Here is a 57,671-nt window from a genome sequence, read left to right on the forward strand (position 1 = left end):
CGCTTCCAGGAAAAATTTAACGGCCTTTCCCCGATTGAATATCGAGAAAAGGCCGCAGCTTGAAATACTCTTTTTTTATTGTCTACTTGACAGGGTTATGTGCAGGGACCTTCATGGCATTGGCTCTTTTTAAGGAATCTTTTGCAAAATTTATTCAGCCTTTTGCATATGTTTTTTTTCCAGACGTTCCTCAAGTCTTTCCATTTGTTTAACGTCCATCAATAATTCCTTTTTGTTTTCTTTAATTAATTCTTCAAATGTCCTTTTTCTTTTTTTCATGCTTTCACCTACTTATTTTTAATATACTATTCAGCATTGCCTAATTAACGTAAAATTATGACTATATGGCCTTCACTCCATTAATTGTCATAATTATCAGATTTTTAATCTGATAAAAATCCAATTTCTCCACTCTCTATACTTTAACCCTTTTTTCATAAACATTAACTATATTTTTTTAATTTTTTTGATTTTTCCATTAATTTTTGACAACTTTGTTAACAAACAATAAAAACGGAGCCTCATAAGGTTCCGTCAGATTTTGTAATGTGTCGTAAATCACTTTAAACTTTATAAGATTGCCCTACTGCATACTATTTATATTTCGTTCCATATCTTTTAATGTCATGGCTGAAATTACCTTATTCCTGATAATGCCTTCTTTGTCGATGAAGTAAGTCGTCGGAATGCTCGAAATCTTATAGCGATCATTCACTGCCTCTTTTGCACTTTGACTGTCAAGCGGTATGGTAAAAGAAATTCCATTATCCTCCACAAATCCTTGTACATCATTTTCAGGGTCAATATTGACTGCTAGTATGACAACATCATCACCCGCTTGTTGTGTGTATTTCTCCATATCCGGCATTTCCTTTTTACAAGGCGGACACCACGTTGCCCAAAAATTCAGCATTACCTTTTTCCCCTTATAATCCGATAATTCAACCTGTTTCCCATCCAAAGTTTTCAGGGTGAAATCCGGTGCTTTAGCTCCAATTTTCACTCCTCTCGGTTCATTATCCATCGCCTGTACGATCGCTATCGTAATAAGTGACAGTAAGACCACCGAAGCAATAATCTTTTTAATCATACTCGTCCCCCTAGTCCCATTACAATAAAAATATTAGTCCATTTCCAGAAATAGAACAACTTCCCTATTCCATCTTAACAATAAAAGGGTATGCGGAAAAGTGCAATTCCATTAAATCATATCATGATCTCTCAATGTTTCATAAACTTGACACAAAAAAAAGCGGCAAACCTACACATGTAGGTTTGCCGCTCTCAAAAGCTTAAATTAGCCTTTTAATTTATTACGTAATACCATTTGAAGGATACCACCGTGACGGTAGTAGTCGATTTCGATTTCAGAGTCGAAACGAACAAGTACATCAAATTCTTTTACGTTTCCAGCTTCATCAGTAGCTGTAACTGTTACGATATCACGTGGTTTAACTGTTTCGTCGATTTTAACAGCAATCGCTTCTTTACCAGTTAATCCTAGTGTTTCAGCGTTTTCGCCTTCTTTGAATTGAAGAGGAAGAACACCCATTAACGCAAGGTTAGAACGGTGAATACGCTCGAAGCTTTCAGCGATAACTGTTTTAATGCCAAGAAGGTTAGTACCTTTTGCAGCCCAGTCACGAGAGCTTCCCATACCGTAGTCTTTACCAGCAATGACAGCAAGACCTGTTCCATCAGCTTTGTATTTCATACAAGCATCATAGATAGCCATTACATCGCCTGTTGGCCAGTAAGTAGTGTAACCACCTTCTGTACCTGGAGCAACTTGGTTACGGATACGAATGTTTGCGAATGTTCCACGCATCATTGCTTCATGGTTACCACGACGAGAACCGTAAGAGTTAAAGTCACGTGGTTTCACACCATTTTCACGAAGGTAGATACCAGCTGGTGTATCTTTACCGATTGCACCTGCAGGAGAAATGTGGTCAGTTGTTACTGAGTCACCGAATTTACCAACTACGCGCAAGCCAGAAAGTGGGTTAACTGAACCTGGTTCTGGTGATAATCCTTCAAAGAATGGAGGATTTTGAATGTATGTTGATTTAGAATCGAAAGCGTAAATTGCTTCGTTGCTTGTTTGGATTTCATTCCAACGTTTGTTATCGTTGAATACTGTTTCGTATTCTTTACGGAATAATTCCGGTGTAACTGTTGCTTTAACAGCAGCGTTAACTTCTTCTTGTGATGGCCAGATATCAGCAAGATATACATCGTTGCCATCTTTATCTTTACCAAGTGAATCATTGTTTAGATCAAAGTCCACAGTTCCAGCAAGAGCATATGCCACAACCAAAGTAGGTGAAGCAAGGTAGTTTGCTTTCACTAGTGGATGAATACGACCTTCAAAGTTACGGTTACCAGAAAGTACTGAAGTTACTAGAAGATCTGCTTCAGAAACCGCTGCTTCGATTTCGTCCGCTAATGGACCTGAGTTACCGATACATGTTGTACAGCCATAACCAACTACGTTGAACCCTAATTGATCAAGGTATGGTTGAAGACCTGCATCACGAAGGTAACCAGTAACAACTTTAGAACCTGGTGCCAATGATGTTTTTACATAATCCGGAACAGTCAATCCTTTTTCAACTGCTTTTTTAGCAATAAGACCTGCTCCAAGCATTACGTATGGGTTAGAAGTGTTCGTACAGCTTGTGATTGCAGCAATTGCAATCGCACCTGTTTTCATTACCGTTTCTTTACCATCGGCAAATTTAACAGTTACTTCTTTATCCAATTCAGAATTGTCCATGCCGAAACCTTGGTTACCCATAGGTGCATTGATAGCATCATGGAAAGATTGTTTCATTTGAGAAAGTGGAATCAAATCTTGCGGGCGTTTAGGGCCTGAAAGGTTTGGTTCAATTGCTGAAAGGTCGATTTCCACAACATCATTGTAAGCTGGATCTTCGTTTTCAGGAGAGTAGAACAATCCATTTTCTTTGCAGTAAGATTCAACAACTTTAATTTGTTTTTCATCACGGCCTGTTAAGCGCATGTAATCGATAGCTTCTGCATCAACTGGGAAGAAACCGACTGTAGCACCGTATTCAGGAGCCATGTTAGCAATTGTTGCACGGTCAGCAAGTGGAAGATATCCTACTCCAGGGCCGTAGAACTCAACAAATTTACCAACTACGCCGTGTGCACGAAGAACTTGGGTTACTTTCAATGCAAGGTCAGTAGCTGTTGTTCCTTTAGGAAGTTGACCAGTTAGTTTCACACCAACCACTTTTGGTACTGGGAAGTATGAAGGCTGTCCAAGCATACCTGCTTCTGCTTCAATACCGCCGACACCCCAACCAAGAACACCAATACCGTTGATCATAGTAGTATGTGAATCTGTACCGAATACAGAGTCAGGGAATACTTCAAAGTCGCCGTTTGGAGATTCAACCGCATGTACTACGTTCGCAAGGTACTCAAGGTTAACTTGGTGAACGATACCAGTTGCTGGTGGAACCGCACGGTAGTTATTGAATGATTTTTGAGCCCAGCTTAGGAACTGGTAACGTTCTGCATTACGTTCGAATTCAAGATCCATATTGGCATCAAGAGAATCAATTGTACCTGCTTTATCAACTTGTACAGAGTGGTCGATTACAAGGTCAACTGGAATTTCCGGGTTGATTTTATCAGGATCTCCACCAAGTGCAGCGAATGCATTACGTAGAGAAGCTAAATCTACAACAACTGGAACACCAGTGAAATCTTGTAGGATAACACGTGAAGGCTTGAACGGAACATCTATATCTTGCTGCTCACTTGTTCCCCACTTAGCAAGGTTCGCAACGTGTTCTTTTGTGATTACTCTTCCGTCTACTTGGCGAAGTACTGCTTCAAGTAGGACTTTAATGGAATATGGAAGGCGTGATACTTGGCCGTCCCCTGCTTTTTCAATAGCGTCTAGGCTGTAGTAGTTGTAGCGTTCCCCTTCAATTTCAAAGGATTTACGCGCTTGGTATACGTCATTTTTCGTCATGAATATTACCCCCAATTAAACTGTCAGAACTTATTCTGCACATAAAAGTAAAACCTGGTTCTCTGAAACCATGTCTACTATAAATATAAGTAAAAAAAGTTAGTTTGTCGAATTTCTTCTCTCTTCTCCCACCCTAACTCTTCCTTCAACTTAATACTAATATAGAAATGAGTATAAGTAAATAACAAGAAAGTTATTGTTTTTGATAAGTTTCTCTTATAGAAAAAAATTCCCCACATATTAAAGTGCATTTAGGAAGCCTTACTGATATGCAATTTATCGAAAATACCCTATTTTTGGCCTGATAAATTATTCCAGTAAAACATATTGGTCATTCATACATAATCATTCAACATTATCGCATTCTATGGGTGGAGGTGTCGAAATGACAAAACAAAAGGCAAATCATGTTATACCAGGTATGAATGCTGCAAAAGCGCAAGGTAATGGAGCTGGGTATAATGATGAACTGGGAAATGAACCGCCATTATCGGAAATGCAAAGGCAAAATAATAAAAAAAGAAAGAAAAACCAATGATTTCCCTCATTTCTAGGCTTTAAATAAGATAGGCTTTTTGAAATGGCAGATTTACTGCATTTTTCAAGAAGCCTATTCCATTCTAAAAACAGGAAACGCCGGATAGAACCAGTCACTCAATAGTCCTCTGAATTGACCTCATTGACGATTGCCTGAATATCCTGCTCGAATTGTTTCAATTGTTCTCTCTGATGCTCGGAAGCGGTGACTAAAGCAGATTGAATTTGCTGATAGGCCTCGTTCACCTCCTGCTTCACATGTTTCAATTCCGTTCCGTAATTCGGTGCGTTCTTCTCGATGGATGAATATACATCAAATACTTGTTGATAGCTTTGCTGGGCTTCCTGGAATGTCCTTCGCTTATCTTGTTTATCCTGCATTTGGTTCAGCTCCTTAATTAGTGTCCATCCATAGCATGTACGAGGTTTGCAAATATATGTATGTGAATAAAATTTCACGGACTGATTATCTTAAGAAGTAGGAGGGATCGGACATGAACAAAAATGATGGTAAAAACAACGCACCTAAAGGGAATAACACAGGTCAACCTGCACCGTTAAGCGGTTCTCATAAGGTAAAAAATAGACAGCACTCCCGTCAGAAGCATAATAGCAGTCATGATATGTAGGCAGCTTTTATAAACGTTCCATAACGAAGCGGTGCCGCCCTTAAGGCAGACACCGCTTTCGTTTGATGTTTACTCAGCAATCAAGTCGCAAGAAGAATGATCGATAACTTCCTATTATAATGCAGAAATTATCGGTACCTCTTTAAAACACTTTACCTTGGATTTCAGATCCGTTCATTACAGTTATTCAGCCAAAATAACGATGATATAAAGTTTTGGCTTCTGAGATTTCTTTTGTTCCATGGATCAAAGCACGTCCATCTTTAAAAACAACCATTCGATGGGTTCCGATTGAAAATGAAAGTAAATAGGGATTTCTAACGATTTTGCCACCTTGTGCAAACAGATTTTTTTCAAGTTCCGCTAAGTCTCTTTCAAGTTTGATCGCCGGCCGAATCTGGACAGAATCCCTCCCGCATAATACGGCAGTCTTTATACGATTTGAATAGGATAGATGCGGATAAGTACGATTTGTCCCACAAGACAAACAACTGTCTTTTTTTAATTTCGCTACATCTATGGACGAATGCTCATTTTTCCAAAGATCGAACGAAACGATCTTGTTTCTAAGTGATGCATAATCTTCTACAAGGATTTTTAAGGCTTCCGTCATTTGATGGGCAACGACCGTTTGAACAGCAGGACTAATGATTCCCGCCGTATCACAGGTCAGTCCTCCAATCGGAACCGTTTCCAGCAAACAATTCAAGCATGGGGTCACCTCTGGGATCACCGTGTAACTTATCCCATAACTCCCTACACAGGCCCCGTAAATCCAGGGTATTTTATATTTTTGTGCGCTATCATTAATTAGCATCCTGGTATCGAAATTATCCGTGGCGTCCAATATTAAATCCACGCCTTCAACGAGCTTTGCCAGTTCATCCACCGAAACATCCGCAACATGCGATTTTACGATAACATCTGAATTTAACGCATTCAAACGATTCTTCGCTGCCACAGCTTTCGGTATTCTTTTTTCAGCATCTTCTTCACAATAAAGCTGTTGTCTTTGCAGGTTACTCCACTCCACATAATCTCTGTCAACAATGGTCAGTTTCCCAATTCCTGCTCGTACAAGGCCTTCTGCACTTCCCGTACCGAGAGCACCCGCTCCAATCACCAAAACGTGTTTATTGCGAATTTTCAATTGTCCTTCATTCCCTATAGGGCCAAAAATTTCTTGTCGTGAATAACGTTCAGTCATCCAATGCTCATTCCTTCAACTGGACTGCTTGCAATGGCGTATTCATTTTTTTCTATTCTGCCCGCTTCATAACCCATGCGACCTGCCTCAATGGCAAGTTTCATTGCTTTCGCCATTTTGATTGGGTTTTTTGCTCCGGAAACTGCAGTGTTAAGCAACACGCCATCCGCACCTAATTCCATGGCAATTGCCGCATCGGAGGGTGTTCCAATCCCTGCATCAACAATTACAGGAACCTCTGATTGTTCCATGATGAATCGCAAGTTCAGTGGGTTTATAATTCCTTGACCTGAGCCAATCGGTGAAGCACCAGGCATTATTGCATGACAGCCCACTTCTTCCAAGCGTTTTGCAAGCAAAACATCATCCGAAGTATAGGGTAATACAGTGAATCCCAGTTTCACTAATTCTTCAGCAGCTTTTAAGGTTTCAATCGGATCAGGCAGAAGTGTTTTTTGACAGCCGATGACTTCCACCTTAATCATGTCACATAAACCAGAAGCCTTAGCAAGTTGGGCTATGCGCACTGCTTCTTTTGCCGTCTTGGCTCCTGCTGTATTGGGAAGGAGTGTATATTTTTTCAAATCAAGCTTTTCTAAAAAATTTGGTTGACTGGCTTCGAAAATGTTCATTCTCCGAACTGCAAATGTTAATATTTCCGTCTCCGAAACCTCCACTGATTGCTTTTGAACATCGAAGTTTGGATATTTCCCAGTACCTAATAATAACCTAGAAGAAAATTCATAAGAACCAATCTTTAACATATCATCCGCCTCCTACAAAATGTACAATCTCGACCTTGTCCCCATTTGACAAAAGTGTTTCACTTTGATTTTCTTTTGCTAATATTTCATCATTCAATTCAACTATCACTACTTTTTGATGTAAATTAAAGTGTTGCAAAAGTCCTGTAACTGTTGACTCATCAGCAGGAATCCGTATTTTTTCCCCGTTAATAATCAATTCCAATTCATTCACCTCCATTATGAAAATTGGGTCTGTATCGAACGCTCCAATCGAAAAGCGGACCATTCAGGGTTTGTCTTCCCTTCCACAATATCCGCAATAAGTACACCTGTAATTGGAGAAAGCAGGATACCATTCCTGAAGTGACCCGTTGCAATGAAAAGTCCTTTGTATGCTGGATGTTCACCAAAGTACGGAAGGCCGTCCCCTGTTTGGGGGCGTATACCTGCCCATGTCTTTTCCCACTCGGTTTCTTTAATTGCCGGAAGCAATTGCGTTGCCTTTTCTATTAACGTTGAGATCCCTTCCATACTTACCTTTTGATCGAAAGTGTTCGCTTTTACCGTTGCCCCGACAATGATTCTCCCGCCAACTTTGGGTACAAGATAGCAGCCATGTGAAAAGATCGTTTTTTCAAGCAATGGACGATCAGTCAGGACGGAGAAGCACTCCCCCTTTATCGGATAGGTATCGAGGTTTATTCCTGACTTTTCAAGGAGGAAAGCACTCCAAGCCCCACTTGCCACAATTACATTTTCACTTGAAAATTCGCCTATATTAGTGGACACTCCTTTTACATATCCATTTTCCGTACGTAAATCAAAAACATGGACAAATTCCTTTATATCCACACCAAGGGCAGCTGCAGATTTAGTAAAAGCGAGCGACAGACTTGTTGCTGAAACTTGTCCATCCCCCGGAATGAACATGCCTCCCTTAATCTCATCCGAAAGAAGCGGTTCCGTTTTCCTTATTTCGGCAGTAGATAACCATTCCGCCTCAAGTCCCGCATCTTGCTGGACTTTGATCATTTTCTTCAACTCTGCAACCTGGTCATCCGTAAGCGCCACCTTAAACATACCCTTATTCACTAATTCGATGTCTATTCCACTTATGTCTTTCAATTCTTTCGACAGTGCAGGAAACATCCCCCTGCTTCGGCTTGCCAATGTAAAGAGCGGGTTATCTGCATCCAGCTCAGCCTGTGCTCCTAACATCCCGGCTGCAGCACCGGAAGCTTTACTGGCAAGTCTATCTTTTTCCAATAAAAGGACCTTTTTACCTCGTTTGGCTAATTGAAAAGCAATGGATCCACCAATTACTCCTCCCCCAACAATGATTGCATCATATATGGAATTCATCTTATGTCTCCTTTCCTAAAGACTTCGAATATTCTTTAACGGCTCTAACCGGATTTTCCGCTTCAAGCACACCTGACATGACTGCAATTCCTTGTGCCCCAGCATCGCGCACGATTTGACAATTGGAGGGTGTTATTCCGCCTATTGCAATAATCGGAAGATTGACATTTTTTGTGATTGCATGTAGCTCCTCAACTCCCTTAGGAGGAAGACCGCGTTTTGAATCCGTTTCAAAAACATGACCATATATCGCGTAATTGGCACCGTAGCAAAAAGCGGCTTTTGCTTCATCCATGGAATGGATCGAACAGCCAACACTCATCCCTGGAAATGCTCTTTTTACGACTCCTGCATCTAAACTATGAAAAGCCAATTGCACACCAAATACTTTGTGCGCCCAGGCTACATCCACCCTGTCATTAATGATGATCTTAGAAAGCGGAATCTTATTATTATGTAACAGGGTCACTGCTCGATAGAGTTCTGATGCATTCATATTTTTTTCCCTTAGATAGAAGAAATCAACATGTTCCTGAATGTTTGAAGCGATTTCTACGAACTTTTCAATTGGCTGTTTTCCAGTAGAAATAATATGCAATTCTTGTGCATTCATACTTAGAACCCCTAACTAGTAAACTTGCAATCTCATAAAATCAAATAGGTAGTAGCGGGAAATGAACCGATAGATAAAACGCTGCCAACAGCAGGATGATAAAATACAGAATGAATCCATGGTCTTTTATTGAAAACCCAAATTCATAATAGTATGTTCGATCCCGAGTGTCTGTAAATCGCTTCGCCTCCATCGCAACCGCGATTCTGTGAGCACGTCTGATGCTTCCGGATAACAATGGGATGGAATAGGCTTTCATTTTATAATATACCGATCTGATCCCTTTTCCCCTTTCGAAACCGCGTACCTTCATCGCGTTTCGTATCGTTTGTAACTCTTCCATCATGATGGGGATGAGCCTTAAAGCTGCCATGAAACTATAAGCATATTTCGGTTTAAGCTTAACTTGCTGCATTAAGGAATAAAACAAGTTCACAGGTCTCGTCGTCAAGGAAAAAGTTAAACCAAGTGCCGCAAAAAGCAAAGCTCGAAAGCCTACCAGTAATCCCCTCATGAAACTTTCTTCCGTAATCGATATAAGACCCCACTTAAACCAAAGTGTCTCACCTTTACCGAATAAAATCATTGCTAGAGAAGTGGATATAAAAATGAAACAAAAAGGGATTGACAAAAGTAAGATGCGTTTCATCGAATGCCCCGTAAAACACAAAAATAAGAATAAAACACCAATGGTCACATTCATCATATAATTCAGATCATGAATGAATAATGCCACAATGCATAAAACAAGCAATGCGCATAGTTTAAGGCTTGGATTAACCTTATGGAGCCATGTTTCTGCACTTGAAACATTCATCTACATGACACTCCTTTTAAAATGATAAAACTTTGGTCTCCATAAATCCGGATTGCGTGTTGACCTTTTCATCACTTATTACATTTCCGTCTTTAACCGTCCAGATCCTGGTTGCAAAGTTTCTCGAAATATGATCGTCATGAGTTACCATGATCACTGTTGTTCCGCGCCTTCGATATTCCTCAAACCATTCCAGTAATGCAAAGGTATTTTTCGAATCTTGGCCAAAGGTAGGCTCATCCAAGAGAATGATTTTTTTGTCTATGACGATAGAGGCAGCTACGCTTAAGCGACGCTTTTGACCCATTGATAATTGAAATGGATGTTTATCCCGATGGGCCTCTAGGCGGAACACTTCAAGCAATGATTGAACTCTCTCCATTATTTCTTGTTGTGGCCTTTTTCCAATTCGCAATGAATAAGCAATCTCTTCATATACAGAATTTGCAATGAACTGAAACTCAGGATTTTGAAAGACAAACGTCATATGATCGGTTAGATTTTTCATCCTTTTAATAGGGGCTCCCATTAATTCATACGTACCATTCGTTTTTATGAACTGCATCAGTGCATGCAAAAGAGTACTCTTTCCCGCGCCATTTTCTCCCCTGATTACAATCCATTCCCCTGAATGGACCATCAATTCTTCAACCTTGATTTTTTCCTCTTTATTCCGAAAACCGCTAAAGCCTTGCACATGCACTAAGGGTGAACCGTCTGCAAATTGTTGTTCCCGAATGGGGGCATTCTCTTGTATATATTCATCCCAAACACCAGGGAACCAAATTCCATGTTCTTTCATTTCCTTTTTATATAGTGAAAGGATGGTATCTCTTGGACCATCAGCCATGATTTCACCTTCACCGTTAAAAAGCACGATTCGTTCGATGAATTCTAAAACATGGTCGATTTTATGCTCGACGATAATTACCGTTTTGTCTCGACCGACTTCCTTCAACAAATCCCAGATTTCTTTAGTTCCTTCCGGATCAAGCATGGCGGTTGGTTCATCTAAAAATATCACTTCCGGTTCAAGGGCCAATACTGAAGCGATTGCCAGACGCTGTTTCATCCCGCCTGATAATGTTTCTATACTTGTATGGCCTAGGTTCAATCCTACTTTACGAATATGATTTTGGATTTTCTCATTCATTTCTTCTTTAGGGACGGAAAGGTTCTCAAGGACGAAGGCAATTTCCTCATCGGCAAATGGCATGCAAAACTGACTATCAGGGTCTTGAAAAACATATCCCCATGAAGAAGCGCATTTCAATTTCTCCGCTTTCATCGGGACTTCGATGGAATTCGGAATCAATCCGCTTAACACTTGCAAAAGAGTCGACTTACCACATCCTGATGGTCCCAACAATAGAACTTTTTCACCTTTATCAATCGAGACGGATAGGTCCTTGAAAATCAAAGACCCATCACCTGGAAATTTCATTCTTAACTTCTCAACAGAAACGATTGGTTTCATGGCCATCAACCTCTACTTTTGGTCCAGTTCTGCATAATCTTTACTTGAAACTGGACGAACTAGATTAGTTACTCCTGTTGCTTCCAGGACTTTAACTAGATAATAAGCAGTTACACCTGCAAAGAATATGGAACCCACAAACCTCGCTATCATGAATAACGATAAATTCCAAAGAGTGAGAGCACCTATTTCCCCGTAGGCAAAATCCATTATTACTGATGCAAGGCAGGAAGCTATCGCAGCTAAAACGGCCACCGGCATATTGAATTTTTTATATTTGAACGCCATGAATACCAGTTCAGCGAACAAACCTTGGACCACCCCATATAAGAGTACGGACAGCCCCCATGGTGAACCTAGAAAGAATTCACCTGAAGCTGCAGCTATCTCTGCCAGAAGTGCCACACCCGGTTTCCGTAAAATCAAAAAGGCGACGGGGCCAGCTATAAACCACATTCCATAAATAAGTTGATCTAGATGTAATCCTAATGGTTTAACGGAATAATAAATCGAACCCCAAAGGATATAAACGATTCCAAATGCTACGGAAATCACGATCGTGACTAATATATCCGTTAATTTCAATCCTTTTTTCATGTTTCAATCTCCTTTATACTTCTAGTATTTCCTTATGCACAGGCCATGTCTCTAAACGATAAGCCATTTCCCAAAATGAGTACTCATATTGGCTGCTAAGGATAAAATGCTCCTTCATTCTTTCCTTATCTTCATCTGTTACCTTTTCAGCAATCTCATCAAGCCTGGCAATTTGTTCTTCTACCAAAGAGCGGAACCACTCTCCGCCGTAAGCTGCTATCCATTCTTGATAAATCGGCTCTTCCGGTTTACACTCTTGCAGCTTTTCACCTATTTCATAATACAGCCAATAACATGGCAAGATAGCCGCAATAACGTCACCTAAATGTCCAGAATATGCCGCACGATACATATGGGAAGTGTAAGCATAGGCAGTCGGGGCAGGTTTGAAACTTTCCCGTTCTTCTTTGGTGATGCCTAATCTCTCAGAAAAATTTTCATGAAGCTTCAACTCCGCTTCATATGTTCCCTGTGCGTGGCCGGCAAGCCTGCTTGTTGTATGTAAATCTGTAGCCTTGACTGCTCCTAAAGCTTGAACTCTAGCAAAATGAGATAAATAATAGGCATCCTGCTTGACATAAAAACGAAAACACTCTATTGGCAATGTGCCATCTCCTATTCCTGCAACAAACGGGTGATTAAAGCTAGCTTCCCAAATATGATCAACTTCCTGGCGGATTTCCTCTGAAAACTTCATGTCCATTACCTCCAAATTCTATTTTTTTATGAATGATACGGATAAAAGCCTTTTATAACCCCTTTTTTTTGCAAATAAAAAACCACTTTCTTTAACGTAAAGAAAGTGGTTGTACTTGAAATAATACAGAAACGTATTTTCCCAGACCCCACTTCCCTACGCTGGTATAAACCAGATCAGGTTCTAAGGGTCTTAAAGTCATACTTTAATCTCAGCTTCTCAGGTAAAATCAGTTTTTACCTATAAAGCACCCCTAGTGGTACAAATTGTATATATATTTCATTTGCCTTTATATTAACACGATAAATCCAATTGTCAAACGTATTAGAAAAGTTTTCAATCAAAGATGTTCATTATTAATCTTTTGGATTACTAGTCTTTCAATCTTCTAATACGCTAAGGATGAAGAAAAGAGGATGCCGCAGCCCCCCATTCTCTATGGAATAATAAGATACTCTTATCCTCTTTTTTTAAGGCTGTTTTCACATACTTTGTTGCTATTTACCAGGTAGTGAGTTGTGGTTGATTTCCCCTCCAGATGCTCGCTTTCCGCGGGGCGGGCGGTGCTCCCGCAGGAGTCTCGCACTTCCGCTCCAATCAACCTTAAATAGTTTCGTTTTAAAAACAACAATCTTTACGAAAAGAGTCTTTTTTAAAGACAGACATAACAAAATATTATGCATCAAAGTATTGGATAGATTGGATCTCTTAATTTGAATTCATAGTTTTCGTCTACAGTCCCTACAACTTTATCGCTGTCATAAATCTCCATATGCTTCGCTGTGCGGCAATCGTATAGCACTTTTATCCATAAACTCCAGAATGTATCTTGTGTTAACTAATCAAACGGAGGCTTAATGAAGTGTTCTCACTGACTCAGATGTAAAGGGAACCAATTCAGCTGTTCGGCCGTCACGAATCTTGTTTACCCAAGCAGGATCAACCATTAATGCCCGACCCACGGCTACCAGATCAAATTCTTCACGTTCAAGCCTTTCGATTAACCCGTCGATCTTGGTATTTTTGGCACTCTTTCCTTCCGTAAAGTGACTCGTAAAATCGTTATCCAGACCGACCGATCCAACCGTAATCGTCGGTTTACCCGTCAGCTTTTTTGTCCATCCGGCGAGATTCAGATTGGAGCCTTCGAACTCAGGCTCCCAGAAACGGCGGGTCGAGCAGTGGAAAATATCGACGCCCGCATCGGAAAGTGGCGTCAGGAACCGTTCCAGCAGCGCCGGCGTTGCTGCCAGTTTCGCTGTAAAATCCGTCTGCTTCCATTGCGAGAACCGCAGCACAATCGGGAATTCCGGTCCGACGGCACGGCGGCAAGCTTCGATGACCTCGACCGCGAAGCGGGTGCGGGCAACCATGTCGCCGCCATAGCTGTCGGTACGCGGGTTCGTTTTCTCCCAGAAGAATTGGTCGATCAAATATCCATGCGCACCGTGAAGCTCAATGCCGTCGAAGCCAAGCCGCTTGGCTTCGAATGCTGCCTGCGCAAAGGCTTGAACGATTGCGGCGATATCCAATTCCGAATAATCGCCAACATGGCCTCGCGCACCCATATGCCAAATCTGCGGAATAATCCGTCCGCCTACTTCGTGTACAGCAGCCACGACGTTTGCCCAACCGTTTAATGCAGCTTCGCCATAGAAATGCGGTACATTGGCTTGATTGGACGAATCCGAATGATTAATCACCGTACCTTCTGTCACGATAAGTCCAACGCCATTTTCAGCCCTGCGGCGATAATAGGCGGCCACATCCGGACCAGGCACTCCTTCAGGAGAAAATTGTCTCGTCATCGGTGCCATCACTATACGATTTGCCAGCGTCGTATTTCCGAATGCGAATGGTTTAAACAAGTTTTGAATTGATTGAGAATAATTCATAATTGACCTCCAAATAATTGAAATAGTGTTGTAGAATATATCCACAACAGATTAGTAATTGCGTTCTTTGCTGAGAGCATCGTTCGGATAAGTTAGGAGCCCTTGGCTGGGTTGTCAGGCCGTAATCAACAGCCAATCCTGGCCGCCCTCCATAAGGTCAATCCCCCGTTCTGTCCTGCATGGATCTGACCATACGGGTCATCATCTTGCGCGGCATTAATCGCGGAATGAACGCCACGAACCGGTTGCGAGCCCCTGGCATAATGAGTGTCTTCCCGCGCAAGAAGCCTCGGTACCCTTCCTCAGCCACCTGCCCGGCCTCCATTATAGCCCCACTCTGGAACAGCTTCGAGGCGCCCATACCCGAGCGATCGACGAATCCGGTTGACGTCAGCCCCGGACATAGTGCCGTCACAGTAACACCCGTGCCGCTCACCTCGTTCTCGAGAGCCTCGGTGAACGACAGCACGTACGCCTTCGTCGCGTAGTAAACCGACATCATAGGTCCCGGAAAAAAACCCACCAATGAAGCAACATTCATAATGCCTCCTTGGCCCCGTTTGACCATATCTGGCAAGAACAACTTCGTCATAACAGTCAGAGCCTTGATATTGACATCAATCATATTCGTCTCTTGCTCCAACTTCGTTTCCAAGAATGTCCCGTACAAACCGAAGCCGGCATTATTGACAAGATAGTCGACGACAACCCCCTTCTCCTTAAGCTCCGCGACAATCTCCTCCGGTACGCCGGGTGATGCGACATCCTTGGCGATGACTGTCGTTTGGATGCCATATTTATTCCGATATTCCTTCGCTAGTTCCAAAAGTTTACCCTCGCTCCGCGCCACCAGCACTATATCATGTCCATCTTTGGCGAAACGATCCGCCAGCTCTTGGCCAATCCCACCCGACACTCCAGTGATAAGTACAGTTTTTCTCATTTTGCAATCCACCTCTGTTTTTAGTGTAAAACTTTAAACCGTTTTGCAGCGTTTTCTAACCCCTGATTGTGACTATGGATGGTGTTTAGCCATACAGCAGAATCCTCTGGTCGGACCGTACTCAAGAAAAGTTGCCAGCCTCGCCCAACATTAAAGAACGAACATTCTAGTAAAGTGAAAAATAATAACGCAAACAGTTTTCTCAAAAGATTTCATTGACATGAAGTAGATACTCTTATGCTCTTCTTTTTTTAAACACTGAAAGTCCATTCTTAGAAATATTGTGAAGTAGGGACAACCAAACACTATAATTAGGTTTAGGAAGTTTTGATTTGCCTATTCGTGCTAATTGCTGCTCATACCAACCTAGCTCTAACATAGATGACGCTTTTTTATCTAAACTTGTAATTCCTGTCTTAATTGGTTTAATCTTTACCGTTTCATATTTCCCCTCAAAGATTTGGTTTGGTAGATCGGGTACAAGTGCAAATGGTTTTGCTAAGCCAACCATATCTATCGTCCCACTGGCTATAGCTTCAGTCATACCTTCTTGAGAACGAAACCCTCCTGTAACAACTAATGGTGTAGAGACTAACTTTCTTGCCTTATTAGCATATTCCAAGAAATAAGCTTCCCGTTTCTTTGTACTTTCTTTCACTTCGCCCCCCATCATCTTGGGATTTTCGTAATTCCCCCCGGAAATTTCAATTAAATCAATACCCACTTCAGATATTCTCTGAAGAACCTCCATCGATTCCTCTTCCGTGAAACCACCTCGTTGAAAATCAGTGGAATTTAACTTGATACCAATGGGGAAGTTCTCGCCTACTTGATTACGTATTTCCTGATAAATTTCCATTAAAAATCTCATTCGATTCGTTAAACTTCCACCCCATTCATCTGTACGTTGGTTATGATATGCTGATAAAAATTGATTAACTAGGTATCCATGGGCTGCATGAATTTGAACACCTGTAAATCCAGCATTTTTTGAAATTTTAGCTGCATTTCCGAAGCGTATAATCAGGTCTTTGATTTCCGGTGTAGTAAGGGCGCGCGGTTTATTAAAAAAGTCCTTAACATCCCCAGAAAGTGGGACAGCACTTGGCGCGACAGGTTCCTTTGATATGGTCTTAGGTGACTGTTTTCCAGGATGATTTAATTGCGTCCAAAGGTGAGTTCCATTTTGCGTGCCAGCTTTTGCCCATTTCTTGAGTTTGTCTAAGTCACGCTCATCTTCAATAACAACGTTTCCAGGTTCCCCTAAGGCTTGTCTATCAATCATAACGTTTCCTGTCACCAGAAGCCCCGCACCGCCATTTGCCCATGTTTCGTATAAAGTAATTAAGGGCTGTGTAGGATTATTATCAGCTGTCGCTAGTGTTTCACTCATGGCTGATTTAAAAAATCGATTTTTGATGTTTACTCCATTTGGGAGTTGTAGAGAATTTGCTAAGATAGTATTGTTATTTTTCATTTTTTTCTCTCACCTCAATTAATTTCTTTTATATAAAAGAGCACCTATACTCTTCCTTTGTTAACAAATATTATACCGAMTTGACCATCTTTTAATTTAGGGTAAATGTATTTTAATCGATTCTAATCCTTCATTTTAAAATCACATTCTTTAATGTAAATATCACCAACTGTAAGAATCAGGATATAATAAGTTGGTGCCTCGCTATACGGAGAGGAAAAACTGACGATCTCACCTGAGACTATGCATCAAGAAACAGCTTCACATGTGCGGCAAACAGTTCAGGGTATTGGAACAGGTGTCCATGCCCGGAGTCCGGGTAAATGATGAGCTGTGCGTTAGGTAGTTGCTGAGCAAGAATGTAACTGTTTTCGGTAGGAACCATGATATCCTCAACACCGTTAGTTACAAGCACTGGTTGCTTAATCTTATGCAACCATTCATACGATTGGTTAGGTAACCGATCAGCCCACTGTTCTATCGCCTTCAATTGTGCGTCGCGTACCTGCAGCGAACTTTCAAATTTTTTCTGGGCAATAATACGCTTCAGTGAAGCACTTCCAGCCGCGCGACTAGTTTCGGTAGGATTATAAAAAAGGAACATGAATCTTTCGAAGACGCCATTAGCATCTTCGCTAGCCATAGCCTCATTAACATCCTGCCGAAATTTATTAACGCCTGATTGTGGAGCGGTACCCGCCAATACTATGCGGCGAATTAAATTCGAATGTTGCAATACTAACTCCTGAGCTACGAACCCACCAATTGAGAAGCCAAGCACATCGACCTGTTGTAAACCAAGTGCTTTAATGAAGGACGCTGCATCTTTGGCCATTTCAGCTATAGTAGAAGGAGTTTCGCCACTGGTTTCACCGACACCGCTATTATCGAAAAGAATAATGGGTCTATCTTCAGCTAGAGCCCCAATAAGCTCGGGATCCCAGTTTTCCATTGTTCCTCGGAAGTGGATAAAGAACACCAGTGGAATACCAGTTTCTTTGCCAAACTTCCTATAGGCAAACCGAATTCCCTCCGCTTCGACATATCTTGTTGTACTTGGAATAGTAAATGTTGACATAATTTTTTCTCCTTTCGAACTAATCGTTCGGGTAGTTGTTGAAGCGAGACATCGCCTTACGCAATGATTAACTTGTTGATTACGCGAATAGTTCCCAGTTATGTTCATTACTAATACGGCGAAATTATCTGCTTCTAGTTATTATTTCATCACAATGTTGCACTTTGGATAAGCAAGCGTTAACGCACACACTTGGCTTGTTGGCTTTTTGACAAGTGTGGGTGCCGTTGAAACACTTATAACTTGAGAATGGTCGTTCTTAAATTATCAAAAAAAGAAAACTTAATCCAAGACAGACAGTGTTATATCGATAATGTTTTCCAGTTTTTGTTTGTCATCGGTGGTTTTCGCCAAGACGCGTAATCCCACTAATGAATTATGGATAAACTGGGAGAGCCTTTCCGCAGCATGATGTTCGGATACTTCCCCCGATTTTTGACCACGCAACAATAGCTCATACAGCAGACTTTCTGCCTTGGTAAAACTCTCCACAACCTTTTCTGCTGCTTCTTCGTCATGCAAAGACAATTCAACTGCTGTATTCACTGTCAAGCATCCGATCTGTTGTTTTTCGTTTGTGTCGATCACCATCTCAAATAAACGCCTGATAGCCTTCTTGACCGAACCGAGCTGCTTTACTTGCGTGTCAATTTGGGTTTCTACTATCTCGTCATAGCGTTCCAATGCTTTCATGAACAACGTATGCTTGTCACCAAATGTATCATAGATACTTCTACGGTGAACGCCCATATGGTTCACCAAATCTTGCATGGATGTTTTTTCATAACCCTGCTGCCAGAAAAGCTCCATTGCTCTCCTTAATGCTTCTTTTTCATCAAATTCTTTACTTCTAGCCATGTAGTCCCACCTTAGAACGTATTATCTCTTACTTCTGAAAAGGTCTGAGAATCATTTGACGTACTTAGATCGCAACAATTTTATATCACCCCTCCCTCAATCAATTCTTCAGAATAAAAGAATGATCATTCTCATTTGGAAAGGGAAACAAAACTGTAGCTTGCTTTAAGCATATCAATTTAAGAACGACCAGTAAAGAATTATTAATGATGGTGAAAAACATTAATTTCAAACTTGTTAGAACTTATTCATGCCGATGAAAGCAAAAAGCATCTTATTCCTCAAAATACGTATAACGCATTAAAAGTAATGGTTGGGAGTTCTTTATTGAACTCCCCTTCAATTCAAAAGTGATTTTACGACTGAGACCATATTTTAGTTATTCAAGAAAATGGCGCTTTTCTGGAGTACAGATTGCAGTTTACTTTTGCTTATATTGATTAGTTCGGCACATAATCCATAAATTATTTAATGATATGAATTGGGGTTCCAAGTGCAACTTCGGCAGCTTCCATTGTCATTTCTCCAAGTGTGGGATGGGCATGGATTGTCAAAGCGATGTCTTCTGCTGTCAATCCTGTTTCAACAGCCAAAGCTAACTCCGAAATGAGATCTGATGCATTTGCTCCGGCAACTTGCGCTCCGATAATAAGTCCATCTTCTTTACGAGTTACAAGCTTAACGAACCCTTCTGTGCTGTCAAGTGACAACGCACGTCCATTTCCCGCATATGGGAATTTTGCAGTTACTACTTCAATACCTTCATCTGTTGCTTGTTGTTCAGTATAACCTACAGTTGCAAGCTCAGGGTCTGAAAATACGACTGCTGGAATGCCTATATAATCAATTTCAGATGGATGTCCGGCAATCGCTTCAGCAGCAATTTTTGCTTCATAGAATGCCTTATGTGCTAATTGCGGACCTGGAACAACATCCCCGATTGCATAAATATTAGGAACATTCGTGCGGCATTGCTTATCGATTTCAATAAGTCCACGGTCAATCACTTTTACGCCTGTTTGTTCAAGACCTATTTCATCCGTATTCGGGCGGCGTCCAACCATTACAAACACATAATCAGCGTCTATTTGCTGTTCTTCGCCTTTTACCTCAAAGGTTACAGTGACGCCATTTTCTGTTTCTTCTACACCTTTTGCCATTGCTTTGGTATAAAATTCTACACCTTTTTTCTTCATACTCTTCGTAACAACGGCTGACATTTGTTTTTCAAAACCTACGCCTAAAATTTCATCTGCACCCTCTAAAATCGTTACTTGGGTACCAAAGTTTGCATAGGCACCGCCAAGTTCAATTCCGATAACACCGCCGCCAATAACAACGATTTTTTCAGGAACTTCATTTAAGCTGAGGGCACCAGTCGAATTTAGAACGCGTTTTGAATATTTAAATGTAGGCAACTCGATTGAACGCGATCCTGTTGCAATAATTGCATTTTTAAAGGTGTATGTTTGAGCATTTTTTTCGCCCATTACGCGTAATGAATTACTGCCTACAAAGAATGCTTCACCACGTACAATCTCAACTTTATTTCCTTTTAATAGTCCTTCGACACCGCCAGTTAACTTTTTCACTACACTAGCTTTCCACTCTTGTACTTTTGAAAAATCAACCTTTACATTCTCTGCTGTTATCCCAAATGCATCCGAATGCTTAGCTGTTTCATAGCGGTGACCAGCGGCAATTAATGCCTTTGAAGGAATACAGCCGACATTACAACATACACCGCCCAAATATTCCTTTTCAACAATTGTTACTTTTTGTCCCAGCTGGGCAGCACGAATTGCTGCTACATAACCCCCAGGACCTGCACCGATGACTATAGTATCTGTTTCAATTGGGAAATTTCCGACAACCATTACTTACGCCTCCATTAACAATAGTTTTGGGTCGATTAATAATCACTTAATATGATTCATTGCATTCAGCGCTGTAGCTCCGTCGATCCTTCTGTGGTCAAACCTTAATGAAAGAGTAAGTACAGGCGCTATTAGAATTTAACCATCTGGAACAATTGGTTGCTAAGCAATACGGCCAACCAACGAATAGCTATTTCAGGATGGTGGTAATAACAGTTGTAAACCATTGTCAGTCAGCTGAACCAATGTCTGAAATCTTACTGATGCACCCCTCATTTCATTCGGTGCAAGTTTGCAAAAGCATATTCCATCGCAGCAGCTTTATCACAGTAACCCACAAGTAGCATGCCCCCCCCCAGATTTCGATATATTCCATAAAGTCCCATCCCAATAACGACTCTGCCTTCTTAACACATCTACAACCCTTAAAACCAAGCACTTTTGCAACTGGATATTCAGGTATTTCACCCGTCATCATTTTCTTATAGAATATAAACTCACTAAAAAAACCAAACGGTCTTTTTTTATCCAAAAAAAAGAATCAATAACTGAATTAGAAAAGAATCGCTTTTAATATACCTTCTTTTTTTATTACTGTCGCCTTCATTATTTCAGGGATAGAAGTGGATTATAGCCATTTGTGTTGAATAAAGACGATGATTGCTCAATAATAAATTTTTTCGTTCGTTCCCCTTTATTCATCTTTTCTAACCTCCTTTTCTAAAAAAAGAACAATCGGTCTTTTTTTATTATTTAACATCATTAATACCGTTTATGTCAAGTATTGAACATGATAATACTTTAATGCACTTTTTGTTATACGCTTAAATCAATTCGCGAGCCGCGTTCACCTTTTTTCATAATCTGGATAATCCGTCATTCCTTAAGGGATTTTATGTACCGAATCAAGGTGTTCTCGGCCAGAACGAACATAAGAGGTTAATCCAATTGGAGTGCTTTAATGAGAACTTCTGACTCCCACCAACCCTTTACATTCTTATCTCTTTAGTGATCTTTACGTCTAGAAAAGATAATCCTAAGGTTAAGCCTAAAGTTGTACCAAAATCATAAACGTCAATTTCTGATGTTCGAAAAATATAATTTAAAATATATGTCGCAGCAATACAGAAAATAAGCAAAGTAATTATTTAAACGTCAAGTAGCTCCAAATACAAGATAAAAACTGTGTTTTCGGGACTACTTTTTGTTGCTTCCCTTTATCACATAAAATAACCTCCACATATTTGTAAGGAGATTACCACATTTATTGCCAAGCAAATACTATAACAAGAGGGGTTTTCATTTCGGAAAGTTTACTCATGAATTCAGTCGGTTTACTCGTGAATTCTTTTATTTTCTAAAAAATGGCCTATATGTCAGGGAACAGTCTGCATGACTGTCACCTGACATATAGGCAATCTACTACCCGAAGAGAGCATAATATTATTTATACATTCGATGTTGCTTTTAGTTTTACATTTTCCTCCATCTGTGGTTTATCATAGCTACCATACCTCTCTTTTACAACCAGTAACGCCAAGGCCGCCATTATGCTCGGAACTGTGAAGGCCATAAATGCATTTTGTGACGAATAGTTTGCAGCCAGCAATAAACCTATTAATGTAGGGGCAACAATCGCTCCAATTCTGCCAAACGCCAAGGCCCAACCTATCCCGGTGGTCCTTATCTCCCGTGGATAATACTCGGAAATATACGTATTGGCCAAATTCATTGTACCCACTGTACAGGCACCTCCAAAAGCGATTAAAATATATAATGCTACTACATTTGAGGTTAATCCTAATATTACAAAGCAGACCGTACCAATGGCACAGAGGGATACAAGCACTCTTCTATGGCCCATTTTCCCAACTAAGTACCCTCCAATTATCGATCCGCCAATTTGCCCTATCCCCGATATAAGATTGAAAGATAAACTGGATGTAAGGCCGTATCCGGACTGCTGCATGATTTTTGGTAACCATGTATTGAGTCCGTATACCATAAGTAAACAATTAAAGGCAGCTACCCAAAACGCAAATGTACTAAGAGTACGCTTATCTTCAAAGAGTTTCTTGACTGGAAAGCCCTTTGCCCTTTCTTTGACTTTGGCAAACTCATAATCGTCCAAATCTTTATAGTCGCCCTCTGGATCAATGCGGTTCAGAATTCCGGCAAGCTTTACCCCTTCTTTTCGAATAGCATAATAGGAAAGGGATTCAGGAAATTGCTTCATGAAAAAAGGAATTGCCAATAAGGGAAGCGCCCCAATCCAATACAAAACCCTCCAGCCCATTTGTTCCATCACATACATTCCAATTAAAGAGGCCAGTATGCTTCCTATGGAATATCCACAGTACATAGAGGTTACAATGAGCACCTTGTTCTTTTTGGGTGAGTATTCCGCCATTAAGGAGATAACGTTTGGCATTAATCCTCCCATTCCCAAGGCTGCTATAAATCGCATAATCGAGAAAAAGGCAGGATTTGGGGCAAAACTTGAAAGTAATGTAAAAACACTGAATATACAGATGCAAATGGCAAGCACTCTTTTTCTCCCCATTTTATCCGCCAGTGGTGCAAAAATAAGGGCTCCTACCATCATTCCGAACAATGAATAACTTGCTATTCCGCCAGCTTCCACTGGCGTCAAGTTCCATTCCTCCATCATCAAAGGCAAACCTACTCCATACATGGCTATATCAAATCCATCGAAGGTAATTGCGAACAAACACCACATAAAGACCATTAAATGAAAACGGCCAAACTTACTATTACCCACCACTTTTGAGGCATTTACTTCACGCAATTAATTCCCTCCTCTTAGTTCACGTTATAACATGTAAAGTCAGTTTCCCTAATTCACCATAATCAGCTAAAACTTCATCGTTTGCCTGTATGGGAATGGCATCTGTAATCCCGCCCACTAAAACAATCATTCCAGCCTGAATGGATAGTCCTTCACGGCTAATCATTTTTACAAGTTCCACAATCGAATGAATCGGATGATCCAGTACAGCTTCTCCAAGACCCTTCTTTTGTATTTCACCATTTTGATAAAGCCTAACTTCTGCTTGAGCCCAGTCCGTGTGATACGGTGAAAAAGCTTGATTACTAAGCAAAATCTTAGCTGAGGATGCATTATCCGCTACTACATCTGTAAGTGTAAAGGAAAAATTTTTATAACGGCTGTCAATAACCTCTAAAGCTAGAAATACGCATTCTACAGCCGGCCAGACATCTTTCGCCGTTATATTTGCACCTTTCAGTTCTTCTTTGAATAAAAAAGCAAATTCGGGTTCCACTCTTGGATGAATGAATTCCCCTACTTTTAATACTGGTTTGGTTAGTTCCATGGCAGATGTCAACCTGCCATAGATCGCTTCTTCTACCCCTACTTGCTGTTGTTTGGCTTTGCTGGTCAAGCCCATCTTCCACCCGATGAATCTGTTATCTCCAGTGATCGTCTCATTTATGCTCAACTTCTGAATTTCATATGCTTGATTTACTGTTAGTTCAGGATTGGATAATGTAAGCTTATCCATTTCACGGCCATTTTTTTGAGATTCGGCTACCCGTTTTGCTAGTTGAACTAGTTTCATCTTAAAGTCCCCTCCTTCTGCAGCGCCATTTGCTCAGCTACTTCAATTATCGTATCTTCCTGACCACCAACCACTTTTTGTCGCCCCAGCTCCATCAAAATATCCCGGGCGTCCACTCCATACTTTTTCGCCGCTTTGTTTGCATGCAATAAAAAACTGGAGTAAACGCCACTATAACCCATGATTAAACTCGAGTCTGTTATTTCCTGGGGCTTTGGCATGATCGTATTTCCAACTTCCTCCGAAAGATCAAGCATTTTATATAAGTCAATATCAGTACGGATACCCAGCCTATCCAGCACGGCAACAAGCACTTCGGTCTGGGTATTACCAGCACCTGCACCGAGACAGCGAATGCTGCCATCGATCCTATTTGCCCCCTCTTCAATTGCCACAAGGGAATTTGCCACAGCAAGAGATAAATTATTGTGAGCATGAAAACCGATATCGATATTCAGTTTTGATTTTAATAACCTGATCCGCGTCTTGACTTCATTTGGCAAAAAAGATCCAGCGGAATCAACAACATACACAGCATCTGCTCCATAGGATTCCATTAAACTGGCTTGCTCAAGAAGTTTTTCCGGGGATGCCATGTGAGACATCATTAAAAACCCGATTGCTTCCATACCGAGATGTTTCGCAGCTTCCAAATGTTGCTTTGAGACATCCGCTTCCGTTACGTGGGTTGCAATCCGCGCCATTTTCGCCCCAACGTGAGCAGCTTCCCTTAATTGATCAATTGTCCCGATACCAGGAATTAAAAGCACTGAAATAACCGATTTTCCGGCAGCTTCAACAGCGGCTTCCACCAATTCAATATCATTCACTTTTGAAAATCCATATTGCAAGGATGATCCGCCTAGGCCATCCCCATGCGATACTTCAATATAAGGGACACCTGCAGCACTAAGTTTCCCAGTCATGTTCTTTACTTGATCGATTGTATATTGATGTGCCACTACATGGCTCCCATCCCGCAATGCAACTTCAGTCACCAATACATCTTTACGCAAATGAACCCCACCTTTACAGTTCCGATTACTTTTTTCAAACATAATGTTCGAATTGGCTTTTAGCGATCTCTTCCCCTACTTTTACAGCTGAGGCCGTCATTATATCCAAATTACCTGCATATACGGGAAGAAAATCACCTAATCCTTTCACTTCCAGAAGGACTGTTATTTGTTTCCCATCAAATATCGGCTCTGTCTTAAGACGGTAACCTGGAACATATTCAGAAACCTTTTCCGCCATCTTATTGACAGACGTTGTTATCTCTTCCACATCAAAGGAATCTGATTGAAGCAGACAATGAATGGTATCCCTCATAATGAGCGGCGGTTCGGCCGGATTTAGCAGAATGATAGCTTTTCCTTTTTTTGCTCCACCCACCTGTTCCAGGGCCCTTGCCGTCGTTTGGGTAAACTCATCAATATTAGCCCGAGTTCCGGGACCGGCACTCTTGCTGGAAATTGTCGCAATTATTTCGGCATATTCGACTTGGGCCACTTGACTGATTGCATGAACGATGGGGATTGTCGCTTGACCGCCGCATGTAATCATGTTAACAACCGCTTCATTCAAATTTTCTTTTAAATTCACGGAAGGAACGATAAACGGTCCGATCGCGGCAGGTGTCAAGTCTATCAGCTTCTTGTTCATCTTTTTCAAGGCTTCGCAGTGAAAAACATGCGCCTTAGCAGATGTGGCATCGAATAAAATGTCTGCGAGTTCAGACTTTTCCAAAAATCCATCCATGCCATTTTCAATGACATGATGTCCGTGCATCCTAGCCTTCTTCAAACCCTCTGATTCCTTGTCGATACCAATCATTACCGACATTTCGAGAACATCCGACCGATGAATTTTCATCATTAAGTCCGTGCCGATATTCCCTGATCCAATAATACCCACTTTTAGTTTTTTCAAGGCCGCTGGGCTCCTTTCACTCAAAATTAACCGAGACCTTTCCAAGTTTATCTCCAAAGTCAGCAGAAAAACGGTCACCTGGTTTCGCTTCGATTGCTGCGGATAATGCACCGGATAAAATGACTTCGCCCGCATTCAATGAACCTTTAAACCCATTTAGTTTATTTGCGAGCCAGGCTACGCACGTTGCTGGATTTCCAAGTACTGCATCACCCGTCCCTTGGTTCATGAATTCGCCATTTTTATATAGGCTCATTTGAATGGAAGGGAGGTCGATTTCACTCAAGTGAATTTTGCGATCTCCCAGAATATATAAGCCCGATGATGCATTATCCGCCACAGTGTCCTGGAGTTTAATCTTCCAGTCCATCACACGGCTATCAACGACTTCGATCGAAGCAACCACATAATCAGTGGCTTCGATTACATCATCAACCGTAATATTTGGACCGTGCAGATCCTTCTTTAAAATAAAAGCCACTTCTGCCTCCACTTTCGGTTGAATTAACCGGCATCTGGGAATATATCCGTTATTTTGCACCTTCATCCCATTAAGTAAATGTCCGTAATCTGGTTCATTTACTCCAAGAACCTGTTGCATAGCCTTTGAAGTCAAGCCTATTTTCTTACCTGATACTTCCAGACCGGACTGAATTTTGCTTCGAATGGTTTCAAGCTGAATTTGGTAGGCATCCTCCACATTCAAATCCGGAATTTCATTGGTGGGGGCCGAAATTCCTATTCCTGTTTTTTCCGCTTTCAAAAACCTGGCAGACCATTCTGTTAAACTAACGATCATGATGCTACCCTCCTTCTTTATAATTTAATCGTGACGTTAGACAATTCACTGTAAAATTCAAAACTATGAGACCCACCTTCACGGCCGATGCCACTGTGCTTCATGCCCCCAAAAGGTGTGCGCAAATCACGTAAATACCAGGTATTCACCCAAATGATACCCGCTTCTATTTTAGAAGCGACACGATGCGCCCTCCTTAAATCATTGGTCCAAATCGTTGCCCCCAGTCCGTAATGAGTATCATTAGCGTGCTCCAGGACCTCTTCTTCCGTTTCGAAAGGCATGACCGTTACCACAGGACCAAAAATTTCTTCCCGTACGCAACGGGATTCACGCGTTACCCCGGCAATGATTGTCGGTTCAATGAAAAAACCTTTTTCAAACTGACCGGCTCTTCTTCCTCCAGTTAATATTTTCGCTCCTTCTTCTTTCGCCAGATCAATGTAACTCATCACTTTTTTATAATGTTCTTTTCCTATTACAGCTCCTACTTCCGTTTCGGAATCAAACGGATCCCCGACTTTCAATTTTTCTGTACGCACAACCATCTTTTCAAGGAATTCGTCATACAATCCTTGTTGAACGTAGATACGTGATCCACATAAACAAACTTCACCTTGGTTCATGAAGCTTGATTTCAATGTCGTTTCGATCACTTCATCGAGATTCGAGTCTGCAAACACAATATTCGGATTTTTCCCGCCCAGTTCAAAAGAGATTTTTTTCAACGTGGGTGCGGCAGCTTTCATGATCGCTGTTCCCGTTTTTGTTTCCCCAGTGAATGTTATCGCATCAACGTCAGGATGTTCGCTTAGAGCGGCTCCAGCTGAATTTACACCATATCCATGCACAAGGTTGACTACCCCGTCCGGAACTCCGGCTTCCTTACAAATTCCCATCAATTTTGTCGCTGTCATCGGGGTCAGTTCAGCTGGTTTCATAACGGCAGTATTGCCGGCTGCCAGACATGGTGCCAACTTCCATGTCAACAATAACAATGGTAAGTTCCAAGGATTAATCATCCCTACCACCCCTACGGGTCGTCTAATCGAATAATGAAGGGCAATGTTGTTCTGATTGTAGGATTCATTACCAAGTGTGGTGATATAATCAGCAAAAAAGTGGAAATTGTGAGCTGCACKCTTGATGTCCATTTCTAGTGCAAGGCTATACGGTTTCCCTGTATCGAGGGTTTCCAACATGGTCAGTTCTTCTTTCTTTTCTAAAATGAGATCGCCGATTCGCCTTAGAACCGCAGAGCGTTCATTATCGGTAAAAGATTTCCAAGGACCTTTAAGCGCACGCCTTGCTGCAGAAACAGCTTGATTCACCTCCTCTTTTCCTCCTTCAGCAACCCATCCGAGTTTTTCTTCCGTTGCGGGATTGATATTGTCAAAAGTTTTAGATTGATTTGGATTCAGGAATTCCCCGTTAATAAAGTGCCGGCAATCTATTGATTTAACAGTATTTATACTATCTTTTGCTGCTTGCATGAAACATCCCTCTCTCTTTATTGAGATAATTGCAAAAGGTCTCAATCTTGTATTTCCACAATCATTTCAATTTCAATTGCAGTATTATTTGGAAGCTGGGCCATTCCCACCGCCGACCGAGCATGTCTTCCCCTCTCTCCAAACACGTTAACAAGCAGGTCTGATGCGCCATTCAAAACTTTAGGCTGTCCTGTGAAATTTTCAGCTGAATTAACCATGCCGAGAATTTTGACTATCTTCTTCACTCTGGATAGTTCACCAAGCTCAGCCTTCAGCACCCGCAGAAGATTAATCATTGACTGCCTCGCTGCCTGATACCCTTCTTCTTCCGTCAGCTCTTTGCCAAGCTTGCCGTGAAAATCATCAACACCTTGTCCGGATGTGAAAATCAAATTTCCCACCCGTACGTGGCTGACGTAGTTGCCGACCGCTTCCCTTGGCATATCAAGCATGATTCCAAGTTCCTCAAGAACTTGTTCCGGTGCTTTAATCTGTTTTTCCATGCTTCTCCCCTCACGATTCCAAATTTAAAAACCTCAATGCATTTTTCCCAAGAAGATTCGCTTTTACTTCATCTGAAAGATTTAGAGCGTCATCAATTACTTTACCTGGAGGCTTTTCTCTTAATAAAAATGGATAGTCGGAACCCATCAGCACTTTCTTATATCCAAAACGTTCAACCAGATACTGAATATTCCGGATATCATAGTTCAGGGAATCGAAATAAAACTTTTGTGCATAATGGCTTGGCGGCATTGAGGTTTTTCTTAAATCAGGCCATACTTCCCATCCCTGATCAATCCGCGGTAAAATATATGGGAATGAGCCCCCGCCATGAGCAAAACATAGTTTCAGATCCGGGAACTTTTCCATGACGCCACTCCATAAAATGCTTGCTGCCGCCAGTGCGGTTTCACTCGGCATCGCGATTGTATACATAAGGTTATGCCGTTCCGTTCGGTCTTTTGCCATTGTCTCCCAAGGGTGTATAAACAGTGGGACATTCCATTTTTCAGCCATTTGGAAGAATTCTAATAAAACAGGTGAATCCAGATTCTCTCCGTTTACGTTTGTACCAATCTCAATCCCCGCCAAACCAAGTTCAAATTTACAGCGTTCCATTTCGCCAATTGCCACTTTCAAATCCTGAAGCGGAACAGTCCCGAGACCGATGAACCTGTCAGGATGCCTGTTCACAGTCTCAGCAATAAAATCATTCTGGAATTGGGACATGTATAGCGCCTGGTCTATTGGCGCCCAGTATGAAAATGTCACTGGCACCGGTGACAGCACCTGCATATCGACTCCTTCGGCATCCATATCCTGAATGCGTTTTTCCGGGTCCCATACCTGGTCAGTCACTTTCCTGAACAGCTTCCCGCTTACCATAATATCCGCCCCGCATGAACATTTCTGCTCTAACACCGGCCAGCGTCCCTGACCAAATTTTCCGGTTAAGTCCGGCAGATCCAACGGCAGAATATGAGTATGAAAGTCTATTCGCATTTCCAAGCCTCAACGTTTTCTGACATAACATGACCACATTCATGACAAGTGCGAAGTTCCTTACTTCCATTGAAAGCCTCAATGGCTTCTTTCACCTGAACCTCAATATTCGTCAATTGGATCGTAACTTTGTGCATCTCATGATTACATTTCCCACAGAACCAAACGAAATCTTCAAGCTCATCTATTGCACGCTTGCGCTCTATAACAATGCCGTATGTATCCGATACCCTGTGAGGGGAATGGGGTACACCAGCTGGCAGCATGAACATTTCCCCCTCTTTCACCTCCACTACTTCACGCTCGCCGTTTTGTGTGATGCATTCTACATAGCAGGAGCCTTTTATCTGATAAAATAACTCGTCTGAAGGGTCAACATGAAAATCACGCCTGTAATTCGGGCCACCCAGAAGCATGACAATGAATTCGGAATCTTCCCAAAGTACTTTGTTATTAACCGGCGGCTTCAATAAATTTTTATTGTCTTCAATAACTTTCATTACATTTAATGATCTAGCCTGTAATTTTAAAGATTGAGCATATCCCTTCATAAATAAACTACCTCCCGTTTTCATTTTCGTAATATTTGCGAAAATTCACACTAACGACATATAACCAACCTGTTTTGAAATCATTTGTGCCGATCGAATTACAGACTGAATAATATTCGTCTTCTCTCTCCCAATCATATAATTTCGATCTCCGACAAGGTTAAGTGCTGCAATAACTTGACCATTGTAGGATTTAATGGGGGCAGCAACCCCATATAACCCAAAATCATTTTCATCATCACTGATCGCAAATCCCTGTTTGCGGATGGCCTTTAATTCTTCATTCAATTGGTTAATGCAAGTAATCGTATTTGTTGAGTGCTTCAAAAGCCCTTTTGCAAGCGTAGGCTGAATAAAGGATGGGTTAAAAGCAAGTAATATTTTCCCGCTGCTCGTACAATACGCTGGTTTTCTTGCTCCTATATATGTGGTCATATGCTCAGCATGAGGGGACGACATTTTCATCACAAACCTGACTTCGCCTTCGTGAAACATCCCAATATGAGAATTCCCTCTAAATTGCAGGACAAGATTACTTAAAATAGGTCCTGCTTCATAATGAATATCCTGCTGATACATGACTTTACTGCTCCACTCAAGTAACTTCCACCCAAGCCGGTATTTTCGATCTTTGCCCTGGATCAGCATCCCTTCCTTACACATCGTTTTCACGAGATGATGTGATGAGCTTGGACTCATATTCAATTTTTCAGCAATTTCCTTATTTCCAAGTGAGGGTTCTTCATTAGTGAATAAATCAAGTATCTTTATTACCTTCTCAACGGACGAAATCATGACGCCCCCCTCCCTATTCAACTATTAAAATTACTGGTTGATCGCATCGATGGCTACTTGCATCGGTTTGTTAAGCACTTCATCTACCATGGTGAAGTTTTTGTTTTTCTTATATTTATTATAAAAAATGGCTCTTTTTCGAACTGGATCACCCGTGTAATAGCGCTCGTATTGAAGGAGGCGCTGCCCGAATGCTTCCCCGCATAAATCCCAGGCAAGTTTAAACACCCTTACGCGTTCTTCCGCTGAAACTCCGCTTCGTCCTCCATAATATTTATCGATATCACAGCGCAATTCCGGATTATCAAAGTCCGCCCCTGTCGGTGACATCAACAGCCCGCCAGCCCCAATTGTCTGGATAACCTCTATGGCACGGGGATACATCTCTGGAAGGAAACCGCGAATCGATTCCAAGGCATCTGGATTTGGCCGGGCCTCACCGTAGTCATTAATCGTGTACTCATATTCCGCTACCCGAAGCAGTGAACGGATGACTTCGACGGATTGAACAAGTTCACCCAAATCACGTTGGACATGCAGGAATCCATCAACTCCGATAGAGTCTGCCACTTTACAAGCAACTTCAACGGCAAATGCCAGTTTAATATATCCACGGACACCTGATTGGTGTGCAGGCTGTTCAGCGATTCCTGTCATTGGATACAAGCGGTTTGCCGCCTCTACATTGTTGTATAAGAAGACGCGATTCCAAGGAACCAATACATCATTAAATACAAGCAGGGCATCCATTTCCTCATAGCGTGAGGCCAGTGGATGGTCAAACATCGAGCGTGTTCCGTCCTGCATTGGTTCCCGGCAAATTATGCGCAGTCCCGGCGTATCGATCGGCAGCGCAAATGCTACCGCATGACGCTCATCTCCTGGTGTGAATCCCGGGAAAGAATAGATAATTACTTCATCAGTAATGGGAGCCAGGGTTGCTAACATTTTTGCACCGCGGACAAGTATTCCTTCTTCTTTTTCCTCAACGGTCCCCAAGTGTGTATATGTTTCTTTTTGCTCATGAGATTCCTTACTTCGATCATTTTGAGGATTAATGATTGCATGCGTAAGGAATAAATCATTGTCACGAATATAGGTATAATAATCCTTGATGTTCTTAGACCAGTCTTTGTTGTATTTATCAAGAAACCAGGAATTATGCGCCATGGAAGTGACTACAACATTTAAAAAGTCAGGCGTTCTCCCCATAAGTCCATATGTCATCCTGGCATACACTTCAAATAACTTACTTCTTTTTTGCAGGTCATCCGAAGTCTTCGGGAATAAAAAAGCATTATTAACACGTTCTCCGGTTTCTTTACAAATGTGGGTAATTTCATCTTGATATTCCGGGTCATGTTGAATGTCATACAACTTCGCAATTTCTTGTATCGGCTGTTTAAAAATTGGTTCATTATAAATATCCTCAACCACTCTTCCACCAAGCCAGACTTCTGGCTTTCTGGATTTAATTCTATTAATATATTCTTCGCCGGTTTTAATGCCCATAAGAATCCCCCTTATTTTACGAGTTGTTTAGCAGACCCCATTTTCCCTTGATAGAAAGTAAGCGCTTCCAAGTCTTCGAAATGTAATCCCTGGATTTCACCTATGAACAAAACATGATCACCCGCATCATATTCTTTCCATGGTTTGCATTCCATCCAGGCGGCACTTCCTTTTATTTTTGGTGAAATCCCCTTGTTATCCCAGTCAATTTCAAGTGCTTCCCGTTTATTGCCCGCAAATTGCCATGCAATGGATTCTTGTTCATCCGACAAAATATTAATGGTAAATGCTCTATCTTTCATGCTATTGCAGGCTTTTGCTTCTTTATGAATTGACACTAAAGCAAGCGGGGGATCCAAGGAAACCGAAGTGAATGAATTCACAGTAATGCCATTTTGAACTTTCCCATCAAACCAGCTCACTATCGTAACTCCGGTTGGGAATTTACCAAAGCAATTTCTTAACTCGCGCCCATCCATCTTTTCACCTCCTACTCTTTGATTATGAATTCATTATATTAAACTTAAAAATTTAAAAAATCCAATAATTTCATAATATGAAATTACGAAAATTTTTTATTTTCAATAGTCATCTTTAATTTGATCTTTTTTCATCGATAAGGAATTTATTTCCATATATATTGATCAACATTTTATTGAATATCGTGTAAAAGGACACTACCGAAGAAAAGACTTTCATTACCGCAATATCAAAAATCAATGGTACACTATCCATGATCATTCATATTTCCAGTTTAGTTATCATAATGGTCTTTTGAGTTTTCCACTCAAATATATGAAAGTGGTGAGGGAAGTTTCAATGTTGCGTTCCATTCGAAAGATCTATCAATTTTTTGTGGATATACCTTTAAAAAAAGGCGTGGTTTTGAAAAACCGCTACGAAGTAACGGCTGTAATAGGAACAGGTAGCTACGGTATTATCTATCTTTGCATTGATTTAAAAACGAATGTGAATACCGTAATCAAACAGCTCCGGACAAGTAAACGCCGCAGCAAAAAAGAGATTGAACAGTTTGAGAATGAAATCTCCATATTACGAATGTTAAACCATAAAGAAATGCCTAAATTTCACGAGAAATTTTCACAAGACGGAAATTATTATTTTGTGATGGATTTCATTGAAGGGGATAATTTGGAAGACCATATTTTTTTGAATCATATAACGTTCAATGAGAAAGAGTCTCTACTATTTCTTGGTGAGTTGGTCGAATTAGTATCTTATCTGCACAGCCATTATATTTTCCATCAAGATTTACGTATACCAAATATCTTACTTAAAGACAATCAGCCCATTTTGATAGACTTTGGTTTGTCTAAACGTGCCGTTTCGGCCGATCTCGCAAAAGAAGCCATTTTGCAGCTGAAAAGGCAGGATTTTTACGACTTGGGAGAAATACTCTTATATGTACTTTATACGACATACACTTCCAAAAATAAAATGGCTCTCCCTTGGACAGAAGAGCTTTCGTTGGAAAAAGATACCGTGCACATACTCAAAAGGTTATTAAGCATCCAAGAACCTTATTCTGATATCCAAGAAATCTCAATGGACCTGCATGCAGCATTAGAGTCAAAGGAATTGAATTAGCTGCTACTGCCCCGCCCTTTTCTCTTGTAGCGGTCACTTCCACTCATGGGGGATCGTTTATATCCTCTGCTGCTACTACTGCTGCCTCGGCGATAATGACCATTCCTTCGCTCACTGCTGCCTTGGGAAAGTTGTTTGATTTTTTTCATTATCTTCTTCAACATATTTATCACCTCTTTTATTTTGGTTTTAAAGCTTGTTATTCATTTAGCCTAACATAGCCTCAGTTTAAACCTTATTAATAAGTACTATAAATTCTTTTCATTTGTGTTACATTCCATGACTGTCTTCCTTTTTTTCATGGATTGAGCTTATTTTCTTTCTTTGGTCAATTGATAAAGAAAGATTAAATAGCCATCATCATCCAAAATCACCACATTTTCAACACGATGGATTTATGCCAACTAATACGTTAAATCAAGTGCTTTTATACATCCTATAATCCATATCTTGTCACCAACCCTATTTGGAATGAAAATCAGGCAGTAAACAAAAAACCTGGCGAATATTGATCGCCAGGTTTTTCTTTGTTCATTTTTTTATTTTACAGCTTCTTTTAATTCCTTACCTGCTTTAAAAGCGGGTACTTTGCTAGCTGCAATTTGTATTTCTTCACCTGTTTGTGGGTTTCTTCCTGTACGAGCTGCACGGTCGCGCACTTCAAATGTACCAAAACCAACTAGTTGGATCTTTTCTTCTTTAGCAAGTGTAGTCGTGATTGTTTCAAACAATGCATCCACTACTTTTTTTGCGTCGTCTTTTGTTAGTTCAGCTTGTGCTGCCACACTACTCACTAATTCTGTTTTATTCATATGAACACCTCATCCTTTTATATTCTTAAAGTATGTAGAGAAGACAACATAACATATCTTATATACGTCTGTCACTTAATATGGCTAATTAAAAGGAAGTTTACCCTTATACCAATGTGTTTCCAGTCCATTTCATATAGGTTAAAAGGCTTTGATCAACAGGATAAAATGATTTTGCCGAGACCATTTTTCAGCTTTCCGTGGTTTCAAGCTGCAGCCATTGATAGATGGTTTCCATATCAATGTTTTCTTCTAAATGGGAAGCCAAAAGATTATATGCTTCTTCCCTTCGCTCTGAGTCGCTTCGAACGTTTTCCTTCACTTCCTCCAACCCCTTGTTCCGTCGAATTTGGTTAACTAGTAATCTAGTGAACAAGCGATTATGGAAAATCCCATGAAGATATGTTCCCATTACCTTATTGTCAGTGGAAATGGCTCCATCTTCTCTTCCATCCTTCAATAAAAGAAAAGGTCTTACTTGTGGCTTCAATGTCGTTCTGCCTAAATGTATTTCGAAACCGTTAAGATTCATTTCACCTTCCATTATCATCCCATCAGAAAGGACACCTTCCATTTGTACCGTTTTCTTTTCTGCTTGAAATACGGTTTCCACTGGAAGAAGCGAAAGCCCTTCTGCATTCTCACCGTTACCTTCTACTGCATCAGGATCGAAAAGTTTAGTCCCTAGCATTTGAAAACCGCCGCATATACCAAAGATCACCGTTCCTTGTTCGCGCAGTTCATTGATGGCCTCATCCAAGCCTACACTTTTCATCCACTCTAAATCTTCCATCGTGTTTTTCGTACCCGGCAAAATAAGAAGGTCGGGATTTCCTAACTCATGGACACTTCCTACTAGCCTGACACCCACTCCGGGTTCATCAAAAAAAGGATCCACATCTGTAAAATTGGAGATCCGCGGAAATCTCAAGACGGCAACATCGATCGGAAACTCAGCCTTTTTAGGCTTTTTAAAACGTAAAGAAGAGAGTGCCAGTGAATCTTCCGCTTCGATATTTACGTCTAAATAGGGAAGCACTCCGAGAACCGGAATCCCGGTTTCCTTTTCCACCCAATCAATGCCATCGTCCAACAGTTCACGCATGCCACGAAATTTATTGATGATGATCCCCTTTACACAATCGCGTTCATCTTTGTCCAATAAGGCAAGTGTCCCGATGATGGAAGCAAATACGCCACCACGGTCAATATCTGCCACTAAAATGACAGCCGCATCCGCGAGTTTGGCCATTCGCATATTCGCAATATCCCGGTCCTTAAGGTTAATTTCAGCTGGACTTCCTGCGCCTTCCAGTACGATGATGTCATATTCATCTTGAAGTTTTTCCACCGATTTACGGATGATGGGCATGGCTTCTTGGACAAACTGATTCCGATAGCTTTTTGCATTCATATCAAGAAAATGCTTTCCGTGCACGATGACTTCCGAAACCATATCCTTCTTCGGCTTCAGTAATATCGGATTCATATCAGTTGTTGCCGTGATTCGTGCTGCCTCCGCCTGTACTCCCTGCGCCCGTCCGATTTCACCGCCATCCAAGGTTACATAAGAATTCAATGCCATGTTTTGTGATTTGAATGGGACGACACGTAATCCTTTATTGGAAAATACCCTGCAAAATGCCGTGCAAATCAAACTTTTCCCTACATCAGATGACGTCCCTTGTATCATGATGGACCGTGCCTTCATTCCGCTCACCCCCTAAAACTCTAATCCTTTGACAGCTCCGATACCCTCGTCATAATAATGCTTGGTCGCCTCAATGGATGAAACCAAATCCGCCATTTCCATAAGCTCTGGCTTTGCATCCCTACCGGTAATGACTATATGCATATGAGCGGGACGATTACGAATCGCCTCGATGATTTCAGCCAATGGCAAGACATCTTCAATAGGGAATTTGGATATGGCTAACGCATTGTTCAACTCATCCAAAACGAGTAAATCAATGTCAGGATCACTAAGGGCCTGTTTCGCCTTTTCCCAAGCTAACGATAATGCGCTTCGATGCTCATCTGGTGTTTTGGTCCAGGTAAAACCAATACCAAGCTGTTCCATTTCAACGCCTAGTTTTTTTAAAGCCAACGCTTCTCCATATGTACGTTCTGGAGATTTTATGAACTGAAGGAATTTGACATTCATTCCTCTGCCGATTGCCCGTAAAGTCACCCCTAATGAGGCAGTCGTCTTCCCTTTCCCATTTCCCGTATAAATAAGCATTAATCCTCTGCGTGCCACTCGCTCACCTACCTTCATAACCAAACTGTTTTTTCTATGTATGAAGTCCTTTGAGTAGCAGGAATTGGTTGATCACCTTTTGGATATCCGACAAAAATGGTGCCGATCACTTTTTTGTTTTCCGGTGAACCGATAAACCCGTGAAGTCGTTCATCCCTGACAAGACCCACTCCTCTAGTACGCCAAACGAACCCAAGACCCAGTTCTTTTGCGGCAAGCCACATCGAATGGACGGCACAACAAGAGGCAAATACATTATCTTCGGATGAATCTGGATCATCCGGCAAAATATCAGAAGTCACGACAATGATGAGCGGTGTAGTCTTAACAACTTCCAGTGAACTGTCAATCAATTTTGGTTTGGTCGGGAAGCGTTCATGTAAATACTTTTCTGCCAATCTTTCATAACGGTGCTTCGCTTCACCCTTGATTACATAAAAGCCCCAAGGTTCACGTAATCGGTCGTTAGGGGCATAGGTAGCCGCTTCCAATAACATCCTGATTTTTTCATCTTCCACTTCTTTATCTTCGTAGTTCCTTATTGCCCTGCGTTCCTTCAATTCCTGAATGATGGACATTCCGACTCATTCCCTTCTATAATGGATTCTGATTCAATCACTCTTTCAAACCATTGGATTTTTTCTCTTAATTGGACGACATCGCCTACTAGGAAGATTGACGGATTTTGAATTTTTTCTTTTATAGCAAGCGAAGGAATCGAACTCAACGTACCGGTGATCGTCCTTTGTTTATCTGTCGTGCCCCATTCAATGACAGCCACTGGCGTTTTACCGTCCCTGCCATGCTCCATCAATTTTTCACATATAAACGGCATATTACCTATCCCCATATAAAAAGCGATGGTATCGATGCCTTGAGCCAATGCCTGCCAATTCAGGTTATCCTGTCCCTTGTAATCACGGCCATGTCCTGTCACAATCGCATAACTTGATGCATGTTCACGGTGGGTAACCGGGATGCCCGCATAAGCCGGAGCCGCGATACCCGCTGTGATTCCCGGGACTATATCATATTCAATTCCGTTAGCAGCCAGTATCTCAGCTTCCTCACCGCCCCGACCGAAGACAAATGGATCTCCGCCCTTTAGCCGGGTGACATTTTTCCCCTGTAAGGCTTTTTCCACAAGAAGTTCATGAATTTCATTTTGAATGAGATGATGTTTCCCTGGTGATTTCCCGCAATACACCAGTTCTGCATTTTCTTTTGCATAGGTTAATAGTTCTGGATTGACAAGCCTGTCATATGCGATGACATCCGCCTTTTGGATACATTCCAGTCCATATACCGTAATCAGTTTCGGATCTCCGGGACCCGCACCGACCAGATGTACTTTTCCCGGTTTCATGCTCGTGCCTCCTCTTAATCTTCAAAAAATACCTTTTACTTGATGATAGTTTCCTGGGTAGATCTGTTTTTTTGTTTTAAGCAAGCATCGATCCAGTTCTTTGCAAGTTTTGGATTGGAAGCAAAATGAAAGTGGGTATACCCGGCAACAAGGTTACCTAATACACACCCTTCTTGTTTCGAACCGAATCTGCCTTTGGCTTCATAAGCATGTGTAAGATCACCATCTGCTTCAAATGTCGAATAGTGGAACTCATGACCCTTTGCCTGCTCAATTTCATTGATCAAAAAATTGCTTTGTGTTCCTGTAATTTCACGATATCCAAGTGCTGCAAGTTTTTTCTGCATCTTAATCCTGCCTGGTATTATCCCTGCCATCTGGTGCGTTTCTCCGGAAGTTGTTTCAATTGATTTGCTCAAAAACATGAAACCACCACATTCCGCTAGAGTCGGCAACCCCTTTTCAATAGAGCTTCGGATGGATTTAATAGTACCCAAATGACCAGAAAGTTCGGCTGCAAATTCCTCTGGAAAACCGCCTCCAAGGTATAAACCATCAGCATCCAATGGAACTTCTTCCCCTTTTAATGGAGAAAAATACTTGATGTTTGCCCCATTCGCTTCAAGCAACTCAAGGTTTTCCTGATAATAAAAATTAAAGGCCGCATCTTTTGCGACGGCAATGCACACGCCTTTTTTATTTTGGTGCTGAAATATATTTGAATTCCCACTGGAAACGGCGCTAGTCATGGACAAACGGTACAACTGATCGATATCAATCGTTTCCATGACTAAGTGTGCAAGCTTATCGAAAAACGGGTCAAGTTCCCCGCGCTCAATAGCAGGAATTAAGCCCAAATGACGGCTAGGAATATCAATATCCAATTCCCGCTTCATATATCCCAGCACCGGAACATCGCATTCTTGCTCGATGGCCGCTTTGACAATTTGGTAATGCCCTACACTTCCCACTTGATTGGCAATTACCCCAATGATGTTCGGACCGGTTGAAAAGTCCTGAAACCCTTTTACAATGGCTGCGGCACTTCGCGCCATGCTGGCACAGTTGACTATCAACAAGACAGGGCTTTGGGTGATCATGCTGATTTCAGCCGTCGATCCTGTATTGGCTAAAGGACTTTTGCCATCGAAAAAGCCCATGACTCCTTCGATGATCGAGATATCAGCTCCGTTACTTGCTTTGTTAAGAATTTCTCGGACGGTATCGTGTTCAAACATCCAACTGTCAAGATTGCGTGAAATTCGTCCTGTAACTGCGGTATGATAGGTTGGATCAATATAGTCAGGACCACATTTGAACCCTTGAACGGTATAGCCTTTCTTCTGGAGGGCTGCCATGATTCCGATGGTCAATGTCGTTTTCCCGACACCGCTTCCGGTACCTGCAATCACCAATCTTCTATCGTTCATTTATATTCCCTCCTTAAAAAGGAATGATCCCAACTGATATGGTTACATTCCCCGATTTTTTCTTAACCAGCTCCAATTGTTCAGCTTTAGTATAAATCCTGACAGCCGGTTCACTCACACCGTATGCACCTGTATATTTAAAAACTGTATCGGATGGCGCTTCGATTTGAGCTTGATTAAGCTCTTCCGGTTCATAATATACAAATTCCCAGCCATATTTCTTAACTACTTCAATCAAGCCAATTTCGTCTTTCTTTAAGGAAATTGTACAAATCGCTTTCACGCTTTTTAAGGAAAACGATAATTCCTCTAGCGTTTCTGTAATCACTTGCTCAATTTCAGCAGCCGATGTTCCCCTATTGCACCCGATACCAAGAACAATTACTTGAGGACGATAAACGATCCCATTTTCCAGGATCCTCTTTTCCGACTGGCTAAGCATGCGGTGAGTGACGACCAGAGCTGCTTGTGGCTTCGCTTGAAGCGCTTCTTCAATTGAAGGGTATATGATTATGCGTTCAGGTAATGGCGTTTCATACGACCACCAGTTCCGTTCACCTGACTCCTGTACAACGGCAACATGCTCTTCATTTACAACGGACGCACTTACTGGCGTCAATTTTTCTGCTGAATCCCAAATCCAGCCAAAGCGCTGGCCAAATAAGTCGACAGGAATCGTTTTCTGTACATCCGAAGCCGTAGTGATTATAGCTTTCGCGTCAAGGGCAGCAGCAACTTCCTTAGTCAGTTCATTTGCTCCGCCAAGATGCCCTGACAATACACTTATAACATTTTCCCCTTTGTCATCAATGACAACCACACCTGGATCCGTTTTCTTATCCTTCAAAATGGGAGCAATCATACGGACGACTGCCCCGAGTGAAATAATTAATATGATTCCTTTATATTCCTTGAATAAAGCTGGTAAAAGCATACGGACGCTTCCCGAAAAAAGCTGGATCTGTTTATGCTCTTCGTCCCCTTTTTCAAACTTGCTCATGTAATATAGATCGGAATTCGAAAAAACGGTATGTAATTTTCGTGCCAGCTCGACACCATGCTTTGTAATTGCCACGATCGCATAAGCATGAGACTGTTTAATGGGAGCAAGTTCCTCTTCCTTCAATTCAATGATCATGGCTTAACACCTTTTCTGAAACCGTGGGTAAAACTCGCATCATATAGTTTTGAACGGTATTCATCTTTATCATGGATAGTAGGGTCTAACGCCCATCCAGCCAAAATCATTGCATGCTTGCGGATACCATTTTTACGCATATCATCATCTAAATTAACTAACGTGGTACGGACTATTTTTTGGTCCGGCCATGTTGCCCGTTGAATGACTGCGACCGGCGTATCATCCTTCCAACCGGCTTCCTTGAGTTCTTTAACGATTTTTTTAGTCAAGGTCGCACTCAAGAAGAGGGCAATCGTACAGTGATGACTTGCCAAATCACGTAACTTCTCAAATTCAGGAACAGGAGTACGTCCTTCAGCCCTCGTCAAAATGAGTGTCTGGGTTAAATCCGGGATAGTCAGCTCTGCTCCTATTGCCGCTGCCGAGGCGAATACTGAACTTACGCCAGGAATCACCTCATAACCAATATCCTCTTTCTTCAATAGGACAATTTGTTCCATGATCGCCCCATACATAGCAGGATCCCCTGTATGGATTCTGGCAACCATCTTTCCCTCTTTAACACGATCAACCATAATGCCAACAATTTCTTCCAAATGCATTCCAGCCGTTTTTAGCACTTCAGCATCCGGTTTTGCCTTAGCAATTAATTCCTCATTCACTAATGAATCCGTATATAAAATCACATCAGCAGTTTGGAGAATGTTCAATCCTTTTACAGTAATCAAATCCGGATCTCCTGGGCCAGCACCTACAATATATATCTTCATTTTCTCACCACCATCAATGTTAAGTATTCTAGTTCAAGTCCTTCCAATTCACTCACTTTCCAAATCACTTCTTCATCGGATGTGACTTTTGTTACGACCGACGCCTTTTCAAGCAAGTTTAAATCTTTTAAAACAGTAATCATTAAATCGATGACTTTTGCCACTTTGATGAACACCACAGCATCATGATCTTCAATCGCCTTCCTCATCGCTTCATAATCATCCCTTGCCGGAACAATCGCCACATGATCATCACCATCCGCCAAAGCGATACCTAACCTTGACGCTGATCCATTAAACGAAGAAATGCCCGGGACTGTCTTAATTTCGACTTCAGGATGTAACTCCYGCATCAATTTCATCATATGTATGAACGTACTATATAAAAGGGGATCACCTTCCGTAACGAAAGCAACATCTTTTCCCTCGTATAATTTTTGCCAAACCTTTTCAACCGTTCCGTTCCATTCCCGATCCAAAATTGCTTGATCTTTCGTCATCGGAAAAACTAGGCCCAGCATTTCCTTCTCTTCAGGACGAATGTAAACTTCAACGATGCGATGGGCGTAGCTTTTACTCCCTTTTCTTTTTTTGGGATATGCAATGACAGGAGACTCCTGAATCACGCGAAATGCCTTTACTGTAATAAGCTCTGGATCGCCCGGGCCCACGCCTAGGCCATATAATGTACCAAGATTACTCATTCATGTCTTCCTTTCGTTGTGCAGTAATGATATAAACCGGATTAAGCGGGACGAATCTGTTCATTCCCAATATTGGCTTACTTCGGGAAATTTGCGCATGCATGATGGAAGTGTGAAAACCAGCTTCCCCAAATGCCTCATTAGCCCGGTAAAGATTCTCGATCGTTGCAGCATTTAGAACGATCCTGCCGCCTTCTTTCAGCCGTTTGCAGCAAGTATTGATTAGATCTACCATTTCGCCGCCTGTCCCGCCAATAAAAATCGCATCAGGGTCTGGAAAAGTTTCCAGGCCTTGCGGAGCTTTTCCATGAATAGCTGTTATATCGGTACGGAATTTTCGTTGGTTTTGATAACAGTTTTCTAAATCAGGCTCATTTTTTTCAATTGCGAAGATTTGGCCTTCTGATGCAAGCTTAGCCGCTTCAATTGCCATTGATCCCGTACACGTCCCGACATCCCAAACTATGCTATTTTTTTCGAGTTTCAACGCATGCAGGCTCAATACTCGAATTTCCTTTTTGGTTATGAGTCCTTTATCCGGCTTCCGTTGCAAAAATTCTTCATCATCTATCCCTAAAGACCAGCTTGGACCTTCTGATTTTCTTTTTAAAATGACAACATTCAACGGGGAGAATTCCCGCTCCATCATTTCATCAAGTTCATACCAGCCAGAGTCTTCAGTTTCTCCTTGAAGATTTTCAGCAACGAATGCCCGATATTCTGTCATTCCGTATGAAAGGAGATATTTAGCCAGTTGGTTTGGACTATTTTCGATGTCAGTAAGCAAGGCAACTTTTGCTTTCCCATCAATCCTTTGGGCCAGCCCTTTCATACTGCGGCCATGAATACTAACTAGGAAAGCATCTTGCCAGCTTTCACCCATTTTTGCAAAAGCAAGCTGAATGGAACTGAAATATGGGTAAACTTCCATGTTGATTTTGCTGGAAAGATAGCCTCCCATTCCGTAAAACAATGGGTCACCGGAAGCTAAGACAACAGTTGGACGAGTTTCATCCTGCAGTTGTTCCACTAATTTCTTCAAACCGCTCTTTATGACAATCTTCTGGCCAGAATAGTTCGGAAAGAAGGATAAGACCCGCTCGCCTCCGACCAGCACTTCACTTTCTTCAATCCATTGGGCATATTGCGGCAGTAAGCTTTCCTGACCGTTATCCCCTATCCCGATTAATTTCATCGATTGACTCAATTCCAACAGCCCTTCCCAGTAATTGTCCTTTCAACGAATAAATCGCCGTTTCCATTTCAATGCCACCCTTCACTTGCTTTATGGCAGAGTGACAGCAGGATTCACATAGTTTATTAAAAAAATCAAAATTATTGATCGCCGACATCATGTCCCCAACTTGTGATGCTGTGTTTGCATTCTTGATTTCAAGAACAAGATCATCTCCTGCTCCAACGCTATGGGCTATTTCCGATAGAAAACCGAAGTCGACCGGGGCACTCTTTGAATGCACCATCATCACACCTTGGGCAACTTTAGAAAATTTCCCCATCATGCCGACCAGTGATACCTTTTTTATTCCCTGCCTCTTACATTGCTTAAGTGAGAAGCCCACAAAGTCACCCATTTCAATAAAGGCTTCCTCCGGTAAATCCTGAAGAAGGCCCATTGCATACTTTTCACTTCGCCCGCCAGTCGTTAAGACAAGATGCTCACAACCACTCGCTTTGGCGACACTTATAGCCTGGACGATACTTGCCATGTAGGCCGAACTGGAAAAAGGGACGACGGTGCCCCTTGTTCCCAAAATGGAAATGCCTCCCACAATCCCCAAGCGGCCATTTAATGTTTTTTTCGCTATTTCTTCACCTGCGGGCACGGAGATGACGACTTTCACTCCTCTATTGATCTTAAATTCTTCCAATGTTTGTTGCACAGTGGTTAAAATCATTTTGCGCGGTACAGGATTAATGGCAGCTTCTCCTACAGGAACCGGAAGCCCGGGTTTGGTCACACGACCCACACCAATCCCTCCATCCAAGATAATCCCAGGGACATCCGACCAGCTGACAGTAGAAATGATATGTGCCAGATGGGTGGCATCGGGATCATCTCCGGCATCTTTTATCGTTTCTGCACTAACCGCATTATCCGATATATCATATTTCTCAATAGTGAAAGTGGCATCTCGGCCGATAGGCAAGGAAATCGTTGCTTCCTCCAGCGCATCCCCCGTGATCAAGGCGGTCAATGCCGCTTTGGTCACGGCTGTCGAACATGCTCCAGTCGTATATCCATGACGCATTTGTGAGGGGTCTTTCTTCACTTTCTTTTCCATTTTTTAACTATCAGCTAAAAGGGAAATCGCGTTCAATGCGGCAACTGTGACAGTACTTCCACCTTTTCGGCCAATATTCGTAATGAATGGCACTTCTGTGATCTTAGCGAGTTCCTCTTTCGATTCTGCTGCAGAAACAAACCCAACAGGCATTCCAATGATTAAGTCCGGTTTTGCTATCCCTTCTTTAATAAGTCGGATGAGCTCAAGTAAAGCGGTAGGTGCATTGCCGATGGCGTAAATGCCCCCTTCATTTTCCTTTACGGCTTTTTGCATCGAAATGATTGCCCGTGTCGTATTCAAACGTTTCGCTTCGACCATCACATCCGGATCTGAAATATAGCAATGAACGTCCCCGCCATGTTTTTGAAAACGTTTTTTGCCTGTACCGCTCTCGATCATTTGCACATCGGCAATGACATGCCTGCCTTTGCGAATGGCTTCCACACCAGCTTGAATGGCATTTGGATGGATGATGACACTTCTTCCCAATTCAAAATCCGCTGAAGCATGAATGACCCTGCGGACAATCTTCCATTCATCTTCGGAAAAATCATGATTCCCCATTTCTTCAGCTATCATTGCAAAGCTATAATCATATATTTTGTCCGGGTCTACCGTTAGTGGTTTAAAATCCGTTTTAAAGTCCATCTTGCATTCCTCCTATTTTTGAGTTAGCTGTTTATTCAATTCGGCAATGACATGATCAAAACTGGAATGGACATTTTGATAGTCGACATTTGGCCGGGATATCATAATCGTCTCTATTCCACATTCCAAGGCGGCTTCCAATTTCTCATCAACCGCACCGACCTTGCCACTTTCTTTCGTTATCATCAATGTGACGCCATACTGTTCATATAGAGCTTTATTTAATTCTTTGGAAAATGGACCTTGAATCGCAACGATATTCTTTTGTTCAATGCCCAGCTGTGCACATTTTTCCATATTGTCCATGCGTGGCAGCATTCTTGCTATGACTCTGGTATTCTCGAGACCTAGCAATTCTTTTGCGAATACAGCTAGGGTTTTACTTCCGGTCGTAAGCATGATGACTCCCCTTTTGGCAGCGGCAAGCTTGGCAGCTTCCTCATAATCACGGACAACTATCAATTTATCATTCTGAAACCGTTGACTTTCACGCTCATAACGAATATATGGAACATTTGCTGCCTTTGCTCCGTTAAGGGCGTTTTTGGATGCTTCTTCGGCAAATGGGTGACTTGCATCAACTACAGCCTGAAAACCTTTTTCAGAGATTAAGGATGTCATATCCTCTGCAGTTAATCGGCCAATACGGGTGGATATCCCTTCATCTTGCAAACTCTTCGCCGCCGACGCGGTTACAACAGTTGCCAAAACCTCGAATCCCACCTGCTTCATCTCAATCGCTAATTCCCTTGCATCACTTGTACCTGCCAAGAACAAAATCATTTTGATGTCCCCACTACTTGCTCATCGTGATCGTGATCATGGTCGTGATCGTGGTCGTGATCATGGTCATGATGGTGGTGATGGTGGGCATGTCCATGTTCCTCGACATGTTTACGATAGTTTTCCAGATCACGCGCCCCACTTGATCTGCCTTCGCTAGCTTCAATTACACGTTCTTGCAAAATGTTCTGTAAGGTTGGATGATACCCAAAATACTTCGCCAAAATAAATTCTCGATCACGATATTGCTCTTGATAGCCTTTCAGCATATCTTCCATTCTTTCCATTAACACACCCGTGAAAAGGAAATATGGCAGCATCACTATTTTTTTTGCCCCTAAGCGGATGCATCGATCAATGGCTTCATCCACGTGCGGGTCCGTTACACCCATGAAGGCACTTTCGACCCATTTCACGTTTAATTTTTCCCATAATAATCGTGAAATTTTATATATATCACTATTTGCATCAGCGTCACTGCCGCCTCGGCCGATTAGCAAAATTGCTGTCTCAGGCTGTTTTGAGGATGTATCGAAACCAACTTCCTCAAGACGATCTGTCAGGATCGTCAATACATCATGGTGGACCCCGATCGTTTGACCATATGTGAATTTCACTTCTGGATACTTGGTTTTCCCATCCTCTATTTCAGCCGGGATATGTAATTTCGAATGTCCTGCATGCAACAGAATGATTGGTATGACGATAACTTCCGTAGCTCCTCGTTTTACACAATTATCAATGCCTTTAGATATATTCGGTGCCGCAAACTCCAAGAAGCACGTTTCTACCAAAAAGCCGTCATCCATTGCCGGAATCATATTTTTAATAAAATGAAGGACTTCTTCGTTTCCTGAAGCCAAGCGGCTTCCATGTCCTACGAACAAAACTGCTTTCATTTACTTTCCCCCTCTTGATTAGTCTTCACAAGGCGCAGGCTCTATGTTTATTTTGGGAGCAATGTCCTGATAAGAAAAACTCTGTATCTTTTTTGCACGTTTGAAGTATTTAAAAAGCMGCTCATTTGGATGGGCATTTTGCGTATACTCCCCGACAATGTCCGTAATCAGTTCAACAAGCTGTTCCGGTTCAATGCCTTCAGCAACCAGCTGACCTGGATGGGCTGTTCTTCCAACCGGTTTAGCTCCAAGAAATAAGTCGAACTTCCCTTTTCGGAAGACAATCCCGATATCATCCATCACAGCACTATAACAAGCCATTCCACACCCATTAAAACCGATGTTCAGTTCCTTAGGCATTTTCATTCCGCCGAGCACCCGGTGTATTTCATCCGCAAAAGGAATGGATTCCGCTTTTTCCCCATCACAGAAATCACAGGCTTTTAATGTCAGTACATCTCCAATCGGCGATAACAGAAAGTTTGCTGATTGCAATTTCCCCGTAATGACTTCCGGATCCGTTGTCGGAATCTTTAAAACGATCTTATGGTTTGGCGTGTATTCCATCGATCCCTTTTCCCCGACAACTTCCGCAAGTGTCATCATTTGTTTGGGAGTGAATTGTTTATTCGCCACACCTGGACTGACCGCAAGTTCGAATACCGACTCCATTTTTTGCTGAACAAACGGCTTAATGGGTTGCTGAACGGTTTGGCCCTTAACTATAGACAGGGCTTCCATCGCCATTTCAAAAGAAGTCGCCTTCTTTTCTGGTGCTTTTGTAAGTAGTCCAACCCCTCCATCAGGCTCAGCGTAGGCTTCTTGCATGGAATCGGCTTCTTGATCTAATGCCCACGGTTCTGCTTCTTTTTGCAGACGCTGATGCGGCTTCAATGTTTGCTTTTCCGAATTCAATGTATATTTCCTCTGATAACCTCTTGGTGTGATGATTTTGTCATCATATAAAAAGGTAGATGAATTACCAATAATGACGGTGGTCAACATTCCAATATCGTGATTCAACATATCTTTCAAATTGGTTATGACAATATCCTGCCGATCGCGATAAGCACTTTTCACCAACCCGACAGGTGTATCCGGTGAACGGTAGCGAAGGAGAATTTTTTGTGTTTCTACAATTTGCCTAGTCCGCCTTCCGCTACGCGGGTTATAAAGGGCAATGACAAAGTCAGCCATTGCAGCAGCTTCCACCCTTTTAGCGATAAGTTCCCAAGGCGTTAAATGATCACTGAGGCTGATGGTACACGAATCGTGCATGACAGGTGCCCCAAGTAAAGACGCACAAGAGTTGATTGCAGAAATACCAGGGATGACTTCAATGCCCACTCCAGTATCTTCTTTCCACCCTTTTTCAATCAATACTTCATAAACCAGCCCTGCCATCCCGTACACTCCGGCATCACCACTAGAAATTACAGCCACTTTCTTTCCCAGCTCCGCTTGTTTCACTGCTTCCTGAGCACGTGATACTTCTTCAGTCATTCCCGTACTAATAATCGTTTGATCTGTAAGCAGTCCCTGAATGAGTTCAACATAAGTCTTATAACCAATGATGTAGTCACTTTCTTGAAGGGCTTCGACAGCACGTTTGGTAATGTGTTCAAAATTCCCTGGCCCAAAGCCCACGACGAATAATTTACCGTTAGTACTCATTAAGACATCTCCTTTTACGATTTGTTCTTTGAAATACCCGTATGAGCAGGAAAATCTGGATTAGGGATCATTTCCCCATCACTGAATTGGTAGATCATCTGTGGCACAAACTCCCCATCATCGATATTACTTACAATCTTCCGACCGTAATCTGGGGTATCCACCCGATACCATCTCCCTTGGGGATACTCAATTACAACGCAGGCGTCCTTACATCTTCCGTTACAGCGTGTCCTGGTTGTATGAACTTTCATATCCAGTCCCTTTGAAGTAATTTCATCGCGAATCGCTTGGGTTACTTCTTCCCCGCCTTTTTTCATGCAACTGCTTCCATTGCAAATCAACAGATGCGTATTAGTACCCTGCAAGTTCCAAGTAGTCATCTTCTTCCTCCTGAGTTCAGGGAAAAGGCAAAATAAAAAACCTTAACATAAGAGTTAAGGTTTTAAAAAAACTATATGAATGAGGAGCCTTCGGCAAATATGCTGAATCTCCCAAAATCGTCATAGTCCTTCTACCTTTCCCTCCGAAAAGTATCATACAATTTCAAAAGCAGGTTTCCTGGCTTACGCTTCATTTTACTTTGTCCCTTCCCGGCATTAAGCCAGTGGTCATCGACAATTTCATCAGCGTTTACAGTAGCGGGGGCTGCATCGGATTTTCACCGATTTCCCTATTATCCCTTGATAATTCACACAAGAGCACTTTTAAAATGAAATATTTGGTTTTATTATACATTTCTAGCTAACTTTATCTATCATATAACAACTTTAGCAAAATTCAAAGTTTATTCCGACTGTTTAGAAAAGTTTAATAGGGTAAATCCAGCTCCATGCCTCGCTTCTCTGCGTTATTAGCCTAAAAAAAAAAAAGAGAGTGTAGCTGGAATTATTTCTTTATGATAAACTATACGAGATTTTTCAAAATAATTACATAAGTTTTATGGTGTTGAATTTTCTCGGAAATTCAGCTTAAAAGGGAAGCCGGTGAAAATCCGGAGCGGTCCCGCCACTGTAAAGGGAAGTCCTATTGCCTTAAGGTTAATCCACTGTCAAATGAGATGGGAAGGATGTAATGGGATGATGAACCAAAGCCAGGAGACCTGCCATGAAGCGTGAAACTGTTTCAGCCTACGAGGATGGGTGTGCGGATCAGGCAGAATAGCCCGTGGTTGGTTTATGCTATGGAATTCCTGTTCATTACGCACTTCTTTCTTTTTTAGAGAAGTGCTTTTTATGTTGGGCGCCGCTTTTCTTCTAAAAGCCTTGATTAGAAAAAATTAAAAGTGTTGAAAGGAGAAAGAATGAAAAAAGACAATTGGAAAATTCTTTATTTTGTCATTTTATTGCTTCTTGTACCAAAACGTGCTATGGCCATGCATATTATGGAGGGATTTTTACCGATTGAATGGGCCATATTCTGGTGGGCCATTATCCTTCCATTTTTAATCTTGGGTTACCGGTCGATTAGGTCCAAAGTAAAGGAAAACCCAGAAACAAAAATGATACTCGGCCTATCGGGAGCATTTGTATTCATATTATCGGCCCTGAAGATTCCTTCCGTTACGGGAAGTTCTTCACACCCTACAGGAGTTGGTTTGGGTTCCATATTATTCGGACCATTGGCCATGAGTGTCGTGGGTTCCATCGTACTGTTATTTCAAGCTGTATTACTGGCTCACGGAGGGTTGACGACATTAGGGGCCAATGCATTTTCCATGGCAGTATGCGGACCGTTCATTTCTTACTTTGTCTTCAAGGGCGCAACTAAATTGGGGTGGTCTTTTTCTCTTGCCGTTTTCTTGGCAGCTGCTTTTGGAGATTTAGGAACCTATGTGGTAACTTCCGTTCAACTTGCTCTTGCTTTTCCATCCGAGGTAGGGGGATTCATGGCCTCATTCACTAAGTTTGCAGGGATTTTTGCCCTGACCCAAATTCCCTTGGCAATCAGCGAGGGATTATTGACAGTCGTTGTGATGAATTTCTTAAAAAAATACAATCTAGGCGAATTGAAATTGCTGCGAGTTTTATCTAAGGAGGCCCGTTAATATGAAAAAAAGTTTACTGCTGCTTTTCCTGGTTGTCATTCTTGCTACCATACCGTTAATCACCCAACAAGGAACGGAATTTGGCGGTGCCGACGGCGAAGCTGAAGAAGCCATCACAAATATCCATCCGGAATATAAGCCATGGTTCAACAGTATTTGGGAGCCACCAGGTGCAGAAACAGAAAGCTTATTATTTGCGCTGCAAGCTGCAATCGGAGCTGGTTTCATTGGATATTTCATTGGCGTAATGAGACAAAGGAATAAGCAAGCCAAACAAGCCATGCCCGAAGAATCCAAGCATGTTACTCATTGATAAATATGCCTATTTCAATGGGCTAAAGGATGAACATCCGTTGGAAAAAATGATTTTTGCACTCTCCCTTTTGCTTTTTTCCTTAACTGTAAGGGATATGGCCGTTTCGCTCATCACTTTTACGGTGATGAGTGCTTTAATCATTTTTGCGGCAAGAATCCCACTTTCTTATTATCTGAAATTACTCTTACTACCGGGGTTCTTTATATTATCAGGTACAATTACAATCCTTTTTTCTTTTACAAGCAAACCCACTCCAATATCCAATATATGGTGGTCTTGGAAAGCCGGAAACTGGCAAATATTCATCAGCGATGACAGCATTGGTACAGTGATCAATTTGATCACTGTCGTATTTGCCAGTATAAGCTGTTTATATTTCTTAACCTTAACAACACCCATTACCGTCATTCTATCAGTGCTGCGGAAACTTAAATTGCCGTCTTTATTGATCGATTTAATAGAATTGACCTATCGCTTCATCTTTATTTTTTTAGATACAGCTTTGGCCATTCACCTATCACAAGCTTCACGACTTGGATATGGCTCGATAAGGCAAGGCATTCGCTCTCTCGGGTTACTAATCTCATCATTATTTTTGGGAGTATTCCAGCGCTCTGCGCAATTGACGATGGCCATGAATGCAAGAGGATATCAGGAAAACCTATCATTTATCGATGATACTTACACCTATTCCTCCCGCAATTGGCTGATCGCCATTATCATACTAGGAAGCTTAATCTTTATTTATGGATATATGTAAATTGGAGGCAATTCAAAAATGGAAGAGCATATTTTTAATATAGAGGGCCTCACCCATCAATTCCCAGATGGAACGTTCGCTATAAAAGATCTTTCACTAACGGTTCAACAAGGTAAAAAGATTGCATTATTAGGCAATAATGGAGCCGGCAAATCGACTCTGTTCCTCCATTTAAACGGTCTTTTACAACCAACATCAGGAACCATCAGATATAAGGGCAAGAAAATTAAATATGACCGTAAAGCATTATTATCATTAAGAAAACAAGTCGGGATCGTTTTTCAAGATCCTGATTCTCAGCTTTTTTCCGCTAATGTGCAACAGGATATTTCGTTTGGACCGATGAATTTAGGATGGGAAAGAAACGTAGTCCGCGAGAAAGTACAATGGGCGATGGCTCAAACGGAAGTAACGGAATTAAAGGACAGACCAACCCATTTTTTGAGCTTAGGGCAAAAAAAACGTGTCGCCATTGCAGGCGTACTAGCCATGGAACCCGATGTCTGGCTCTTGGACGAGCCTACCGCTGGATTGGATCCTTATTTCTCCCGACAGATCATGTCTCTGCTGGACAGTATTCACCATCCTGACAAAACGATAATTCTATCAACCCATGATGTTAATTTGGCCTATCAATGGGCTGATGAAGTCGTTGTCATGAACGATGGGAAGGTCATATACCAAGGGGACCCTGTATCCGTTTTTCTTGATGAAGACATTCTAATGAGAGCACATCTGGAAAAGCCGTGGGTTTTTGAAATGTTTCAAGCCCTTCTTCAATCAAGGATACCCGCAGAAAAGGACCTTGTCCCAAGAACGAAGGAAGAGTTACTTCGAAAAATGGAGAGAGAAAGAATTTATTAATTAGATATCCCCTAGCTTAAAAAGCTAGGGGTTTAAATCAATATTTTCTAAAATTTCAGTCGATAATTCTTGTTCCTAAAAAATAAAATCACTTCATTTGCCTTCTTCCTCGGATCCTTCTTTTTTAATCTCAATATCCTTTCCATTTACATCATCAATGACTGCTTTTATCTCGCCTTCCGCATAAGTATCCGAGACTTGTTCGTGGGTTGTAGCCAATCCCGAAGATACAGCATCTTCCCGTTTATAATCACTGACATCATATATTCTTCCAGCAATTTCTGAAGATTCATTTTTTGATTGCTTGCTATCCATAGTTTTCACTCCTAGTTTTCAAATTGTCCAACCATCGATTGATAGCAGTACTAAAGACAAAGGTATTTTGTGTAAAAAACAAAACAATATTCAATCATGATAGAAAAAAGAGGAAAAAGCCTGACTTTCCTTATTTTCAATCACTTGATCATACAAAAAAAGCTTACAAGTAAAATCCCTTCTCAAGGGCTCTACCTGTAAGCTTTTATTAGAGCTTAGCTCTCCTTATACACATTCACATCCACATCATCGGATGGGTCTCCCCAACATTCCACATTCTTCAAACCTTTAATATTGTTCACATGGAAAACAGGATTTTTTCCACTTTTCTTTTGCTTTTGATAATCCGCCAGTGCAGCAAAAGCGATCTTCCCAAGTAATGCTATGGCGATCAGGTTGATAATGGCCATGAGTGCCATCAGCAAGTCAGCTAGCCCCCAAACAAATTTCAGTGAGGCAAGCGAACCGAATATCACCATCCCTACTACTGCGATACGATAGATGTTTAACCAAGCCTTATTTTCATTGATGAAGCCGATGTTCGACTCTCCATAATAATAGTTGCCGACAATGGAACTGAAGGCGAATAACAGGACGATAATGGCAAGGAAAATACCAGCCCAAGACCCCAATGCCGTCCCAAGTGCATTTTGGGTAAGGACGATTCCATCCGTTTCTTTCGATGTATAAAGACCTGAGAACAAAATGATGAAGGCAGTCGAACTGCAAATGATGAGCGTATCGACAAAAACACCCAGTGACTGAATGAGTCCTTGTTTGACGGGATGACTTACATCTGCCGTCGCTCCAGCATTAGGTGCACTACCCATCCCAGCTTCATTTGAAAATAGGCCACGCTTGATTCCCTGCATCATGGCAGCTCCCAGTACACCGCCAGCCACTTCTTTTATTCCATTAAATGCACTTTCAAAAATCAGAACAAAAACACCCGGTAACTCGGTAATATTCATGATGATGATAATCAACGCCACTATCACATAGGCTCCTGCCATAATTGGGACGATTACTTCAGATACCTTTGCAATCATTTTGATACCGCCAAAAATGATGACAGCTGTGACGACAGCCAGAATGAGACCCGTAACCCACTTTTCGATTCCAAACGATTCATTGAATGCACTTGAAATCGTATTGGCTTGAACCGAGTTGAAAGCAAGTCCAAATGTAAGCGAAATCAATACAGCGAACGTGATACCCATCCATCGGGCGTTCAAAGCTTTTTCCATATAATACGCAGGTCCTCCGCGGAATGCATCCCCATCCTTGACCTTATAGATTTGAGCAAGTGTACTTTCAATGAAAGCTGAAGCAGACCCGATCAATGCTATTAACCACATCCAGAAAACGGCTCCTGGGCCGCCCATCGTGATTGCGATGGCAACACCTGCAAGGTTACCAGTTCCTACCCTGGAAGCCGTGCTTATGCAAAATGCCTGAAAGGATGTCACACCCTTTTTTTCCGCCGTGGCTCCTTCCCCCAAAAGTCTGAACATTTCCCCAACCATCCTGAATTGGACAAACTTCGTACGTACGGAAAAATAAAGGCCCAATCCAATCAACATGATGATCAAAATGGATGACCATAACACATCATTTGTCTCACTAATAAATTTTTCTAACATCCCCATTAAAACAATCCCCTCTACTTCACTTTAATTATTATTACAAAAACATATACAGCTATAATTTATTTCCCTGTTCTTCAGGGAGATAAACTAATAAAGCCCATAAAAAAAAGGAAATTCCCGAATGAATCTCCAATACAATAATTATATTATATCCTAACTCACATTTTTTTTCATTCATGAATTGGTGGAATCAAAAGAAAAATATAATATTTCAGTATTCTTCCTTATGATATTAATCTTTCTTCCCCCACTTTATTTTAGTTCATTCCAGACGTCAGCAGAATCCCTTTTTCGTCCAAATCATCCAAAAAACTTTAATATAGCACCAAAAAGCCTCTTACCTTCTGTTCAAGGCTAACGTGCAAGGCTTTTTGCAAACATCGGATTCATATCATTTTTCTTAAACCACTCCCAATATAAGAAAAATTCCGTGCTGAAATTTAGTTATCATCTACATCGCAGAAGAGGCTTCAATGTATGAAATTCAAAAAAAGTGTAATCGTAAACAATCTAGGTATAATTCTCTTTGTAGGGATTATGTCAAGCCAAGGGATTTAACGAATGATTATCAAATTAGGGAATTAGTTTGCAGTATAATTTGAACATCAACTTTGATTTTCATAGGGAAAAATATGTAATGCCCAATTTTGTATTCATTTCTTAAAAGGATGCGGACGCTGAATATCCAAATACAAATAATGCCCTTCTCGAATGAGAAAAGCTTTTATTTAAAAATAATACCTCTAAAAATTTTATATTGGAGAAGTTTTTTTACTATTGCACTAATAGTCCACCTGAGAACCCCTTTAACTGGTTTAACGAAGATTAAGAACAAGATTCCTTAAATTAGAAGTAAGCCAGCTGCAAATAGGATAGTATTCACAAAACCAATTTATATGTTTGCTCCTTCTGACTGATATGAACAGCAGTGATAACAGTTCCAATCACTTCCGCTTTATTCATAAACGATATGCTAAGGCTCGTCATTAATCCTGATTGACTAACCAAGAACCTAAAAAACGCTGCACATCATGTGAATAGGAACGCATGCGACCGTAAAAAGACTGATGCTTCAGTTATCTATTGAAGAAAATTCACAAAATTAGACACACCTATTTTATTAAAACGCTTGTTTTTTCTGACTAGCCATAGATCTCTTGTTATATTTATACCGGAAATACCGACTTCCCGCAAAAAACCTTGATCCAATTCCCTGGCCAATGACAATCTTGGCAGAATACTGATTCCAAGTCCAGCTTCGACTGCACTTTTTATCGCTTGTGTACTTCCAATCTCCATGTAGTTTTCTATATTTTCTAAAATCCCATGCTCCCTTAACATGTTTTCTACGATAAGTCGTGTCCCTGAAATGGATTCACGCCAGATCATCCTTTCATTTCCCAATTCCTCTACCTGGATTTCTTTTCTGTCTCTCCATGTGTGGTCGGGTGGACAAACCAATATCAATTCGTCATCTGCGAATTTTTCTACAATAAAATCGGTGTTTTCCACGAGTCCTTCCACCAAGGCCAAATCAATGACATCGTTTGATAAATCCTCCAGAACTCGAGGGGTATTTTTTATCGTTAATGTCACTTTTATTTCAGGCTGCTGTTTTTTAAATCTCCCCAGCAAGCTTGGCAATAAATACTCGCCGATAGTCAGGGATGCACCTACTATGAGGTTTAAATTGTACTCGCCCACTGATTGCTGAATCACTTCTTTTGAATGGTTGAAGTCATTCACCATAGCTTTTGCAAAAGGGTATAACAACTTTCCTGCTTCTGTCACCCTTAGCCTCCCTTCCTCACGGTCAAATAACAAAGTGTTATAAAAATTTTCCAATTGGTGAATCTGTCTTGTTACCGCCGGTTGAGATAAGAAACTTAACCTCGCTGCCTGGCTTATGCTTCCTTCATCCACCACTAAACAAAACACTTTTAGATTTTCTAATTTCAAGACGCCGACCTCCATGTCTATAAATAGTTTAATAAAATGATAGCATCATATAGGTAAATGGTGAAATGGAAAAACAACGCTATTTTCCTTGAACAGGTGATTCTATTCAATTCTATAAAACGGATAAATCTTCTGGGTATAACGTTTTGTTATACCCGATGATTTTGTTGCAATTTACCCATTCCTTTTTCTTTGATATGTTAATAATAAGATTTATATAGAGCAGCATAGGAAGGGACTGATGACGATGAAAGGACAATGGAAAACACTGCTCCAATTATTTTGGACCTTTTTTAAAATAGCACCTGTCACATTCGGAGGCGGGTTTGCGATGATCCCTTTAATCGAAAA

At 41.4% G+C, this 57,671-nt stretch carries 60 protein-coding genes, 1 pseudogene and 3 riboswitches (1 of these 64 running past the window's edge); of the genes and pseudogenes, 8 read left to right on the forward strand and 53 right to left on the reverse strand.

Features of this window, described 5'->3' with window-relative positions; all coding sequences use genetic code 11:
- Window positions 1-150: 150 nt before the first annotated feature.
- From AC1DVK_RS09615 to acnA, 3 genes are all read right to left on the reverse strand, one after another.
- The gene (locus AC1DVK_RS09615; protein WP_081108788.1) at window positions 151-279 is read right to left on the reverse strand and encodes an FbpB family small basic protein; all 129 of its coding nucleotides are present in this window, start codon (window positions 277-279) and stop codon (window positions 151-153) included.
- A 304-nt stretch (window positions 280-583) separates the two neighbouring features.
- Window positions 584-1,090, reverse strand: coding sequence for a redoxin domain-containing protein (locus AC1DVK_RS09620; RefSeq protein ID WP_410861626.1), 507 nt, complete (start codon window positions 1,088-1,090; stop codon window positions 584-586).
- Between the two features lie 207 nt (window positions 1,091-1,297).
- Complete coding sequence (acnA, locus tag AC1DVK_RS09625) at window positions 1,298-4,009, reverse strand: aconitate hydratase AcnA (protein ID WP_089363055.1); 2,712 nt, start codon at window positions 4,007-4,009, stop codon at window positions 1,298-1,300.
- A 385-nt stretch (window positions 4,010-4,394) separates the two neighbouring features.
- Between acnA and sspO the strand changes: the two genes are divergently transcribed.
- A complete protein-coding gene (gene sspO, locus AC1DVK_RS09630; RefSeq protein ID WP_034312428.1) occupies window positions 4,395-4,547 on the forward strand; it encodes a small acid-soluble spore protein O in 153 nt (50 codons plus the stop codon).
- 116 nt (window positions 4,548-4,663) lie between these two features.
- On the opposite strand, the gene AC1DVK_RS09635 is transcribed toward sspO, so the two are convergent.
- The gene (locus AC1DVK_RS09635; protein ID WP_061462981.1) at window positions 4,664-4,927 is read right to left on the reverse strand and encodes a hypothetical protein; all 264 of its coding nucleotides are present in this window, start codon (window positions 4,925-4,927) and stop codon (window positions 4,664-4,666) included.
- 113 nt (window positions 4,928-5,040) lie between these two features.
- Between AC1DVK_RS09635 and AC1DVK_RS09640 the strand changes: the two genes are divergently transcribed.
- Window positions 5,041-5,175, forward strand: a complete 135-nt coding sequence (locus AC1DVK_RS09640) for a small acid-soluble spore protein P (protein WP_061462980.1) — start codon at window positions 5,041-5,043, stop codon at window positions 5,173-5,175.
- Window positions 5,176-5,362: 187 nt separating this feature from the next.
- Here AC1DVK_RS09640 and AC1DVK_RS09645 read toward each other — a convergent pair whose 3' ends face one another.
- From AC1DVK_RS09645 to AC1DVK_RS09785, 29 genes and pseudogenes are all read right to left on the reverse strand, one after another.
- A complete protein-coding gene (locus AC1DVK_RS09645; protein ID WP_410861627.1) occupies window positions 5,363-6,382 on the reverse strand; it encodes a thiazole biosynthesis adenylyltransferase ThiF in 1,020 nt (339 codons plus the stop codon).
- Window positions 6,379-7,146 carry a thiazole synthase gene (locus AC1DVK_RS09650; RefSeq protein ID WP_061462978.1) on the reverse strand — a complete coding sequence of 256 codons (768 nt, stop codon included), beginning with the start codon at window positions 7,144-7,146 and terminating at the stop codon, window positions 6,379-6,381. Before AC1DVK_RS09650 ends, AC1DVK_RS09645 begins: the two co-directional genes overlap by 4 nt.
- A gap of 1 nt (window position 7,147) precedes the next feature.
- Complete coding sequence (gene thiS / locus AC1DVK_RS09655; protein ID WP_061462977.1) at window positions 7,148-7,351, reverse strand: sulfur carrier protein ThiS; 204 nt, start codon at window positions 7,349-7,351, stop codon at window positions 7,148-7,150.
- A gap of 14 nt (window positions 7,352-7,365) precedes the next feature.
- Window positions 7,366-8,490 carry a glycine oxidase ThiO gene (gene thiO / locus AC1DVK_RS09660; RefSeq protein ID WP_477626363.1) on the reverse strand — a complete coding sequence of 375 codons (1,125 nt, stop codon included), beginning with the start codon at window positions 8,488-8,490 and terminating at the stop codon, window positions 7,366-7,368.
- A 1-nt stretch (window position 8,491) separates the two neighbouring features.
- A complete protein-coding gene (locus AC1DVK_RS09665; protein ID WP_410861629.1) occupies window positions 8,492-9,103 on the reverse strand; it encodes a thiamine phosphate synthase in 612 nt (203 codons plus the stop codon).
- 40 nt (window positions 9,104-9,143) lie between these two features.
- Window positions 9,144-9,920, reverse strand: a complete 777-nt coding sequence (locus AC1DVK_RS09670) for an energy-coupling factor transporter transmembrane component T family protein (RefSeq protein WP_477626364.1) — start codon at window positions 9,918-9,920, stop codon at window positions 9,144-9,146.
- Between the two features lie 16 nt (window positions 9,921-9,936).
- Window positions 9,937-11,397 carry an ABC transporter ATP-binding protein gene (locus tag AC1DVK_RS09675; protein ID WP_427088470.1) on the reverse strand — a complete coding sequence of 487 codons (1,461 nt, stop codon included), beginning with the start codon at window positions 11,395-11,397 and terminating at the stop codon, window positions 9,937-9,939.
- Between the two features lie 12 nt (window positions 11,398-11,409).
- Window positions 11,410-11,994, reverse strand: coding sequence for an ECF transporter S component (locus tag AC1DVK_RS09680; protein WP_477626365.1), 585 nt, complete (start codon window positions 11,992-11,994; stop codon window positions 11,410-11,412).
- A 13-nt stretch (window positions 11,995-12,007) separates the two neighbouring features.
- Window positions 12,008-12,691 (reverse strand): thiaminase II, encoded by a 684-nt coding sequence (tenA, locus tag AC1DVK_RS09685; protein ID WP_477626366.1) that lies wholly within the window; start codon window positions 12,689-12,691, stop codon window positions 12,008-12,010.
- Window positions 12,692-12,827: 136 nt separating this feature from the next.
- A riboswitch (TPP riboswitch) is annotated at window positions 12,828-12,956 on the reverse strand.
- Between the two features lie 192 nt (window positions 12,957-13,148).
- Window positions 13,149-13,319 (reverse strand): hypothetical protein, encoded by a 171-nt coding sequence (locus AC1DVK_RS09690; protein WP_477626367.1) that lies wholly within the window; start codon window positions 13,317-13,319, stop codon window positions 13,149-13,151.
- A 226-nt stretch (window positions 13,320-13,545) separates the two neighbouring features.
- Window positions 13,546-14,586, reverse strand: coding sequence for an NADH:flavin oxidoreductase (locus AC1DVK_RS09695; RefSeq protein ID WP_410861633.1), 1,041 nt, complete (start codon window positions 14,584-14,586; stop codon window positions 13,546-13,548).
- Window positions 14,587-14,743: 157 nt separating this feature from the next.
- The gene (locus tag AC1DVK_RS09700; protein WP_089363065.1) at window positions 14,744-15,529 is read right to left on the reverse strand and encodes an SDR family NAD(P)-dependent oxidoreductase; all 786 of its coding nucleotides are present in this window, start codon (window positions 15,527-15,529) and stop codon (window positions 14,744-14,746) included.
- 235 nt (window positions 15,530-15,764) lie between these two features.
- Complete coding sequence (locus tag AC1DVK_RS09705) at window positions 15,765-17,006, reverse strand: NADH:flavin oxidoreductase/NADH oxidase family protein (protein ID WP_477626368.1); 1,242 nt, start codon at window positions 17,004-17,006, stop codon at window positions 15,765-15,767.
- Window positions 17,007-17,247: 241 nt separating this feature from the next.
- The gene (locus AC1DVK_RS09710; protein WP_477626369.1) at window positions 17,248-18,084 is read right to left on the reverse strand and encodes an alpha/beta fold hydrolase; all 837 of its coding nucleotides are present in this window, start codon (window positions 18,082-18,084) and stop codon (window positions 17,248-17,250) included.
- 282 nt (window positions 18,085-18,366) lie between these two features.
- A complete protein-coding gene (locus AC1DVK_RS09715; RefSeq protein ID WP_410861636.1) occupies window positions 18,367-18,942 on the reverse strand; it encodes a TetR/AcrR family transcriptional regulator in 576 nt (191 codons plus the stop codon).
- 464 nt (window positions 18,943-19,406) lie between these two features.
- A complete protein-coding gene (gene lpdA / locus AC1DVK_RS09720) occupies window positions 19,407-20,819 on the reverse strand; it encodes a dihydrolipoyl dehydrogenase (RefSeq protein ID WP_477626370.1) in 1,413 nt (470 codons plus the stop codon).
- A gap of 42 nt (window positions 20,820-20,861) precedes the next feature.
- Window positions 20,862-21,113, reverse strand: a pseudogene (locus AC1DVK_RS09725) (2-oxo acid dehydrogenase subunit E2); the annotation flags it as partial.
- Window positions 21,114-22,266: 1,153 nt separating this feature from the next.
- Window positions 22,267-23,628 carry an MFS transporter gene (locus tag AC1DVK_RS09730; protein WP_477626371.1) on the reverse strand — a complete coding sequence of 454 codons (1,362 nt, stop codon included), beginning with the start codon at window positions 23,626-23,628 and terminating at the stop codon, window positions 22,267-22,269.
- 19 nt (window positions 23,629-23,647) lie between these two features.
- Entirely contained in the window at window positions 23,648-24,421 is a 774-nt protein-coding gene (locus AC1DVK_RS09735; RefSeq protein WP_061462962.1) for a 2-keto-4-pentenoate hydratase, read from the reverse strand.
- Window positions 24,418-25,437 carry a 4-hydroxy-2-oxovalerate aldolase gene (gene dmpG / locus AC1DVK_RS09740; RefSeq protein WP_410861639.1) on the reverse strand — a complete coding sequence of 340 codons (1,020 nt, stop codon included), beginning with the start codon at window positions 25,435-25,437 and terminating at the stop codon, window positions 24,418-24,420. The genes AC1DVK_RS09735 and dmpG overlap by 4 nt, the downstream gene beginning before the upstream one ends.
- 34 nt (window positions 25,438-25,471) lie before the next feature.
- Window positions 25,472-26,353, reverse strand: a complete 882-nt coding sequence (locus tag AC1DVK_RS09745; protein WP_081108992.1) for an acetaldehyde dehydrogenase (acetylating) — start codon at window positions 26,351-26,353, stop codon at window positions 25,472-25,474.
- Window positions 26,354-26,369: 16 nt separating this feature from the next.
- Window positions 26,370-27,152, reverse strand: a complete 783-nt coding sequence (locus AC1DVK_RS09750) for a 2-keto-4-pentenoate hydratase (protein ID WP_317777639.1) — start codon at window positions 27,150-27,152, stop codon at window positions 26,370-26,372.
- Between the two features lie 17 nt (window positions 27,153-27,169).
- Window positions 27,170-28,645, reverse strand: a complete 1,476-nt coding sequence (locus AC1DVK_RS09755) for an aldehyde dehydrogenase (RefSeq protein ID WP_477626372.1) — start codon at window positions 28,643-28,645, stop codon at window positions 27,170-27,172.
- Between the two features lie 41 nt (window positions 28,646-28,686).
- A complete protein-coding gene (locus tag AC1DVK_RS09760; RefSeq protein WP_089363075.1) occupies window positions 28,687-29,148 on the reverse strand; it encodes a RidA family protein in 462 nt (153 codons plus the stop codon).
- Window positions 29,149-29,158: 10 nt separating this feature from the next.
- A complete protein-coding gene (locus AC1DVK_RS09765; protein ID WP_176431932.1) occupies window positions 29,159-30,157 on the reverse strand; it encodes an amidohydrolase family protein in 999 nt (332 codons plus the stop codon).
- A complete protein-coding gene (locus tag AC1DVK_RS09770; RefSeq protein WP_318684890.1) occupies window positions 30,142-30,702 on the reverse strand; it encodes a 3-hydroxyanthranilate 3,4-dioxygenase in 561 nt (186 codons plus the stop codon). The genes AC1DVK_RS09765 and AC1DVK_RS09770 overlap by 16 nt, the downstream gene beginning before the upstream one ends.
- Before the next feature lie 45 nt (window positions 30,703-30,747).
- Window positions 30,748-31,497, reverse strand: coding sequence for an IclR family transcriptional regulator (locus tag AC1DVK_RS09775; protein WP_089363078.1), 750 nt, complete (start codon window positions 31,495-31,497; stop codon window positions 30,748-30,750).
- Window positions 31,498-31,527: 30 nt separating this feature from the next.
- Entirely contained in the window at window positions 31,528-33,009 is a 1,482-nt protein-coding gene (locus AC1DVK_RS09780; protein ID WP_089363079.1) for a 4-hydroxyphenylacetate 3-hydroxylase family protein, read from the reverse strand.
- Window positions 33,010-33,020: 11 nt separating this feature from the next.
- A complete protein-coding gene (locus AC1DVK_RS09785; RefSeq protein ID WP_477626373.1) occupies window positions 33,021-33,488 on the reverse strand; it encodes a flavin reductase family protein in 468 nt (155 codons plus the stop codon).
- 316 nt (window positions 33,489-33,804) lie between these two features.
- Here AC1DVK_RS09785 and AC1DVK_RS09790 point away from each other — a divergent pair, with 316 nt between their 5' ends.
- A complete protein-coding gene (locus tag AC1DVK_RS09790) occupies window positions 33,805-34,617 on the forward strand; it encodes a protein kinase domain-containing protein (RefSeq protein WP_477626374.1) in 813 nt (270 codons plus the stop codon).
- Here AC1DVK_RS09790 and AC1DVK_RS09795 read toward each other — a convergent pair.
- The 17 genes from AC1DVK_RS09795 to AC1DVK_RS09875 form a co-directional block, all read right to left on the reverse strand.
- A complete protein-coding gene (locus AC1DVK_RS09795) occupies window positions 34,614-34,781 on the reverse strand; it encodes a hypothetical protein (RefSeq protein WP_410861645.1) in 168 nt (55 codons plus the stop codon). The genes AC1DVK_RS09790 and AC1DVK_RS09795 overlap by 4 nt on opposite strands.
- 375 nt (window positions 34,782-35,156) lie before the next feature.
- Entirely contained in the window at window positions 35,157-35,429 is a 273-nt protein-coding gene (locus AC1DVK_RS09800) for an HU family DNA-binding protein (RefSeq protein WP_061462953.1), read from the reverse strand.
- A 190-nt stretch (window positions 35,430-35,619) separates the two neighbouring features.
- On the reverse strand, window positions 35,620-37,140 hold the full coding sequence (locus AC1DVK_RS09805) for a cobyric acid synthase (RefSeq protein WP_477626375.1): 1,521 nt from the start codon (window positions 37,138-37,140) through the stop codon (window positions 35,620-35,622).
- A gap of 12 nt (window positions 37,141-37,152) precedes the next feature.
- The gene (locus AC1DVK_RS09810) at window positions 37,153-37,689 is read right to left on the reverse strand and encodes a cob(I)yrinic acid a,c-diamide adenosyltransferase (protein ID WP_125162129.1); all 537 of its coding nucleotides are present in this window, start codon (window positions 37,687-37,689) and stop codon (window positions 37,153-37,155) included.
- A gap of 14 nt (window positions 37,690-37,703) precedes the next feature.
- Window positions 37,704-38,267 (reverse strand): nitroreductase family protein, encoded by a 564-nt coding sequence (locus AC1DVK_RS09815; RefSeq protein ID WP_061462950.1) that lies wholly within the window; start codon window positions 38,265-38,267, stop codon window positions 37,704-37,706.
- Window positions 38,246-39,055 (reverse strand): uroporphyrinogen-III C-methyltransferase, encoded by an 810-nt coding sequence (cobA, locus tag AC1DVK_RS09820; RefSeq protein WP_089363083.1) that lies wholly within the window; start codon window positions 39,053-39,055, stop codon window positions 38,246-38,248. The genes AC1DVK_RS09815 and cobA overlap by 22 nt, the downstream gene beginning before the upstream one ends.
- 35 nt (window positions 39,056-39,090) lie before the next feature.
- Window positions 39,091-40,485, reverse strand: coding sequence for a cobyrinic acid a,c-diamide synthase CobB (locus AC1DVK_RS09825; RefSeq protein WP_410861647.1), 1,395 nt, complete (start codon window positions 40,483-40,485; stop codon window positions 39,091-39,093).
- 13 nt (window positions 40,486-40,498) lie between these two features.
- On the reverse strand, window positions 40,499-41,623 hold the full coding sequence (locus AC1DVK_RS09830) for a cobalt-precorrin 5A hydrolase (RefSeq protein WP_410861648.1): 1,125 nt from the start codon (window positions 41,621-41,623) through the stop codon (window positions 40,499-40,501).
- Window positions 41,620-42,396 carry a precorrin-4 C(11)-methyltransferase gene (gene cobM, locus AC1DVK_RS09835; RefSeq protein ID WP_089363086.1) on the reverse strand — a complete coding sequence of 259 codons (777 nt, stop codon included), beginning with the start codon at window positions 42,394-42,396 and terminating at the stop codon, window positions 41,620-41,622. Before cobM ends, AC1DVK_RS09830 begins: the two co-directional genes overlap by 4 nt.
- Window positions 42,393-43,100 (reverse strand): precorrin-2 C(20)-methyltransferase, encoded by a 708-nt coding sequence (cobI, locus tag AC1DVK_RS09840; RefSeq protein ID WP_477626376.1) that lies wholly within the window; start codon window positions 43,098-43,100, stop codon window positions 42,393-42,395. Before cobI ends, cobM begins: the two co-directional genes overlap by 4 nt.
- Window positions 43,093-44,295, reverse strand: a complete 1,203-nt coding sequence (cbiE, locus tag AC1DVK_RS09845; RefSeq protein ID WP_176431934.1) for a precorrin-6y C5,15-methyltransferase (decarboxylating) subunit CbiE — start codon at window positions 44,293-44,295, stop codon at window positions 43,093-43,095. The genes cobI and cbiE overlap by 8 nt, the downstream gene beginning before the upstream one ends.
- Complete coding sequence (locus AC1DVK_RS09850; protein WP_410861650.1) at window positions 44,270-45,403, reverse strand: cobalt-precorrin-5B (C(1))-methyltransferase; 1,134 nt, start codon at window positions 45,401-45,403, stop codon at window positions 44,270-44,272. The genes cbiE and AC1DVK_RS09850 overlap by 26 nt, the downstream gene beginning before the upstream one ends.
- Window positions 45,404-45,406: 3 nt before the next feature.
- The gene (locus AC1DVK_RS09855; RefSeq protein WP_089363089.1) at window positions 45,407-46,054 is read right to left on the reverse strand and encodes a precorrin-8X methylmutase; all 648 of its coding nucleotides are present in this window, start codon (window positions 46,052-46,054) and stop codon (window positions 45,407-45,409) included.
- A 12-nt stretch (window positions 46,055-46,066) separates the two neighbouring features.
- Complete coding sequence (gene cobK, locus AC1DVK_RS09860) at window positions 46,067-46,837, reverse strand: precorrin-6A reductase (protein WP_410861651.1); 771 nt, start codon at window positions 46,835-46,837, stop codon at window positions 46,067-46,069.
- Window positions 46,834-47,736, reverse strand: coding sequence for a sirohydrochlorin chelatase (locus AC1DVK_RS09865; RefSeq protein WP_477626377.1), 903 nt, complete (start codon window positions 47,734-47,736; stop codon window positions 46,834-46,836). Before AC1DVK_RS09865 ends, cobK begins: the two co-directional genes overlap by 4 nt.
- An 18-nt stretch (window positions 47,737-47,754) precedes the next feature.
- Window positions 47,755-49,410, reverse strand: coding sequence for a precorrin-3B C(17)-methyltransferase (gene cobJ / locus AC1DVK_RS09870; RefSeq protein WP_477626378.1), 1,656 nt, complete (start codon window positions 49,408-49,410; stop codon window positions 47,755-47,757).
- Between the two features lie 14 nt (window positions 49,411-49,424).
- The gene (locus tag AC1DVK_RS09875; RefSeq protein ID WP_377384626.1) at window positions 49,425-49,793 is read right to left on the reverse strand and encodes a (2Fe-2S) ferredoxin domain-containing protein; all 369 of its coding nucleotides are present in this window, start codon (window positions 49,791-49,793) and stop codon (window positions 49,425-49,427) included.
- Window positions 49,794-49,944: 151 nt separating this feature from the next.
- A riboswitch (cobalamin riboswitch) is annotated at window positions 49,945-50,134 on the reverse strand.
- 202 nt (window positions 50,135-50,336) lie between these two features.
- Window positions 50,337-50,534, forward strand: a riboswitch (cobalamin riboswitch).
- Between the two features lie 179 nt (window positions 50,535-50,713).
- On the opposite strand from AC1DVK_RS09875, the gene AC1DVK_RS09880 reads away from it, so the two are divergent.
- Genes AC1DVK_RS09880 through AC1DVK_RS09895 form a run of 4 tightly spaced genes read left to right on the forward strand, consistent with a single transcriptional unit; the run spans window position 50,714 to window position 53,397 of the window.
- A complete protein-coding gene (locus AC1DVK_RS09880) occupies window positions 50,714-51,457 on the forward strand; it encodes an energy-coupling factor ABC transporter permease (RefSeq protein WP_061462939.1) in 744 nt (247 codons plus the stop codon).
- Window position 51,458: 1 nt separating this feature from the next.
- Window positions 51,459-51,770 (forward strand): energy-coupling factor ABC transporter substrate-binding protein, encoded by a 312-nt coding sequence (locus AC1DVK_RS09885; protein WP_089363094.1) that lies wholly within the window; start codon window positions 51,459-51,461, stop codon window positions 51,768-51,770.
- 40 nt (window positions 51,771-51,810) lie between these two features.
- Complete coding sequence (gene cbiQ, locus AC1DVK_RS09890) at window positions 51,811-52,533, forward strand: cobalt ECF transporter T component CbiQ (RefSeq protein WP_477626379.1); 723 nt, start codon at window positions 51,811-51,813, stop codon at window positions 52,531-52,533.
- Between the two features lie 18 nt (window positions 52,534-52,551).
- Complete coding sequence (locus tag AC1DVK_RS09895) at window positions 52,552-53,397, forward strand: energy-coupling factor ABC transporter ATP-binding protein (protein ID WP_089363096.1); 846 nt, start codon at window positions 52,552-52,554, stop codon at window positions 53,395-53,397.
- Between the two features lie 93 nt (window positions 53,398-53,490).
- Here the strand turns inward: AC1DVK_RS09895 and AC1DVK_RS09900 are convergent, their stop codons facing one another.
- The 3 genes from AC1DVK_RS09900 to AC1DVK_RS09910 all read right to left on the reverse strand — a co-directional run bounded on the left by AC1DVK_RS09900 (window position 53,491) and on the right by AC1DVK_RS09910 (window position 57,320).
- Window positions 53,491-53,712 (reverse strand): YozQ family protein, encoded by a 222-nt coding sequence (locus tag AC1DVK_RS09900; protein ID WP_089363097.1) that lies wholly within the window; start codon window positions 53,710-53,712, stop codon window positions 53,491-53,493.
- Between the two features lie 215 nt (window positions 53,713-53,927).
- Window positions 53,928-55,361 carry an alanine/glycine:cation symporter family protein gene (locus tag AC1DVK_RS09905; protein WP_089363098.1) on the reverse strand — a complete coding sequence of 478 codons (1,434 nt, stop codon included), beginning with the start codon at window positions 55,359-55,361 and terminating at the stop codon, window positions 53,928-53,930.
- 1,080 nt (window positions 55,362-56,441) lie between these two features.
- A complete protein-coding gene (locus AC1DVK_RS09910) occupies window positions 56,442-57,320 on the reverse strand; it encodes a LysR family transcriptional regulator (RefSeq protein WP_410861653.1) in 879 nt (292 codons plus the stop codon).
- 241 nt (window positions 57,321-57,561) lie between these two features.
- On the opposite strand from AC1DVK_RS09910, the gene AC1DVK_RS09915 reads away from it, so the two are divergent.
- A protein-coding gene (locus AC1DVK_RS09915; RefSeq protein WP_477626380.1) for a chromate transporter crosses the window boundary here: on the forward strand, window positions 57,562-57,671 show its 5' portion. Its footprint extends 520 nt past the window's final position; 110 of the gene's 630 nt are visible here — the first part of the coding sequence; it begins with the start codon at window positions 57,562-57,564; its stop codon lies off the right edge, out of view.

It is taken from the genome of Peribacillus sp. P4_B1 (assembly GCF_056402395.1).

Excerpts from the sequence above, each read along its gene's own strand:
- AC1DVK_RS09615 (WP_081108788.1), bottom strand. The coding sequence starts at position 279 with ATGAAAAAAAGAAAAAGGACATTTGAAGAATTAATTAAAGAAAACAAA.
- AC1DVK_RS09620 (WP_410861626.1), bottom strand. The coding sequence starts at position 1,090 with ATGATTAAAAAGATTATTGCTTCGGTGGTCTTACTGTCACTTATTACG.
- acnA (WP_089363055.1), bottom strand. The coding sequence starts at position 4,009 with ATGACGAAAAATGACGTATACCAAGCGCGTAAATCCTTTGAAATTGAA.
- sspO (WP_034312428.1), top strand. The coding sequence starts at position 4,395 with ATGACAAAACAAAAGGCAAATCATGTTATACCAGGTATGAATGCTGCA.
- AC1DVK_RS09635 (WP_061462981.1), bottom strand. The coding sequence starts at position 4,927 with ATGCAGGATAAACAAGATAAGCGAAGGACATTCCAGGAAGCCCAGCAA.
- AC1DVK_RS09640 (WP_061462980.1), top strand. The coding sequence starts at position 5,041 with ATGAACAAAAATGATGGTAAAAACAACGCACCTAAAGGGAATAACACA.
- AC1DVK_RS09645 (WP_410861627.1), bottom strand. The coding sequence starts at position 6,382 with ATGACTGAACGTTATTCACGACAAGAAATTTTTGGCCCTATAGGGAAT.
- AC1DVK_RS09650 (WP_061462978.1), bottom strand. The coding sequence starts at position 7,146 with ATGTTAAAGATTGGTTCTTATGAATTTTCTTCTAGGTTATTATTAGGT.
- thiO (WP_477626363.1), bottom strand. The coding sequence starts at position 8,490 with ATGAATTCCATATATGATGCAATCATTGTTGGGGGAGGAGTAATTGGT.
- AC1DVK_RS09665 (WP_410861629.1), bottom strand. The coding sequence starts at position 9,103 with ATGAATGCACAAGAATTGCATATTATTTCTACTGGAAAACAGCCAATT.
- AC1DVK_RS09670 (WP_477626364.1), bottom strand. The coding sequence starts at position 9,920 with ATGAATGTTTCAAGTGCAGAAACATGGCTCCATAAGGTTAATCCAAGC.
- AC1DVK_RS09675 (WP_427088470.1), bottom strand. The coding sequence starts at position 11,397 with ATGAAACCAATCGTTTCTGTTGAGAAGTTAAGAATGAAATTTCCAGGT.
- AC1DVK_RS09680 (WP_477626365.1), bottom strand. The coding sequence starts at position 11,994 with ATGAAAAAAGGATTGAAATTAACGGATATATTAGTCACGATCGTGATT.
- tenA (WP_477626366.1), bottom strand. The coding sequence starts at position 12,691 with ATGAAGTTTTCAGAGGAAATCCGCCAGGAAGTTGATCATATTTGGGAA.
- AC1DVK_RS09695 (WP_410861633.1), bottom strand. The coding sequence starts at position 14,586 with ATGAATTATTCTCAATCAATTCAAAACTTGTTTAAACCATTCGCATTC.
- AC1DVK_RS09700 (WP_089363065.1), bottom strand. The coding sequence starts at position 15,529 with ATGAGAAAAACTGTACTTATCACTGGAGTGTCGGGTGGGATTGGCCAA.
- AC1DVK_RS09705 (WP_477626368.1), bottom strand. The coding sequence starts at position 17,006 with ATGAAAAATAACAATACTATCTTAGCAAATTCTCTACAACTCCCAAAT.
- AC1DVK_RS09710 (WP_477626369.1), bottom strand. The coding sequence starts at position 18,084 with ATGTCAACATTTACTATTCCAAGTACAACAAGATATGTCGAAGCGGAG.
- AC1DVK_RS09715 (WP_410861636.1), bottom strand. The coding sequence starts at position 18,942 with ATGGCTAGAAGTAAAGAATTTGATGAAAAAGAAGCATTAAGGAGAGCA.
- lpdA (WP_477626370.1), bottom strand. The coding sequence starts at position 20,819 with ATGGTTGTCGGAAATTTCCCAATTGAAACAGATACTATAGTCATCGGT.
- AC1DVK_RS09735 (WP_061462962.1), bottom strand. The coding sequence starts at position 24,421 with ATGAAACTAGTTCAACTAGCAAAACGGGTAGCCGAATCTCAAAAAAAT.
- AC1DVK_RS09750 (WP_317777639.1), bottom strand. The coding sequence starts at position 27,152 with ATGATCGTTAGTTTAACAGAATGGTCTGCCAGGTTTTTGAAAGCGGAA.
- AC1DVK_RS09760 (WP_089363075.1), bottom strand. The coding sequence starts at position 29,148 with ATGGAAAAACAGATTAAAGCACCGGAACAAGTTCTTGAGGAACTTGGA.
- AC1DVK_RS09770 (WP_318684890.1), bottom strand. The coding sequence starts at position 30,702 with ATGAAGGGATATGCTCAATCTTTAAAATTACAGGCTAGATCATTAAAT.
- AC1DVK_RS09775 (WP_089363078.1), bottom strand. The coding sequence starts at position 31,497 with ATGATTTCGTCCGTTGAGAAGGTAATAAAGATACTTGATTTATTCACT.
- AC1DVK_RS09780 (WP_089363079.1), bottom strand. The coding sequence starts at position 33,009 with ATGGGCATTAAAACCGGCGAAGAATATATTAATAGAATTAAATCCAGA.
- AC1DVK_RS09785 (WP_477626373.1), bottom strand. The coding sequence starts at position 33,488 with ATGGATGGGCGCGAGTTAAGAAATTGCTTTGGTAAATTCCCAACCGGA.
- AC1DVK_RS09790 (WP_477626374.1), top strand. The coding sequence starts at position 33,805 with ATGAAAGTGGTGAGGGAAGTTTCAATGTTGCGTTCCATTCGAAAGATC.
- AC1DVK_RS09795 (WP_410861645.1), bottom strand. The coding sequence starts at position 34,781 with ATGTTGAAGAAGATAATGAAAAAAATCAAACAACTTTCCCAAGGCAGC.
- AC1DVK_RS09800 (WP_061462953.1), bottom strand. The coding sequence starts at position 35,429 with ATGAATAAAACAGAATTAGTGAGTAGTGTGGCAGCACAAGCTGAACTA.
- AC1DVK_RS09805 (WP_477626375.1), bottom strand. The coding sequence starts at position 37,140 with ATGAAGGCACGGTCCATCATGATACAAGGGACGTCATCTGATGTAGGG.
- AC1DVK_RS09815 (WP_061462950.1), bottom strand. The coding sequence starts at position 38,267 with ATGTCCATCATTCAGGAATTGAAGGAACGCAGGGCAATAAGGAACTAC.
- cobA (WP_089363083.1), bottom strand. The coding sequence starts at position 39,055 with ATGAAACCGGGAAAAGTACATCTGGTCGGTGCGGGTCCCGGAGATCCG.
- AC1DVK_RS09825 (WP_410861647.1), bottom strand. The coding sequence starts at position 40,485 with ATGAACGATAGAAGATTGGTGATTGCAGGTACCGGAAGCGGTGTCGGG.
- AC1DVK_RS09830 (WP_410861648.1), bottom strand. The coding sequence starts at position 41,623 with ATGATCATTGAATTGAAGGAAGAGGAACTTGCTCCCATTAAACAGTCT.
- cobM (WP_089363086.1), bottom strand. The coding sequence starts at position 42,396 with ATGAAGATATATATTGTAGGTGCTGGCCCAGGAGATCCGGATTTGATT.
- cbiE (WP_176431934.1), bottom strand. The coding sequence starts at position 44,295 with ATGAAATTAATCGGGATAGGGGATAACGGTCAGGAAAGCTTACTGCCG.
- AC1DVK_RS09850 (WP_410861650.1), bottom strand. The coding sequence starts at position 45,403 with ATGGAAAAGAAAGTGAAGAAAGACCCCTCACAAATGCGTCATGGATAT.
- AC1DVK_RS09855 (WP_089363089.1), bottom strand. The coding sequence starts at position 46,054 with ATGGACTTTAAAACGGATTTTAAACCACTAACGGTAGACCCGGACAAA.
- cobK (WP_410861651.1), bottom strand. The coding sequence starts at position 46,837 with ATGATTTTGTTCTTGGCAGGTACAAGTGATGCAAGGGAATTAGCGATT.
- AC1DVK_RS09865 (WP_477626377.1), bottom strand. The coding sequence starts at position 47,736 with ATGAAAGCAGTTTTGTTCGTAGGACATGGAAGCCGCTTGGCTTCAGGA.
- AC1DVK_RS09875 (WP_377384626.1), bottom strand. The coding sequence starts at position 49,793 with ATGACTACTTGGAACTTGCAGGGTACTAATACGCATCTGTTGATTTGC.
- AC1DVK_RS09880 (WP_061462939.1), top strand. The coding sequence starts at position 50,714 with ATGAAAAAAGACAATTGGAAAATTCTTTATTTTGTCATTTTATTGCTT.
- AC1DVK_RS09885 (WP_089363094.1), top strand. The coding sequence starts at position 51,459 with ATGAAAAAAAGTTTACTGCTGCTTTTCCTGGTTGTCATTCTTGCTACC.
- AC1DVK_RS09895 (WP_089363096.1), top strand. The coding sequence starts at position 52,552 with ATGGAAGAGCATATTTTTAATATAGAGGGCCTCACCCATCAATTCCCA.
- AC1DVK_RS09900 (WP_089363097.1), bottom strand. The coding sequence starts at position 53,712 with ATGGATAGCAAGCAATCAAAAAATGAATCTTCAGAAATTGCTGGAAGA.
- AC1DVK_RS09905 (WP_089363098.1), bottom strand. The coding sequence starts at position 55,361 with ATGGGGATGTTAGAAAAATTTATTAGTGAGACAAATGATGTGTTATGG.